This window comes from Halomonas sp., from assembly GCF_029263665.1.
Lineage (GTDB): Bacteria > Pseudomonadota > Gammaproteobacteria > Pseudomonadales > Halomonadaceae > Halomonas.
This window is the reverse complement of sequence record NZ_JAJUFQ010000015.1, coordinates 1-57,671: the sequence shown is the minus strand read 5'-3', so window position 1 is coordinate 57,671 and position 57,671 is coordinate 1. Positions and strand designations below refer to the sequence as shown.

The window sequence follows — 57,671 nt, the reverse complement described above, 5'->3', positions numbered from 1 at the left end:
TGCTGACCGTGCGACGTATCTCGCGCACCGAGACGGCGGGGGCGATTGCTTTTTACTTCGTACTGACCTCGGCACTTGCCGGCTTGGCGACGTTGCCGTTGGGCTGGCCTTCCGTGACGACCGAGCAACTGCTGTTGCTGGTATTGGCGGGTCTGTTTGGTGGGGCTGCCCATATCGCCATGACGCTGGCATTGCGCTTTGCGGAGGCTTCTCGACTGGCTCCGTTTGAGTATATTGCGTTGATCTGGCCGGTGTTGGTCGATCTGCTGCTGTTTGGCCTGCCCCTGTCAATGGGTTTTGTGTTGGCACTGCCCCTGATTGTTGCTGGCGCAGTGCTGGCCGCCCTTGAAGGGCGGCGTTTCAGACGGCTGACTCGACAATAAGCTGTGGCTGTCCTCGAGAGCAGCTCTCGATACGAGCAATGACCTGGTAGACGTCACGCAGCATCTCGGTGGTGACAACTTGTGTCGTAGGCCCACAAGCCACGAAGTTGCCATTGGCAATGACCAGTGCCTGATCCGTGAAGCGTAGAGCGTGGCCAATGTCGTGAATAGCGACGATGACCAGCATTTGGCGCTCCTGGGCCAGGCGTTGCAGGATCGATAGCAGATCGATCTGGCGATGCAGGTCCAGAGCCGAAGTGGGCTCATCCAGAAGCAGGATTTCGGGGTTCTGCACCAGTGCCTGGGCTGCACCGACCATCTGCCGCTGCCCGCCGCTGAGGTCGCTGATATCACGCTGACTTAGCGCAAGAATGCCAAGCTCGCGCAGGGCTTGTTCAACGGCATTGAGGTCATCCTGCTGCACTTTCAGGCTACGGCCCTGCATACGGGCCAGCAGGACGCTCTCGTAAACCGTCAAAACTGCACTGACACCAGTGTCCTGGGGCATGTAAGCCACTGGGCGATGGGAGGTTGTGCCGGATATTTCCACTTTTCCATCGCCCTTGAGCAAACCGAGAATGCGCCGGAACAACGTTGATTTTCCGGCAGCATTGGGTCCCAGCAGAGCCACTACCTGGCCGCCTTTCAGTGTCGGGGTGGTGATCCCTGAAAGTATCTGCTTGCGGCCATAACGGGCGCCGACCTGATGAAGCTTGAGCGTTACCATGATGCTTTCTTGCGCCCGAGGATGAGGAACAGGAAGAAGGGGATGCCTACCAGCGAGGTGATGATACCGATGGGAATGACGGTGCCAGGGAGGATCACCTTCGACAGGACAGAGCCGATCGATAGAATCAGCGCGCCACATAGTGCTGAGCCAGGCAGGAAGAAACGCTGATCCTCACCGACCAGCATGCGAGCGATATGTGGGCCAACCAACCCGATGAAGCCGATGGTGCCGACAAAGGCAACAGCCATCGCAGCCAGTAGTGACACCAATACCAGGACTTCGAGCCGCAAGGCACGAGGCTTGACGCCAAGACTCTCGGCCTTGCTATCTCCCAGGCGCATGGCAGTGAGTGCCCAGCCATGCCGTGCCAGCAGCGGGATGACCAGGCAGAGTACAGCGAGTGACATCCACAACTTTGGCCAGGTGGCCTTGGTCAGGCTACCCATGGTCCAGAACACCACTGCAGCGACAGCCTGTTGACTGGCAAAGAACTGGATCAGGGCCATCAGCGAGTTGAAGATGAACACCATGGCGATGCCCAGCAAGATGATGGTCTCGATGGTGACACCGCGACGCATGCTCAAGGCATGGATCAGGAAGGAAGTCAGCATGGCCATCAGGAAGGCATTCAGCGGAATCACGTAATCGATGGCAGCAGGCACTAGCGCGACACCAAAGGCCAGTGCCAAGGCAGCGCCGAAGCCAGCGCCTGCGGAAATGCCCAGGGTAAAGGGGCTGGCCAGAGGATTGCTGAGGATGGTCTGCATCTGCGCACCAGCGATGGAAAGACTGGCTCCCACGACCAGAGCCATCAGTGCCACCGGCATGCGGATTTCCCACAATACGACCCGTACCTGATCACTTACCGAGTCCGGAGCCAGCAGAGCGGTCAACACTTCGCCAAGGCTGTAGCGTGCCGGGCCCAGAGCCAAGTCGACACAGAGGCTGAAGACCAGAGCTATCACCAGTCCCGCCAGTATCAGCTGGCGACGCCATACCAGAGCGCGGTAGAAATCGCGTTCCTGGTTGGGCGTCGAGATTGAAGAGCTGTTTTCAGTCATCCAGAGACACCCAATAGCCAGGTTCGTAGTCCACCGGGAGGAAGCGGTCATGCAGTTCTTGCATGGTGGCGTCCGGGTCGAGGTCGGCGAACAATTCCGGGTGGAACCAACTCGCCAGTTGCTGAACGGCCACGAAGTAGTCAGGGCTGTTGTAGAACTGGTGCCAGATGGCATGCACATTGCCATCCTTCACGGCATCAATGCCGGTCATGGCGGTGCGTTCGGTAAGGGCTTCCAGCTTGTTCCGAGCCTCGGCAAGATCCGCTCCTGGCCCTACACCAACCCAGTCACCTCCCGGAACATAGGCGTCCCAACTGCCCCCGGTAACGACTACTTGCTGTGGGTTGGCGGCGATGATCTGCTCGGGATTCAGAGTGCCGAAGGTCGAAGGAATGATGTCGCGAGCGATATTGCTGCCACCCGCCAGCTCGACATAGTCGCCAAAGTTGCCTGAACCAAAGCTCATGCAGCAGTCATCGGAGTAGCCCCCTGCACGGTCGATGAATACCTTGGGGCGCTCAGGGTCGTGGGCGTCGATGACATCGGTGACTCTGGCCATCTGTGCTTCAGAGAAGGCAATGAATTCCTCAGCGGCTTCTTGCTTGCCGAGCAACTGGCCCATCAAGCGCATCGAGGGGGTGGTGTGGGCAATGGGGTCTTCACGAAAATCGACATAGACAATGGGGATGTCCAGTTCGGCCAGCTTGGCATCGTAGCCGGCATCTTCCGTGGCTGCGCGGGCTTCCAGATTCATCAGAATGACATCAGGTTGCAGGGCTGCAGCCTGTTCGACGTCAAAGGTGCCGTCCTTGAAGCCACCGAAGGTCGGCAATTCCTTGAGTTCGGGAAACTTCTCGGCATAGCGAGCGTAGTTGTCTGGATCGGCCTGGGAGAAATCTTCGCGCCATCCAACGACATGGTCGAACGGGGCATCCGGTTCGAGGGCACCCAGCAGATAGACCTGGCGCCCTTCACCAAGAATCATGCGCTCAACAGGAACGTCAATACTGACCTGGCGGCCAGCGACATCGGTAATGGTGACCTGCTCAGCCAAAGCCATGCCGCTCAGGCAAACAGCAGGGATCAAGGATACGATGCTTGGTATTAGGCGCATATTGGAGATCTTGTCGCTTGGCGCATGACATTCATTGGAACCATGCTGACGAACGTCATGTTGCATATTGGGAAAGGCGGCAGCATATAAGATATGCGTATCATTGTCATTTGTGTTTATGGAGTGATGGTATGCCTAGTCAATCTGTTGCCCGAGTCAGTACTGAATCCGGTCAGCGTCTGATCAACCGGCTGTGCAAGCACTGGGCGCACAAGCTGGAAGTGGATGCTGAACAAGGCAAGGTAGTGTTCGATGGTGGTGTCTGCCTGATGAAGGCGAGTGCTGATACGCTGCAAGTCGACCTTCAGGCCGACGATAACGAACTCCTTGAACGCCTGAAAGGCGTGGTAGCCAGCCACCTGGAGCGAATGGCAGGCAAGGAAGAGCTCAGCATCGACTGGCAATGACTCTGCACACTTGAGTCAGTGACTCTGTAGACAGCGCCCTCGAAGGGGCGTGAAATGCCATCGCGGCTATCCTGAGGTTGCTATGCTGGACAATCAGGCAACGGGAGCGGCGTCATGGCATCATCATCTTCCAGCGCATGGAGTGCCCATCTAGGTATGCTGTTGTGGGCGCTGCTGGTCGGATTTTCCTTTCCAGCGGTAGGGTTGCTGACGGAAGGATTACCGCCTTTGCTGCTCACCTCCCTGCGCTTTGCCATTGCCGCAATGGCCGTGTTGCCCCTGGTGTTGCGTGCTCCTGGCGTTGTGCCTACGCGCTCGGGCTTGGTTCTCTATGCCTGGATGGGGCTGTGTCTGGCAGGCTTCTTCGGCACCATGTTCTGGGCTGCCCACCGCGTTACGGCATTGTCCATGTCGACACTGTTTGTCAGTGTGCCGTTGCTGGCTTATGTGCTGGGCCGTTGGCTCGGGGTCGAGCACCCCGCTCGTGCTCTTCTGGCGTTACTGGCGCTTGGGGCCTTGGGCGCTATGGGACTGGCCTGGGCCCAGGCCGGTGGTGATGTTACGCAGATGCAGTTTGGTGTGGGAGAGGCGGCCTTCTTTGTCGGTTGCATTGCTTCGGCGTTGTATCCGGTGTTGTCCAAGTTTGGGCTGCTGAGAGGCTGGGTATCGCCACATGCTGGCGTCAGAACCCTGTGGAGCCTGATTCTTGGCGGTGTACTGATCGGTATGCTGGGGTTGGTATTCAATGCTCCAGCAGCGCTGACACGCATGACCTGGGGAGATCTGGCCCTGGTCGTCTATCTTGGCCTGTTTTCCAGTGGCGTTACCTTCTGGCTGCAGCAGCGGGCCACTGCAATCCTGACACCTGCTGCGGTCACGGCATACGGTTATCTGGTGCCTTTCGTTTCCATGCTGCTGTTGTTCTGGGCCGAGCCTGAGCGTATTTCACTGGTATGGCTGCCGGGCAGCACTTTGGTTGTCATTGCCATCGTCCTGCTGTTGCAGCGTGACGTCCGGTCGCGTTCGAAAATTGCCTGTGCCAAGTAATGCTGATTTCCAGAGCCTGTTCTTAAGACCCGGCAAGGCGGAAGCAGGTCACCAGGCTGCGCTGCAGGACACTGAAGTTGTCGTCGCTGACCATCAAGAAACGTGAATTGGGCAGGGCGGCGAGGCCTTCCATGTTGTCCAGGCGCCAGCCTTCACTACTGGACAGGCGGGTGATGCGTGTCACGCGAGTATTGGGCGGGGCCAGCAGTTCGGCCTTGCTCAGGCTGATCACCAGTGGGTGAGGTGGTGCATAAGCACGCTCAAGCATCAGGGCGGCGGGCGGTTCCTCGGGCCTGGTCGGCAAGGGAGCCATATCCGTGAGGGCGCTGCCGACGGCACTGGACAGTGGATAGTGCCACTGCTGCTGGTCATCAATGGTGAACAACCGCGTGACCTTGTCATCGGCACCCTCTGGAGGAGACTCGAGTCCGGCAATGATGCCCAGTCCGGGTATCTCGGCCAGGGCCTCCATGGCGGCATTGGCACTGGCGCCTTGAACGCCTTGGGGCCGTAAAGGATCGCCGACAGGTTGGCCGTCGGGCATGAAGGACTGCAGGCGGTGGTCCTGTTCAAAACCGACAAGGAGTTCACTGTTGCCAGGTGTGCCGTCATTGGCGTGCAGGACGACCAGGGATTCCGCATCGACGTCCTTGCCGCGGAGGGGATTGCCATGGGTGTCCAGGAGCGGTGCGCTGTCTAGCATTTCCAGATCGGTCAACTTGTCGCCGTCGAACACTGGGCGGGTAACATGCAGGCGTCCCCGGTCCGAGACCAGATACAGGACTTGCTCGTCATTGTCCCAGCCGGCAGCAGACAAGCCTCCGAGTGAAATATCGGTACCGGGCCAGTGTCCGGGTAGTTTCAGGGTGCCGCACATCTCAATGCCGGTGGCTTCTGGCTCTGCGCCTCTGATGGCGTTGGCGCCTGCCAGGGTCGAGGGTTGAACCTGTTGAGAGCAGCCAGCCAGCGTCCATAGCAATATCGCAGGGCTGTAGGCCATGATCAGGCTTCGTAGGTGGCCTGGCCATGCTCGGGGTGTGGTGAGCCGGGAGGTTGCCTTCATGGTGAACTCCTTCCTTGGGTAACACAGACGCCTGCTTGTCGGGTTGTTATACTGCGACCGTATTGCACTCGCATTATTTGGAAACCTGCTGTTCTTTAGGAAGCACTGCATAAATGCCTGCGCTACCCAATCACTGCGTTACGCGGTGCTGGTACGCCAGCCCGGTCGGAATCCTCACCTATATCCCATAGGCTCCGGTTCCTGTGCTCCGGGCGCCTTGTGATTGAGCATGCTCGTCGATTTATTCAGCGCTTCCTTCACGTGAGCTTTTCACATGTACATGAGTTCTTCACATGAACATGAGCTCTGCAAGTGAGTTTCCAGATGGCGGGTTTCCTTCTGTGTCACTGATTTTGAGGATTTTGCCGAATGACTGCCAATGCCCCTCGTATCGCCATCGCCGGTGTTGCCGGCCGCATGGGTCGCAACCTGGTCAATGCGGTTGTCCAGGATGAGGGAGCGACGCTTTCAGGGGGTACGGTTTCCCCGGGAAGCTCCCTGGCGGGTGCTGATCTGGGTGAATTGGCCGGCATCGGGCGTCTAGGGGTGGCGGCCGCGGATTCCCTGGAAGCCATTGCTGATGATTTTGATGTGCTGATCGACTTCACTGCACCCAAGGTGACGCTGGCCAATCTGGCCTTCTGTGCCGAGCATGGCAAGGCCATCGTCATTGGCACTACCGGCCTGAGTGACACAGAACTGACAGAACTGGAAGGGTATGCCGAACGCCTGCCCATGGTGTTTGCACCGAACATGAGCGTGGGGGTCAACCTGACACTGAAGCTGCTCGAGACAGCCGCCAAGGCCCTGGGTGATGAAGGTTATGACATCGAGGTGGTCGAGGCCCATCATCGCCACAAGGTGGATGCGCCATCCGGAACGGCGCTGAAGATGGGGGAAGTGGTGGCTGAGGCGCTGGGGCGCAATCTCAAGGAGCATGGTGTCTTCGAACGAGTTGGTCAGTGTGGCCCTCGGGACCCGAAGGAAATCGGCTTTGCCACCGTGCGGGCGGGCGATATCGTGGGTGAGCATACGGTGATGTTTGCCACCGAAGGCGAGCGGATCGAGATCACTCACAAGGCATCCAGTCGCATGACCTTCGCCAAGGGGGCTGTACGTGCCGCTCGCTGGGTGTGCGAGCAGGGTAGCGGCAACTACACCATGTCCGATGTGCTGGGCCTGTAAGGCGTCCATGAGACATCTTGAGTGGGGCGGTGTGCCGAGTTTGTCAGGTCTTCCAGATCTATTATTGGCATCATGCCTGTAGAAAAAGCGCTGAAGATACTGTAGCATTGCAAAAATTTTGGCCGGGCGCTTGGTATTCCTCGCTCAGCATTGCCTTCCCCAAGAGGGCGGCGATGGCTCCGGCACAGCATTCCGAGCGAATGACAACAAGCGGGATGAAACCGGTCATGCACCGGGTTTCGTCCCGCTTTTTTAGGGAAACACCGCGATAAGCGTCTACGTGTGCGAAGGATTTCATGCCACCAGGCGGAGTTATCGTGGTGATTCCCAAGAACCACACTTCAAACGATGGTCCGGGCTACTTTAAATGGTAGCGAAGGGCGGCGCCTTTGCGCGCCAGTGGTTGAGCGAACAGGCACCTTGACGAGTTTTCTTTGGGAGGACGTAGCGTTGAACAAACCCGCGATTTTGGCCTTGGAAGATGGCAGCGTATTCCACGGCACGGCCATTGGCGCTGATGGGCAGACCAGTGGTGAAGTGGTGTTCAATACGGCCATGACCGGCTACCAGGAAATTCTCACCGACCCTTCTTATTCTCGTCAGATCGTTACACTTACCTATCCTCATATTGGCAATACCGGCATCAATCCAGAGGATGTTGAATCCTCCAGCATCGCGGCAGCCGGCCTCGTTATCCGTGATCTTCCTCTTGTTGCCAGTAACTTTCGCTCCACCCAGAGCCTGTCCGACTACCTCTCCAGCCACAACGTCATCGGTATCGCCGATATCGATACTCGTCGCCTGACCCGTATTCTGCGCGACAAGGGGGCTCAGAACGGTGCCATCCTGGCGGGCGCAGAAGCGGAAGGGACGGATGCGGAAGCCCGTGCACTGGAAGCTGCGCGTGCCTTCCCGGGATTGAAGGGCATGGACCTGGCCAAGGTAGTGTCATGCACGGAAGGTTATGAGTGGACGGAAGGTGAATGGGCTCTGGGTGAAGGCTATGCCGATACCACCAAGGATGAGCGTCCTTTCCATGTGGTGGCCTACGACTATGGCGTCAAGTTCAACATCCTGCGCATGCTGGCCAGTCGTGGCTGCCGTCTGACCGTGGTGCCTGCCCAGACACCGGCTGCTGAGGTGATGGCGCTGAATCCGGACGGAATCTTCCTGTCCAATGGGCCTGGCGACCCCGAGCCCTGTGATTATGCCATCAAGGCCATCCAGGAACTGCTCGAGACCGAAACGCCGATTTTTGGCATCTGTCTTGGACACCAGTTGCTGGCCCTGGCCAGTGGCGCTACCACTGTGAAGATGGGGCATGGCCACCATGGTGCCAACCACCCGGTGCAGGATCTCGATACCGGGCATGTGATGATCACCAGTCAGAACCATGGTTTCGCTGCTGATGAGGCGACATTGCCGGACACGCTGCGCGCGACCCATCGTTCATTGTTCGACGGCACCTTGCAGGGTATCGAGCGCACCGACAAGCCAGCCTTCAGCTTCCAGGGGCACCCGGAAGCGAGCCCAGGTCCTCGTGACGTGGCGCCCCTGTTTGATCGCTTTATCGAGATGATGCGCACACGTCGCTGAGGCTTGTGTGAAAGGTATTGCAGTCGTCATCAGCTCATAGACCAAATTTCTAGCGGGAAGCACCATGCCCAAGCGTACAGACATCAGCAGCATCCTCATCATCGGCGCAGGTCCCATCGTCATCGGTCAGGCGTGCGAGTTCGACTATTCCGGAGCCCAGGCTTGCAAGGCGCTGCGTGAAGAGGGTTATCGCGTCATCCTGGTCAACTCCAACCCGGCCACCATCATGACTGACCCGGTCATGGCCGATGCTACCTACATTGAGCCCATCACCTGGCAGGCGGTGGAGAAGATCATCGAAGTCGAGCGCCCGGACGCCATTCTGCCGACCATGGGTGGCCAGACTGCGTTGAACTGCGCGCTCGACCTGGACCGTCACGGTGTGCTCGAGAAGTATGGCGTAGCAATGATCGGTGCCAACGCTGATGCCATCGACAAGGCCGAGGACCGTAACCGCTTCGACCAGGCGATGAAGAATATCGGCCTGGAATGCCCACGGGCCAAGGTTGCCCACAGCATGGAAGAGGCCTGGGAAATTCAGGGTGAACTGGGCTTTCCGGTGATCATTCGTCCGTCCTTTACCATGGGCGGATCTGGTGGTGGCGTGGCTTACAACAAGGATGAGTTCAAGGAGATCTGCCACCGCGGATTTGAACTCTCTCCGACCCGCGAGTTGTTGATCGATGAATCCCTGCTGGGATGGAAGGAATACGAGATGGAGGTCGTTCGTGACAAGAACGACAACTGCATCATCGTGTGTGCGATCGAGAACTTCGATCCCATGGGGGTGCACACGGGTGACTCGATCACTGTGGCGCCGGCCCAGACGCTGACCGACAAGGAATACCAGATCATGCGCGACGCCTCTCTGGCGGTGTTGCGCGAAATCGGCGTCGAGACCGGCGGCTCCAACGTCCAGTTCGGTGTTGACCCGAAGACTGGCCGCATGGTGGTCATCGAGATGAATCCTCGGGTCTCCCGTTCTTCAGCCCTGGCTTCAAAGGCGACCGGTTTCCCGATCGCCAAGATCGCCGCCAAGCTGGCCGTGGGCTACACCCTGGATGAACTACAGAACGACATCACCGGTGGCCAGACCCCGGCCTCCTTCGAGCCGTCCATCGACTATGTCGTCACCAAGATTCCGCGTTTCACCTTCGAGAAGTTCCCGCAGGCCAATGATCGTCTGACCACTCAGATGAAGTCCGTGGGTGAAGTGATGGCCATTGGCCGCACCTTCCAGGAATCCTTGCAGAAAGCACTGCGCGGCATGGAAACCGGCAATGATGGTCTCGACCCCATCGTCACCGAGTTCAGTGACGACAACATGGCCTTGATCAAGGGCGAGCTGCAGGCCGCCGGTGCCGATCGCATCTTCTACATTGCCGATGCCATGCGCTCCGGCATGAGTCTGGAAGACGTCTTTGGGCTGACCAACATCGATCCCTGGTTCCTGGTCCAGCTCGAAGATCTGGTCAAGACGGAACAGCAGGTGGCTGAGCGCTCGCTGTCCGATCTCAGCGCCCAGGAAATATTCCGTCTCAAGCGCAAGGGCTTCAGTGATGCCCGTCTGGCCAGGTTGCTGGGAGTTTCCGAGAAGGAGTTCCGCAAGACGCGTCAGGCCGCAGGCATCCGTCCGGCTTACAAGCGTGTCGATACCTGTGCTGCGGAGTTCGCGTCGGATACAGCCTACATGTACTCCACTTACGAAGAGGAGTGTGAGGCGGAAGTCTCTGATCGACAGAAGATCATGGTGCTGGGTGGTGGCCCGAACCGTATCGGCCAAGGCATCGAATTCGACTACTGCTGTGTCCATGCGGCCTTCGCCATGCGCGATGATGGCTATGAGACCATCATGGTCAACTGCAACCCGGAAACCGTGTCCACTGACTACGACACTTCCGATCGGCTGTATTTCGAGCCTGTGACCCTGGAAGACGTGCTCGAGATTGCCGACAAGGAGAAGCCGGCGGGTGTCATCGTTCAGTTCGGCGGACAGACTCCGCTGAAGCTGGCACGGGAGCTCGAGGCGGCCGGTGTTCCGATCATTGGCACCACACCGGATGCGATCGATCGCGCCGAAGATCGTGAGCGTTTCCAGCAGATGATCGACAAGCTGGGGCTCAAACAGCCGCCCAATGCTACTGCGCGCAGCTTCGAGGAAGCCTTGGTCAAGGCCGAGGGCATTGGCTATCCGCTGGTCGTGCGTCCCAGTTACGTACTCGGTGGGCGTGCCATGGAGATCGTCTACGACGCCTCCGAGCTGGAAAACTACATGACCCATGCAGTCAAGGTTTCCAATGATTCCCCGGTGCTGCTGGATCATTTCCTCAATGCGGCCATCGAGATCGATATCGATGCGGTATCCGATGGCGAGCGGGTGGTCATCGGCGGTGTCATGCAGCATATCGAGCAGGCTGGCGTGCACTCTGGCGACTCCGCCTGTGCGTTGCCACCATACTCGCTGCCTCAGGATGTTCAGGACGAGATGCGCGAGCAGGTCAAGCGCATGGCCGTCGAGCTGGGCGTCAAGGGCCTGATGAACGTGCAGTTGGCCTGGCAGGACGGTGAGATCTACATCATTGAGGTCAACCCTCGTGCCTCGCGGACCGTGCCATTCGTGTCCAAGTGCATCGGCACCTCTCTGGCGCAGGTGGCTGCTCGCTGCATGGCGGGCAAGACGCTGGCCGAGCAGGGCTTCGAGCGTGAGATCGTGCCACACTTCCATAGCGTCAAGGAGGCAGTGTTCCCGTTCGTCAAGTTCCCGGGCGTTGACCCGATCCTGTCGCCGGAGATGAAGTCTACCGGTGAGGTCATGGGCTCTGGTGAGACCTTCGCCGAGGCCTTCTACAAGGCCCAGCTTGGTGCTGGCGAGGCGATGCCGCCGCTGACGGGCGAGCGCAAGGCCTTCTTGTCTGTGCGCGAACCGGATAAAGAAGGGATTATCGATGTGGCCCGTTCTCTGTTAACATTGGGCTTCACACTCTGTGCGACCCGTGGAACAGCCGCCGCTCTTGAAGAGGCTGGCATTGCTGTCGAGGTCGTGAACAAGGTTTATGAAGGCCGGCCACATATCGTCGATTCTATCAAGAACGACGAGATTGCCTATATCGTCAATACCACCGAGGGCCGCCAGGCCATCAATGATTCCTCGGTGATCCGTCGCACTGCACTCGCCCATAAGGTTCCCTATGCCACGACCCTGGCAGGGGCTAGCGCTGTTTGCATGGCGCTCGAGTATGGCAATGCCATTACCGTGCGGCGGTTACAGGAACTGCATGCAGGAGCGAATTCATGAACAAGGTCCCGATGACCGTCACCGGTGAGCAGCGTTTGCGCAGTGAGCTTGAACAGCTCAAGAGCGTGGAGCGTCCGCAGGTGATTGCTGCCATCGCCGAGGCCCGCGAGCATGGCGATCTCAAGGAAAACGCTGAATACCACGCCGCTCGCGAGCAGCAGGGTTTTATCGAGGGTCGGATCCAGGAGATCGAAGGCAAGCTGTCCAATGCCCAGGTCATTGATGTCACCAAACTGCCCAAGACGGGCAAGGTGATTTTTGGTGTCACGGTGGAGCTGCTCAACCTCGATACGGACGAGGAAGTGACGTATCGCATCGTGGGTGAGGATGAGGCTGACATCAAGCAGAGCCGTATCTCTGTCACTTCGCCTATTGCCCGTGCCCTGATCGGCAAGGAAGAAGGCGAGGTGGTCGTCGTTCGTACTCCGGGTGGTGAAGTGGAGTATGAAATTTCCGGCGTCGAGCATCTGTAAGCCGAAACGCCTCTCGGCAAACGCTCAGGAAAACCCCGATGGCCATATGGCCATCGGTTTTTTTTTATGGCCGCTCCTCTTATGAAGCCCGTGGGCTAAGCTGAGTCGAGAACCTGTGTAGAGAACCTTTGAAAGTCTCTGTGAAAAGTCTTTGTGAAAGGTCCCTGTGGAGCGTGCCATGAGCAATCCTACCGACAATGCTGAGCAGTTGTGTGAATATGAGCAGTGCTCTGGCGCTATCGAGTTACTGATCGAGACCCGAGAGAAGGATATTGGCAATTTCTCGGTGCGCCGTTCCCTGCCGACGGCCAAGCGCAAGATGGTGGGACCCTGGATTTTCTTTGACCATATGGGGCCTGCCGACTTTCCCATTGGTGAGGGCATCAATGTGCGTCCTCATCCTCATGTCAATCTGGCAACGGTCACGTATCTGTTTGAGGGTGAAATTCTGCACCGGGATTCCCTGGGCAGTGTGCAGCCCATTCGCCCGGGAGATATCAATCTGATGGTGGCGGGGAAAGGAATCACTCACTCGGAGCGTGAGCGCCCCGAAGCCACTCGCACGCCCCGACGCCTGCATGGCCTGCAGTTATGGTTGGCCCTGCCGGAGGAGGACGAAGAGATCGATCCTGCTTTCTATCATTATCCGTCTGCAGATATCCCCGCGCTTGAGGTCGATGGAGTGCCATTGCGAGTGATGATGGGAGCGGCCTATGGTGTCACTTCGCCAGTGAAGACCTTTGCCGAGACGCTGTATGTAGAGGCACACCTGCAGCCGGGGCAGCGTCTTGCCTTGCCGTATGCGGAAGAGCGTGCTGTGTATACCGCTCAGGGAAAGATGAAGGCAGGGGTGACCGAGATTCCTGAACATTCCCTGGCGGTCTGTGCTGCAGGTGTCGGTGTGACCCTGGAAGCCGTGACAGAGTGCCGCATCGGAATTATCGGTGGAGAAAGGTTGTCCAGGCGCTACGTTGACTGGAACTTTGTATCCAGCCGCAAGGAACGTATCGAGCAGGCCAGGCAAGACTGGAAGAGTGGTGCATTTCCGAAGGTGCCGGGAGATGAAGAAGAATTCATTCCTCTTCCAGAGTAGCCGAGCCGCAAGCAGCGCCAGATAGGTTGGCTTACGGCTTACGGCTTACGGCTTACGGCTTACGGCTTTCAATGGCGGCCGTGGTGATCGGCGAAGCGTGTAATATTGGACAGCTTCGGGTTGGCTTTGGGGTTGGGGCGGTAGAGCAAGGCAACCTTGCCGATTTTCTGGATGATTTCGGCCTTGCTGGCCTTGGCCAGTTCGTCGAGCACTGCGGTGCGATCGTCACGATCTGGAATGGCAAGCTTCACCTTGATCAGCTCGTGGTCATTCAGCGCCCGGTCGAGTTCGGCCAGCAGGCCCTCGGAGATGCCGTTTTCCGATGCCATCACTACCGGGTCCAGGTGGTGACCAATGCTGCGGAATGCTTTCTTTTGTGCCTGTGACAAGCTCATGGTATCTTGCTTCTTCCCAAAATTGGCGCGACTGCACATGTTACGGCGAATTCGCCCTTGGCGGAAGCGTCACGACATCTTCTTCATGGAATTGTCGTCCCGCAGGCTGATTTTCCACATCCTGTCGATCCCTTAAACCCAGGCATGGGGCGGCGGGATGTGTGGGCGATATTTTCCCGTAGCTGTTTCCAGGTGATTTCGTGGCATCCAAGCGTTCCTCTCAGACGTCTTCGTCCTCTACCAAGCGTGGCGGCAAGAGCAATGTCAACAAGAGCAATGCCAGCAAGAGCAGCGCAAGTTGGCTCAAGGAGCACTTTGATGATCGCTACGTGCAGCAGAGCTGGCAGGATGGCTATCGCTCTCGGGCCAGCTACAAGCTGATCGAGCTGGATGAGAAAGACAGGCTGTTCAAGCCTGGTATGACGGTCATCGATCTAGGGGCCGCACCAGGTGGCTGGAGCCAGATTGCCGCTGATCGAGTTGGCGATGATGGTGTGGTGATCGCCTCGGATATCCTTGAGATGGATGCTCTGGCGGGTGTCGACTTCATTCAGGGGGATTTCACCGAAGAAAGTGTGCTTGAGGAAATCCTTGCTGTACTGGGAAATCGTCCAGTAGACCTTGTGATGTCGGATATGGCCCCCAATATGAGTGGTATGGCAGCAATTGATCAGCCTCAGGCCATGTATCTGGTGGAGCTGGCGCTGGATCTTGCTCGGCAGACCTTGCGCCCTGGAGGCCGCTTCGTGGCAAAGGTGTTTCAGGGCGAGGGTTTCGATGCCTACCTAAAGGATTTGCGCGGCAGCTTCGATCGAGTGGTAACGCGCAAGCCAGATGCCTCACGTGCACGTTCACGCGAGGTATATTTGCTGGCAGAGAATTTTCGTGGCTGATGGACGACGACTATTCTTCTAGATAGAAGGTGCCTACTGAGGCGATAGCCGGAAAAATTCATCGGTATTTGGCAAAGTGGTATGTAGTGCTGCCTGTAAGGTGCGGTTCATCTGCATTACTGGCCGAACAAGCCGGGCTCCTGTAGTGTCGAACTTTGTAGTGTCACGCTCTTTGTGGTGTCAACGCTTAGTGGTAGGCACGTTAGAGCCGACAGATTCTTGCAATTGAGGGTAGTCCCTTGAACGACATGGCGAAGAACCTGATTCTGTGGTTGGTCATCGCAGCCGTGCTGCTGACGGTGTTCAACAACTTCAGCGTCGAAAACGCACCCAACACGATGAACTATTCCCAGTTCGTCGAGCAGGTGCAGAACCAGCAGGTCCGTAGCGTCACCATCGATGGTTACACCATCAATGGTGAGCGATCCGATGGCTCCAGCTTCCAGACCATCCGTCCGTCAGCAGATGATCCCAAGCTGATGGATGATCTGCTGTCGCACAACGTCACAGTGATCGGTAAGAAGCCTGAGGAGCAGAGCATATGGACGCGGCTGTTGATTGCCAGCTTCCCGATTCTGCTGATTCTGGCCATCTTCATGTTCTTCATGCGCCAGATGCAGGGGGGAGCAGGAGGCAAGGGTGGGCCGATGAGCTTTGGCAAGTCCAAGGCCAAGCTGCTGTCCCAAGACCAGATCAAGACCACCTTTGCTGATGTGGCCGGCTGTGATGAGGCCAAGGAAGAGGTGGAAGAGCTGGTTGACTTCCTGCGTGACCCGACCAAGTTTCAGCGCCTTGGCGGCACGATTCCGCGCGGTGTGCTGATGGTGGGGCCTCCGGGTACCGGTAAGACGTTGCTGGCAAAGTCCATTGCAGGTGAAGCCAAGGTACCGTTCTTCTCCATTTCCGGTTCGGATTTCGTCGAGATGTTTGTCGGTGTGGGTGCTTCTCGAGTGCGCGACATGTTCGAGCAAGCCAAGAAACAGGCACCCTGCATCATCTTCATCGATGAGATCGATGCGGTAGGCCGTTCGCGCGGTGCTGGCATGGGCGGTGGCAATGATGAACGTGAGCAGACGCTGAACCAGCTGCTGGTCGAGATGGATGGCTTCGAGGCCAATGAAGGCATCATCGTCATCGCGGCGACCAACCGTCCTGATGTTCTTGATCCAGCACTGCTGCGCCCCGGGCGTTTCGACCGTCAGGTAGTGGTACCGCTGCCGGATATCCGTGGTCGCGAGCACATTCTCAATGTGCATCTACGCAAGGTGCCGTTGGCCGACGACGTCAAACCGTCCTTTATCGCCCGTGGTACACCCGGCTTCTCCGGTGCTGATCTGGCCAACCTGGTCAATGAGGCTGCACTGTTCGCCGCGCGTCGTAACAAGCGTTTGGTGAGCATGGAAGAACTGGAGCTGGCCAAGGATAAGATCATGATGGGGGCCGAGCGGCGCTCCATGGTCATGACCGAGAAAGAGAAGCTCAATACCGCCTACCACGAGGCAGGTCACGCGATTATCGGCCTGGTCGCGCCGGAGCATGACCCGGTCTACAAGGTCACCATCATTCCCCGTGGCCGTGCTCTGGGTGTGACCATGTTCCTGCCGGAACAGGATCGCTACAGCTTGTCCCGTCAGCAGATCATCAGTCAGATCTGTTCGTTGTTCGGCGGTCGTATCGCCGAAGAAATGACCCTGGGGCCGAATGGTGTCACTACCGGTGCTTCCAATGACATCAAGCGTGCGACGGAACTTGCGCACAGCATGGTAGCCAAGTGGGGGCTGTCGGAAGAAATGGGACCGATCATGTACGACGAGGATGAGTCCCATCAGTTCCTCGGTGGTTCCATGCAGGGTGGCAGCAAGCTCAAGTCAGGAGAGACGACCTCTCGCCTGGACAAGGAAGTACGCAAGATCATCGATGAATGCTATGCCGAGGCTGAGCGTATTCTGCATGAGAATCGCGATAAGCTCGATGCCATGGCCGATGCGCTGATGCAGTACGAGACCATTGATGCTGACCAGCTCAAGGACATCATGGAAGGTCGTACTCCGCGTCCGCCCAAGGATTGGGATGACAATGGGACTCATGGCGGTTCACCGGTGACGGGGGAGCCGAACAAAGAGGCAGGCGCTTCCGAAGCCTCTGATGTAGAGGGAGATGAAGAAGACGACGATACGCCTGGGCGTCGTCCTTCCGATCCGCTGGGCGGCCCTGCCGGCAGTTGATCCCCGATATCAGGTCATGGAGGCGCCCAGAGGGGCGCCTCTCCGTTTTTATCCGTTGTATCCAGCAGGACCCCAAAGATGCCAACCTCCTCCGCTATGCTGTCTTGTGGCCGTCATCGCCTAGACCTGTCCTATCCACATATCATGGGTATTCTCAACGTTACGCCAGACTCTTTCTCGGATGGAGGTCGGCACTTGGCTACGGATGATGCCCTGCGGCATGCCGAGCAGATGATTGCTGAGGGGGCTGCGATCATTGATGTGGGCGGAGAGTCTACCCGCCCTGGTGCAGAGGCCGTCAGTGTGCAGCAGGAGATGGATCGGGTGTTACCGGTGGTTGAAGTCCTGGTGCGTGAACTTGACGCTCTTGTCTCCGTGGATACCTCCACTTCCGAGGTGATGCGTGAAGCTGCTCATGCCGGAGCTGGCATGATCAATGATGTGCGCAATCTGCGTCGTGAAGGCGCCATGCAGGCTGCTGTTGCCACTGGGCTGCCTGTCGTGTTGATGCATATGCTGGGCGAGCCTGGCGACATGCAGAATGCACCGCACTATGAAGGAGCGGTGGAAGATGACGTCATGGCTTTCCTTGCGCAGCGTGTTGCTGCATGTGAAGCCTCTGGCTTGCGCCGTGAGCGAATTCTGCTCGATCCGGGCTTTGGCTTTGCCAAGACGGTGGAGCATAATCTTCGTCTGCTTCACCGTATGGAAAAACTGCAGGAACTCGAGCTGCCGCTGCTGGTGGGAATGTCCCGCAAGAGCATGATCGGCAAGGTCCTGGAGCGACCGGTGGAAGAGCGCCTGCCCGGCAGCCTGGCTCTGTCAGCCCTGGCCGTGGAGCGTGGCGCACGGATTCTGCGTGTTCACGATGTGGCGGCCCACGTGGATGCGGTAAACATGGCCTGGGCCGTACTCGAGGAAGGGAAGTCCTATGGCTAGACGCTATTTTGGCACCGACGGCATTCGTGGCAGTGTTGGGCAGGCGCCAATCACACCGGACTTCATGCTCAAGCTTGGCTGGGCTGCGGGTCGGGTGATCGAGCCTCGGCGCCAGCGTGCTCGAGTGCTGATCGGCAAGGATACGCGTATTTCCGGTTACATGTTCGAGTCAGCCCTGGAAGCCGGCTTGTCCGCAGCAGGCGTTGACGTCATGCTGCTCGGGCCAATGCCGACGCCAGGCATTGCCTATCTGACACGTACTTTCCGAGCCGATGCGGGGATAGTCATATCTGCGTCGCACAATGCCTATCAAGACAACGGCATCAAGTTCTTCTCTGCTGCCGGCGCCAAGCTGGGAGATGAAGTCGAAGAGCGTATCGAGGCTGCTCTGGAGGAAGAGCTGACCACTGTGGCGCCGGATGCGCTGGGCAAGGCGACCCGGGTCGATGATGCTGCCGGTCGTTATATCGAGTTCTGCAAGTCGACCATTCCCGAGCGTGTCAGTCTGCATGGGCTGAATATCGTGCTCGACTGTGCTCATGGCGCCACTTACCACATTGCTCCTGCGGTATTCAAAGAGCTGGGTGCCAGGGTTTCTCTGATTGGTGCCAGCCCTGATGGCATGAATATCAATCGCGAAGTTGGTTCGACGCATCCAGCAGCACTGCGAGCCGCGGTGATTCAGCAGGGTGCGGATCTTGGCGTAGCTTTCGATGGCGATGGTGACCGGGTGTTGATGGTGGACGCCGATGGCCATGAAATCGATGGCGACGACATGCTTTACCTGATCGCCAAGGATCGCCACCAGCGCGGAGAGCTGGTCGGTGGTGTGGTCGGCACACTGATGAGCAACTTCGGGCTCGCTGCCGCTCTCGAGGCGATGGGAGTTCCCTTCGAGCGTGCCCAGGTAGGGGATCGTTACGTCATGGAGCGCCTGGCGGCCAATGGCTGGCAACTGGGTGGGGAATCTTCCGGACACATCGTTTGTGGCCATGTACAGACCACGGGTGATGGCATTGTGTCGGCGCTGCAAGTGTTGTCCTACATGGTGCGCGAGGAGCAGTCGTTGTCTCGCCTGTTGCATGGTTTTGACAAGGCGCCTCAGTCGTTGGTCAATGTGCGCCTGCCTGATGGCACCAATGCCAGGGCGGTGATGGAGGATCCGCGCCTGAATGAAGCTGTGACGGCAGTGGAGAAAGAGCTTGCTGGCCAAGGGCGGGTTCTATTGCGTCCGTCTGGTACAGAGCCCTTGATTCGGGTCATGGTCGAAGGCCGCCCGCATCTTGATGTGGAAGAGTTTGCCAATCGTTTGGCCGATGGCGTACGTGGGCTCCTGTAACCTTGGCCGTTTTCGTTGCTAACTATCTGGGAAGAAACGAGTTGTGAGCGACAGGCAAGGGCGCGATAAGCATTGTGCCCACCGCTTGATGCTTGAGCGTAGCTCGCTGCTCCTATACCATTTCGGCCCACCTTGAAAGAGGATGTCCCATGCGTGCACCGCTGATTGCCGGCAACTGGAAGATGAACGGCTCACTGGAATTGGTTGAAAGCTTTGCCGAGACGTTATCGCATACCGAGTTGCCTGCTGGTGTCGAGTTGGCGCTGATGGTTCCTTTTCCCTACCTGAGTGTTGCTCGCGCACGTCTGCCAGAAACAATGGCGGTAGGTGCCCAGACGCTCAGTGACAAGAGTGAAGGCGCTTATACCGGTGAAGTCAGTGGCAGCATGCTGAGTGATCTTGGTATGCAGATGGTGCTGGTGGGGCATTCCGAGCGGCGCACCTTGTTCGGTGAGGACGATGCTGCCGTGTTGGCACGGGTTCAGGCGGCTCTGTCTGCCGGGTTGAAGCCGGTATTGTGCCTGGGGGAAACCCTGGAAGAACGCGATGCCGAGCAGACTGAAGCTGTGGTGCTGGGGCAATTGGGTGCAGTGATGGATGCGCTGATGCCTGAGCAACGCCGTACCCTGGTATTGGCCTATGAGCCCGTGTGGGCGATCGGTACTGGGCGTACTGCGACCCCGGAACAGGCTCAGCAGGTGCATGCGGCCATTCGTGCGCGCCTGGCGCAGTACGACGCAAGCCTGGCCGAAAGTATGCAGATACTTTATGGAGGCAGCATGAAGCCGGACAATGCGGCGGAGTTGCTGGCTCAAGCCGATATCGACGGCGGCCTGATCGGCGGAGCATCGCTGAAGGTCGACGATTTTCTAGCCATTTGTCAGTCAGCAGGTTAAATCCATGCAAGTTGCTATTCTCATGATCCATGTGGCGATCGCCATCGCTCTGGTCGCTCTGATCCTGCTGCAGCAGGGCAAAGGAGCTGAGGCCGGTGCATCCTTTGGTGGTGGTGCCTCTCAGACAGTATTCGGTTCTCGCGGCAGCGGTGGTTTCCTGTCCAAGGCGACAGCCGTACTCGCTGCTGCTTTCTTTGCCACTTCCCTGACTCTGGCCTACTTCGCTTCCCGGACGAACCCTGTGTCCCCCGATGAAGCGGGTATTCCTGCCGCCGAGGTGATCGAGCAGCAGAACAATGCCCCGACGCTCGAGGATGATGGTGCCCCGGCAGCCAATGAAAGCGCTGCGCCAGGCGAGGCAGGCGATGTACCTACTCTGGAGTCAGGTGCTTCTGGTGAAGAGGGCAGTGCACCCGCGCAAGAAAGCGAAAATGTCGCTCCGAAGGTTGACGGCAGCAGCAGCGATATGGATAATGCTGCGCCAGTGCTGGAGGACAGCAATAGCTGATCCTTCCGCCTCCCTAGCCGAAGTGGTGGAATTGGTAGACACGCTATCTTGAGGGGGTAGTGACCTTATGGTCGTGCGGGTTCAAGTCCCGCCTTCGGCACCATCGAAGTCTCGTGATGTTATCTGCTATTCGCGATCTTCTTTTTCAGGGTTGGCAGTGTGGTGAGGGCTTGACGCGTTAGTCAAGCATGCGTATACTCACCGGCCTAGATTGATGCGGGGTGGAGCAGTCTGGTAGCTCGTCGGGCTCATAACCCGAAGGTCATCGGTTCAAATCCGGTCCCCGCTACCATCTTCCAGCAGGTGCTATTCGGTGTCCTCAAGGGGTATGCCGATTCTGCTAGAATGATGACAGGTTTCTTGTAAAAGCCCCTTCCTGTGAAGGGGCTTTTTGTTAGCAGTTCGCTGACCTGGCATAAGCAGTAAAGGCCAGGGAAGTGCAACGCCAATCAGCCACCTGACTTTCCTGTTCACTCCCGGCCAGGTGCTGATGCAACGGCTGTAGGAGCTTTCATTCGTGGCCATCAAGGATTCTGCGCTCGAAGCGCTGATCGAACCTGTGGTAACGGCCATGGGGTTCGAACTCTGGGGTATTGATTATCTATCCCAGGGAAAACACTCACGCCTGGTGATCTATATCGATCACGAGAATGGCGTGAACGTCGATGACTGTGCTGACATCAGTCGGCAGGTTAGTGGCGTGCTGGATGTCGAGGATCCCATTGCTGGCGAATATCGCCTGGAAGTGTCCTCTCCCGGTATGGATCGCCCGCTGTTCACCCTTGAGCAATTCACCCGCTATGCCGGCCATCAGGTCAGCCTCAAGTTGCGTGCTCCCTATGAAGGGCGGCGCAAGTTTCAAGGGCTGCTTGCCGGTGTCGAAGGTGATGAAGTGCTGGTACAGATCGATGGCGAGGAATATTGCTTTCCCATTGATGGCATCGACCAGGCGCGGATTGTGCCGCAGTTCGATTCATGATGCTTACGAACAAGGACAGGTTATCAGGCGAGGCTAAGGCATGAGCAAAGAAATTCTGGCGGTCGTTGACGCGATCTCCAACGAAAAAGGGGTTCCCCGCGAAGTCATTTTCGAGGCCGTCGAAGCTGCTCTGGCGAGCGCCTCGCGCAAGCGTTTCGAAGATGAGGAAGTCAGCGTTCGCGTGCATATCGACCGCATGACGGGAGAATACGAGACTTTCCGCCGTTGGGAAGTGGTTGAAGATGATGACTTCGACGGTCCGGATACTCAGATCAAGCTGACCTTCGCCCAGCGCCGTGATCCACCGTTGGCGCTTGGTGACGTGGTCGAAGAGCAGATTGAGAATGCCGCTTTCGGCCGCATTGCTGCGCAGACTGCCAAGCAGGTCATTGTGCAGAAGGTGCGAGAGGCTGAGCGTGCCGAAGTCGTGCGCGTTTATGCCGAGCGTGAAGGCGAGCTGGTGGCGGGGATCGTCAAGAAGACGACACGTGACGGCCTCATCATTGACCTGGGCGACAATGCGGAAGCGTTCCTGCCGCGCAGCGAGATGATTCCCGGTGAGCGTTATCGCATGAACGAGCGCGTTCGTGCGTTGTTGCTCAAGGTCGATGCGGATGCACGTGGCGCTCAGCTGATTCTGTCTCGGACCAATCCGCAGATGATCATTGAGCTGTTCAAGATCGAGGTACCAGAAATCGCCGAACAGCTCATCGAGATCAAAGGCGCAGCACGTGATCCGGGGTCCCGGGCAAAGATTGCGGTCAAGACCAACGACCGTCGTATCGATCCAGTTGGTGCCTGTGTTGGCATGCGTGGCTCTCGGGTTCAGGCGGTGTCGTCCGAACTTCAGAACGAGCGTGTCGATATCGTGCTGTGGGATGACAATCCCGCTCAGCTGGTGATCAATGCCATGGCGCCGGCTGATGTGGCTTCGATCCTTATGGATGAAGATACCCATTCCATGGATGTGGCTGTCGCTGAGGATAATCTGGCTCAGGCCATTGGCCGGAGCGGACAGAACGTGCGCCTTGCTTCAGAGCTGACAGGGTGGCGTCTCAACGTCATGACCGAAGCCGAAGCCGAGGCCAAGCGCGATCAGGAAATCGACAGCCTGGTCGAGCACTTCGTTCAGCATCTGGACATCGAGGATGATGTCGCCCGGCTGCTGGTCGAGGAAGGTTTCACCACCCTGGAGGAGGTGGCCTACGTACCGGTCGAGGAAATGCTGGAAATTGAAGAGTTCGACGAGGACCTCATCGAGGAACTTCGTGCTCGCGCCAAAGACGAGCTCTTGAACTTGGCCATCGCTTCAGAGGAGGAGCTGGATGGTGCCCAGCCGGCAGATGATCTGCTGGCAATGGAAGGGATGGAGCGTCACTTGGCCCTCATCCTGGCCAGCAAGGGTATCCGGACCATGGAGGATCTGGCCGAGCAGTCAGTCGATGACCTGATGGACATCGAGGAACTGGACGAAGAGCGTGCCGCGGCACTGATCATGACTGCCCGTGCGCCATGGTTCGAGAGCGAACAGTAAAAAAGGTCACGGGCTGAGGAGGGTCGTAATGTCAGAGATGACCGTTAAGGATTTTGCAGCAAAGGTGGGGCGTGAAGTGCCTCGTCTGCTGGAACAGATGAAAGAAGCCGGACTGGATCACAAGTCCGAGGGTGACGCTGTATCCGAGGAAGACAAGCGCAAGCTGCTCGACTTCCTGACCAAGAGCCATGGTGGCGGTGCTGGTCTGGGGGCGCGAAACCGCATTACCCTGACTCGCAAGACACGTAGCAAGATCAAGACCAACGAGCGCGGCAAGACCATTGAAGTGCAGGTGCGCAAGAAGCGTACTTACGTCAAGCGCGAAGAGGCCGAAGAGCAAGCTCCGGCTGCGGCTGAGGACCACGGTCCGCGTCAGTTGGTTGGCGATATGGCGGAAGCTCAGGCACGTCGTGAAGCTCAGGAAGCAGAAGAAGCTGCCAAGCGTGCGGCTGATCAGGCTGCTCGTGAAGCTGAGGAAGCGAAGGCGGCAGCTGAAGCAGCCAAGGCTGAGGCCGAGGCAGCAGCAGCGAATATCGAGCCTGAAATTCCCGTTCCTGAATTGACGACAGTAGAGCCCGCTGCTACCGATGAGCCGCCGGCACCACCGAAGGAAGGTCGCGGTGATGTGCGCCGTGCTGCCGTCAAGAAAGCCGCAGGCAAGGGTGGCAAGAAAGGCAGCCGTGACGATGATGACGATCGCAGCGATCGTGAGGAACGTCGTCGTGGCGGTGGCAAGAAAGCCAAGCGTGCCGAGCGTCGTGGCAGCCGTCGTGGCGGCTCCACTCAGGGCAATGGCAAGCATGGCTTCCAGAAGCCGACCCAGCCGATCGTGCGCGAAGTGTCCATTCCTGAGTCCATCTCGGTGGCGGACCTGGCCGACAAGATGTCGATCAAGGCCAATGAAGTCATCAAGGCCATGTTCACCATGGGCGCAGCGGTGACCATCAACCAGACCATCGATCAGGACACGGCAGCGATTGTCGTTGAAGAGATGGGCCACAAGCCCAAGCTGGTCAAGGATGATGCTCTGGAGACTGCGGTTCTCGAGGCGATCTCCTACGAGGGCGAAGAAATCACTCGCTCGCCGGTAGTGACCGTCATGGGCCACGTCGACCACGGCAAGACCTCGCTGCTCGACTATATTCGTCGTGCCAAGGTGGCCACCGGTGAGGCGGGGGGTATTACCCAGCACATCGGCGCTTACCATGTCGAGGACGACAACAACGGTGTCACGTTCCTTGATACTCCTGGACACGCGGCCTTTACCGCCATGCGTGCCCGCGGTGCCAAGGCCACTGACGTCGTTATTCTCGTGGTCGCTGCCGACGATGGCGTGATGCCACAGACCATCGAAGCGGTTGAGCATTCCAAGGCCGCGGAAGTTCCGATGGTGGTAGCGGTCAACAAGATGGACAAGCCGGATGCCGATCCCGACCGGGTCAAGAATGAGCTGTCTCAGCACGGTGTCATTTCCGAGGAATGGGGTGGCGATACTCAGTTTGTCCATGTTTCGGCCAAGACCGGTGATGGCATCGAGAGTCTGCTCGAGGCGGTACACCTGGTATCCGAGGTTCTTGAGCTCAAGGCCGTGCCGTCAGCGCCGGGCAAAGGTGTCGTGGTGGAGTCTCGTCTCGACAAGGGACGTGGTCCGGTTGCCACCGTACTGGTCCAGAACGGTACCTTGAAAAAGGGCGATATCGTACTGGCGGGTCTGCACTATGGTCGCGTACGCGCACTGACCAATGAGCTTGGCCAGCAGGTCAATGAAGTCGGCCCTGCCATGCCGGTCGAGATCCAGGGTCTGGATGGTACGCCGGAAGCGGGTGATGACTTCATGGTCGTGGCCGATGAGAAGAAGGCGCGTGAAGTTGCCAACTTCCGTCAGGGCAAGTACCGCGAAGTGCGTCTGGCTCGTCAGCAGAAGGCCAAGCTGGAGAACATGTTCTCGCAGATGGGCCAGGAAGAGGCTGCCAAGCTCAATATCGTGCTCAAGGCGGATGTACAGGGCTCTCTGGAAGCAATTCGTGGTGCCTTGGAAGAACTGTCCACCGATGAAGTGCAGGTCTCTGTGGTGTCTTCTGGCGTGGGTGGTATTACTGGTACTGATGCCAACCTGGCATTGGCCAGTGAAGCCATCCTCCTGGGCTTCAACGTACGTGCTGATGCTTCTGCTCGTGAGATCATCGAACGCGAAAACCTGGAGCTGCGCTACTACAGCGTCATCTACCAGCTGATCGATGAGGTCAAGCAGGCGATGAGCGGTATGCTCGAGCCTGAGTGGAAGGAAGAGATCGTTGGTGTGGCTGAAGTTCGCGATGTCTTCCGTGCACCGAAGATTGGTGCCGTTGCTGGCTGCATGGTGGTTGAAGGCACCGTGTACCGTAACAAGAAGATCCGTGTTCTGCGCGACAACGTGGTCATCTATGAGGGCGAGTTGGAATCCCTGCGTCGCTTCAAGGATGACGTCCAGGAAGTGCGTATGGGCATGGAGTGTGGCATCGGCGTGAAGAACTACAATGATGTCCAGGTCAATGACAAGATCGAGGTCTTCGATCAGGTCAAGGTCGAACGTTCTCTGTAAGCGTTCGAGGAGTCGTTATCCATGCGCGAATTCAAGCGTACTGACCGTGTTGCCGACCAGCTCCAGAAGGAGCTGGCGGTGCTCATCCAGCGTGAGATCAAGGATCCACGCCTGGGTATGGTCACCGTCAGTGGGGTGGAGGTCAGTCGGGATCTCGGCTATGCCGATATTCATGTCACCCTGCTTGGCGAGCAGACTCCGGAGCGCATCAAGGAGAATCTCCAGGTCCTCCGTCGTGCAGCGGGTTTTCTGCGTACTCAGATTGGCCGGCGTGTCAAGCTGCGTCATGTCCCCGAACTACGCTTCCACTACGATGAAAGCGTGGTACGCGGGCAACATCTGTCGGCTCTGATCGATGAAGCAGTGGCCCGTGATCGCTCGCATCGTCCTGAGGATGAGGACAGCGAAGGCCAGGATGAGGGCGAGGGCAAGGACTGATGGCGCGTCGTCGTCGAGGCTTGCCAATCGATGGTGTGTTGTTGCTGGACAAGCCCAAGGGCATGTCCAGCAATTATGCACTGCAGCGGGCACGTCGCCTGTTTCAGGCCCAGAAAGCCGGGCATACCGGTACTCTGGACCCGATGGCTACCGGGTTACTGCCAGTGTTGTTTGGCGAAGCCACCAAGTTCTCACAGCACCTGCTGGAAGCGGATAAGGTCTACCGGACCCGTGTCGAGCTGGGGGCGAGTACCGATACCGGCGATGCTGAAGGCGAGGTGACGGCCCGTTGTCCGGTACCGGCGCTGGATGAGAGTGATGTGGCATCCATGGTGGCTGGATTCATTGGTGAGCAGGATCAATTGCCGCCAATGTACTCGGCACTGAAGCACCAGGGACGCAAGCTGTACGAACTGGCCCGTGAAGGCAAGAGCGTCGAGCGTGCAAGCCGGCGTATAACGGTGTATGATGCGCGGCTACTTTGCGCATCCTTGGCCGGAGAAAGCCCCTGTTTCGACCTGGAAGTCAGGGTCAGCAAGGGGACTTATGTGCGTGTTCTGGCTGAAGATATGGCTCGGGCTTTGGGCTGTGAAGGCCATATCTCGCAGCTGCGCCGATTGAAGAGTGGCCCCTTCGATGCCAGCGGTATGCAGGACTTCGAAGCGCTGGAAGCACTGTCCGATCAAGCGGCACTGGAAGCGCAATTGATGCCGGTCGACTGCCTGCTTGAACATCTTGCCGCTCATCGCTTGAGCGACTCCGGCGCCAAGGCCATGCGCTATGGTCAGACTGCACGTGGTGAGCTTGCATCCGAGATGCTCGGCACCGCTGACAGTACACTGATTCGTCTCTACCACGGTGAGACCTTCGTGGGTCTTGGTGGGGTGGAGTCGTCCGGGGACGTCGTGCCCCGGCGCCTTTTGAGTTCGTTTGTAGCGGGCTCTGGGCAAACCTGATCCTTTCGAGGAGCAGGTCATCAAGAGAGACTGCAAATATGCGTGGTCTCTCACCTTTATCATTTAGGCATATTGCTTACTGGAGAGACAGATGGCACTTACCGCCGAACAGAAAGCTGAAATCGTCAAGGAATACGGTCGTGGTGACAGCGACACCGGTTCCCCTGAGGTACAGGTTGCCCTGCTTAGCGCCAACATCAACGGTCTGCAGGACCACTTCAAGACCAACAAGCAGGACCACCACTCTCGTCGTGGCCTGATTCGCATGGTCAACCAGCGTCGTAAGCTGCTGGACTACCTCAAGCGCAAGGATTTCGAACGCTATCAGTCTCTGATTCAGCGACTGGGTCTGCGTCGCTAAGAAATTAGTGTCAGACAGTGAAACGGGCGGCTCCTCTGGAGCCGCCCGTTTTGCGTTAGGGCTGTACCACAATGCAATGTGCGGTTTCCCACACAGTACTCGATATTCATCTGTGTGACTTCCCATCCATCAAGTGACGTGAGCCTTTCGACTTTTGTTGAAAGTGTTTCTTTCAGCCATTTGAAATAGAAGAGAAAGCTTATAAAAGGAATGTAGTTTGCTCTTTCTTGGGGATGCTGAGGTGTGTGGCCATGACATACCTCGGTTTTTCGCCAATCAGTCCCAGGATGGAGACAATATCAATGAAAGCATCCTTTATTGGAGCCGGCATTCTCACCTTGATCGCTGTGTTTCCTGCATTTGCCATGGCAGATGCCAAGCCTCAGGTCGATACCCTCGATTCCCCAAATCCGAAGCAATTGTTATACGTCGGCAACAGTTACCAGTACTACAACAACAGCCTGCACAATTACGTCAAGAGAATGGCGGAGGCGGCTTACCCAGAGATGGTGGATAGCCTCAACAGCAAGTCCGCGACCATTTCCGGGGCTTTCCTGTCCCAGCATGATGTAAAAAGTTATCTGTTCCCGGGTGCACTGGGGCTGCCCGATCCGTTTGATGTTGTCGTTCTCCAGGGGCACAGCAGTGCCGCCCTGACAGACGAGAAACGTCAGGCTTTCCATGATGCGGTCATCCAGGATCATCAGGCTATCGAAGCGACGGGGGCAGAGACCGTGCTCTACATGACACCTGCCTATGGCAAGGATCATGACAACTACGATCCCGATATGATCGACAAGATCGAGGATCTCTATACCACGGTCGGCAATGAGATCGGGGCCTTGGTGATTCCGGTTGGCCTTGCCTTCCAGAAAGCCTATGAGCGGCGCCCGGAGCTGGCATTGCATGTCGAGTACGATGGCAGTCATCCCACTCCTGAGGGCACCTATCTGGCGGCAGCCACTGTCTTCGCTGCGCTTTATGACACTTCTGTCGTCGGTAATCCCTACACCTACTATGGCCGTATCGACGCAGATGACGCTGCCTTTCTGCAGCAGGTCGCCGAAGACACTGTCGAGGAGTACTACAGCAGGTAGTACTGCAGCAGGTAGTACGCAGGAAAAGAATACGGCAGATAGAGAGTATGCCAGCAGATGAGGCGTGGGTGGGGAGGCACGGAAGCCCTGCCCAAGCCTACCGGTCCGAATAAATCCAATAAAAGAGGGATAACGATGCGAATGCTTTGGTTCGCACTGGCAGTGCTGTGCCTGCCATTGTCGCCAGTTCATGCCAATGAGCGTGTGACTGGCCTGGACGCAGGTTCCGGCCACTACGAATTCGACGATCCTGCCACCCAGCAGAAAATCAGTGTCTATTACTATCAGCCGAGCCGCTATGACGCAGATATGCCAATTGTGCTCGTACTGCATGGATTACGCCGTGATGCGGAGGCATATCGCGATAGCTGGGTGGAATTTGCCGAGCGCGAAGGGCTGATGATATTGGCTCCACGGTTCAGCTCGGAAACCTATCCAGGTGGCAATGGTTTCAACCTGGGCAATGTATTCCAGGCCACGTCGGCTGAGGAGAGCCGTGGCTTCATCCAGCTTGAGCAGACGAACCCACCAGAGCTATGGGTCTTCACGCTCATCGAGCGGGTCTTTGCTGACTTCAGAACTCATCGCAGTACCAACCATCATGAGACTTACTATCTGTATGGCCACGGTGCTGGCGCACAGGTTGCCCATCGTTTCGCCATGTTCATGCCGGAATCACATGCTGAAGAGATCATTATCGGCGCAGCAGGTTGGTACACCATGCCGGATGAGACCATTGAGTGGCCCTATGGCATTAGAGGTGTGCCGATGTTGGATACCTCTACCATCAAAGCCTATCTTGCCCAGCCCATGTTGTTGCTGGCTGGTGGAGCGGATACGGCGACGCTTCACACCGTCATGCGCCAGACGTCTCTGGCCAATGCCCAGGGAGCGACGCGAGTGGAGCGGACCCGCCATTACTTCGAGTTTGCCAGAAGCCGAGCCCAACGTATGAGTACCGCGTTCAACTGGAAGCATTGGGTCCTGCCTGGTGTGACACATAGTCCTGACCAGATGACACCCTTCGCGGCCCGTTATATCGCTCTGCGGGCACGCTGATGTCGGCGCCTCTGCATGCATAAGCAGAAAGCCCCCCTCACGACCAAGGGAAAATCATGCTCAAACTCTTTACCTCAGGCCACTCTGCCATGCGCTCTGTTGCCGTCTTCGGGATGCTGGCATTGCTTGCTGTCTGCAGCAGTGCACTAGCCAGCGGCACAACATCGGCCGAACTTGCAGAATTGGTCAAGCGCCAGTCTGAGATGCTGGAGCGTCAGGCGCAGCAGCTTGAGGACCTGCAGGCACGCCTGGCGCAGCTCGAAACTCGGGCAGGCGTTGATAGTAATGCGCTTGCTCAGCATCATTCCGCTGTACCTGTAATGACAGATGCTGAATTGACGAGTATGCCAGTGACGACCCAAGCCTCTACAACAGCAGAGAAGGATCGAACGGACATTGAAGAGCTGCAGGGTCAAGTGGCCTTGCTGGAGGCTGCTCAGGCAGACCAGTCGTATATCGACTGGTCAGATGGTGGGCCTGAATTCATCAGTGCCGATGGCAATCGTCGCTTGAAGATTGGTGGACGGCTGCAGTTTGACGCTTCGACCACCAACGGCTCGCGTTTTGATGACAGCAGTGACGAGCGCAACATCAGTGGTACGGAAGCGCGGCGCCTGAGACTGGATATCTCCGGCCAACTGTCGGAGAGAATTGGCTACAAGATTGGCTATGACCTGGCGGGCAACGACGCCAGTGTGCGTGATGCCTACATCTCGAGCCTGTTCAACTGGGGCGATGAGGATGTGGTGCTCTACGTGGGCAACAAATACGATGATCGCTCGCTGGATGGGGCGACCTCGTCCAACAATACCTGGTTCATGGAGCGTAACTTCGTCAGCAGTGCCATCACGCCGGACCGTGGTGCATACGGCCTGGGGGTGAAGGGCAAGATATACGGCGACAGCCGAGACTGGCACGCCTCGTTTGCGGTGACCAACGGCAGGCTAGGTGCTGACACCGACCATTCCGATACCACCACGTACATGACACGCGCCCACTGGAACCCCTGGCACGATGGGACTGACATGATTCATCTGGGAGGCTGGGGCTTCTACGAGGATTTCGATCCCAGTGATGATTCGGTGTTCAAGAACGTTGATGCCGCGGATCATTTCAATGAGAACGTCACTATCCGCAGCCGCAAGCTCAGTGACCCGGATTCGAGCCGTGCCTACGGGCTGGAATTGGCGACATCGCTCGGCTCGTTTGCCGCTGCTGCGGAATACGGGCAGCGCACCGTGGATCAGCGTGACTCCGCTGGCGGTGAAAGCATGAGCTACGACGCCTGGAGTGTTCAGACCAGCTACTTCCTGACAGGGGAGTCTCATGGTTATTCCAGGAAATCCGGTGTCTGGCGCCTGCCCGAGGTCAACGACCCAGTGTCGGCAGGAGGACTGGGTGCCTTTCAGGTTGCTGCTCGCTACCAGGAACTGGACTTCTATGATGCTCCGGATTACCCAGGTGGGGACGGCAGCTCGACGACACTCGGCTTGAACTGGTATCCGAATGACTGGTCTCGGGTCATGCTCGACTATACGCTCTGGGATACCCACAATCGCAGTGGTGATTTCAAAGGGCCGGATGATGGCAACACGCTGTCGGCCCGATTGCAGGTGGTGTTCTGATAAGGTTCCGTCATATGTCATGGAGCCGTGTGTGGCGGACAACGGCGCATAGATAAGTCTCGGAAAGGTCGAAACGGGCAGCACAGGCTGCCCGTTTCTTGTCTCAAAATCCGGGAAGGCGGGAGGAGAGAAAGTGGCCAAGGGTATTCGCATTGGCTTATTTGTCGCTAAGGTGGCGTAACTGGTGGCTCTATGTCGCCTTAACCCCTAAAATATTGGCCGAGTCAAAACGACCCTAACATTGAAAAGTAAAGGAAGTCGCCGTGAATCCGGTCAAAAAGACATTTCAGTACGGTCGCAGTACCGTCACTCTGGAAACCGGGCGCATCGCCCGCCAGGCTACCGGTGCCGTAATGGTTACCATGGACGACACCGTGGTGCTGTGCACCGTGGTGGCAAGGAAGGAGCCGAACCCCGCGCAGTCCTTCTTCCCGCTGTCTGTGCACTATCAGGAAAAGACCTATGCGGTCGGCAAGATTCCCGGCGGCTTCTTCAAGCGTGAAGGACGTCCTACCGAGAAGGAAACTCTGACTTCTCGACTGATCGACCGTCCGATCCGTCCGTTGTTCCCCAAGGGCTTCATGAATGAAGTACAGGTCATCTGTACGGTCATGTCTACCGACCGCAACCAGGATCCTGATATCGCTGCCATGATTGGTACGTCAGCGGCCCTGGCCATTTCCGGCGTGCCGTTCAATGGCCCTATCGGTGCTGCGCGAGTTGGCTTTACTGAAGACCGCGGTTATTTCCTCAACCCCACTGTCGAAGAACTGGCCGCCTCCGAGCTGGACATGGTTGTCGCCGGCACCGAGAAAGCCGTGTTGATGGTGGAATCCGAAGCCGAAGAGCTGCTCGAAGACGAAATGCTGGGTGCTGTGCTTTACGGCCACCAGGAAATGCAGACGGTAATTCAGGCAATCAACGAGCTGGTGGCAGAGGCAGGCAAGGCCAAGTGGGATTGGCAGCCGGCGGCTGAAAATACTGCGCTCAAGGATGCCCTGGGTACCGGGTTTGAAGCCAAGGTCGGTGAAGCCTATCGCATCACTGACAAGATGCAGCGCCAGGACGCATTGGCTGCGCTCAAGACTCAGGCTGTCGAGCTGCTCGCTGGTGGGGAAGAGAGCCAGTTCGAGGCATCTGATGTGGAAGCCGGCTTTGCCAGCCTTGAAAAGCGCGTGGTGCGTTCCCGCGTGATCAAGGGTGAACCGCGTATCGATGGACGCGATCACAAGACGGTGCGCCCGCTGGCCATCGAGGTGGGTACCTTGCCCAAGACTCACGGTTCTGCCGTCTTCACCCGTGGTGAGACCCAGGCCATTGTCGTTGCCACCCTTGGCACCCTGCGCGATGCCCAGTTGATCGAATCGCTGGAAGGCGAGCGCAAGGAACGTTTCCTGTTGCATTACAACTTCCCTCCCTACTCCGTGGGTGAGGCGGGCTTCATGGGGGGGCCCAAGCGTCGTGAAATCGGCCATGGCCGTCTGGCTCGCCGCGGTGTTCAGGCCATGTTGCCGAAGGAAGATGACTTCCCCTACACCATTCGCGTGGTGTCCGAGATCACCGAGTCCAATGGTTCCAGTTCCATGGCCTCCGTGTGTGGTTCTTCCTTGGCATTGATGGATGCTGGTGTGCCGATCAAGGCACCGGTAGCTGGTATCGCCATGGGATTGGTCAAGGATGCTGACGGTTTTGCCGTGCTTACGGACATCCTTGGCGACGAGGACCACCTCGGTGACATGGACTTCAAGGTGGCCGGTTCCGCTGAAGGCGTGACTGCGTTGCAGATGGACATCAAGATCGAAGGTATCGATGAGCAGATCATGGAGACCGCCTTGACCCAGGCCCATGACGCTCGTTTGCACATTCTCGAGCAGATGAATGCGGTGATTGCCAATAGCCGTGCTGAAGTTTCCGAGAATGCGCCGTCCATGGCCACGATCAAGATCGATCCGGACAAGATCCGTGACGTCATCGGCAAGGGCGGTGCCACCATTCGCAAGATCTGCGAAGATACAGGCGCTTCCATTGACCTGGATGACGACGGCACCGTGCGTATCTATGCCGAGGACAAGAAGGCGGCGAAGAAGGCCATCGACACCGTTCTGGCCATTACCGCTGAAGCCGAGATCGGTAAGCTGTATCACGGCAAGGTAGTGCGTATCGCTGACTTCGGTGCCTTCGTCAACATCATGCCGGGTACCGATGGTCTGGTGCACATCTCACAGATCGTTCCTGAGCGTGTCAACGACGTGCGTGACTACCTCAACGAGGGTGACGAGGTCGTGGTCAAGGTACTCGATATCGACAACCGCAATCGCGTCAAGCTGACCCTCAAGGAAATCACCGAAGAAGAAAAGGCGGCGTTCGCATCCGAACAGGCAGAGACAGAAATCTAGTCCATCTGCTCTGCCGAACGCCCCCGTTGCTGACGCCACGGGGGCGTTTCTGTTTGCGGCGATGAGGCTGAGATAACGATCCTGAGAGGACGATGAGAGAAGCATGACGCAAGCAACATCTACAGCAGCACCCAAAAGCCACACTGGCCGTCGCGACTGGCTGGCAGTGGTGGCGGTGATGATCGGTATCTTTCTGTTGGTCACTGTCGAGCAGTTGCCCATTGGCCTGTTGTCTCAGGTTGCTGAGTCTCTGGGCGTGAGTGAAGGAAGCGCGGGTTTGATGATCACCGTTCCAGGCGTGGTGGCAGCCTTTGCTGCGCCACTATTGCCTATGGCGGTTGGTCGTATGGATCGTCGTCTGTTGTTGACTTCGCTGATGCTGCTGATGACGTTGGCCAGCGTGCTGGGGGCGATCGTTGACAGCTTTGCACTGCTGCTTGCCACTCGAGTATTGATTGGCGTCTGTATCGGAGGATTCTGGGCCATTGCCGGGGGGCTGGCATCACGGCTGGTGGCTCTGGCTCAGGTGCCGCGAGCCATGTCGCTGATCTTCAGTGGTGTAGCCGGGGCCACGGTATTGGGGGTGCCTGCCGGTACCTGGCTGGGTGACGTGACGCACTGGCGTGTGGCCTTCGCTGCCATGGGGGGACTCAGTTTCCTGGTGACACTGGCACTTTGGTGGCTGCTTCCTTCTCTGCCAGCCTATCAACCAGTGCGCTTGGCCAGCTTGACAGGGCAATTTGCCAGCCGTGGCATGCGTGTTGGTGCCATCGTTACTGCATTGGTCGTGATTGGCCACTTTGCAGCCTACACCTTTATCAGCCCAATTCTGCAAACCATCGCCGGTATCCCGCTGGCGCAGGTCAGTGCCTTGCTGTTGTTGTATGGCGCTGCTGGCATGGTCGGAAACTTCATCGCCGGTAATGCTGCTGCACGCCGCACCCACACGACGGTGTTGATGATTCCCAGCCTGCTGGCGATGGTGGCTTTGGCGTTTCCCTGGCTGGCGCCTCAGGCACCCATGGGAATTGTGTTGTTGATGATGTGGGGGCTGGTCTTTGGTGGTATCTCAGTCAGTTTGCAGACCTGGGTGTTGAAGGCGGCGCTTAACCCAGAAGCAGCTACCGCCCTGATGGCCTTTGTCTTCAATCTATCCATCGGTATCGGTGCCATGGCAGGTGGGCAGGTCGTGGATGCCTTCGGTCTGACCACGGTGCTGTGCTTGTCAGGTGTGATGTTCGTACTGGCTGCACTGCTGGTCATGCGTACTCCTCCTTCAGTACTGGGGGCGCGTTGATCGTTCTTGTACGAAACTGTTTAGGGATGTATGGAATGTGCCCGTATTCCAGTTGCGAGTGCTTTCTATATGTAGCGGGAGGCTGAACCGAAAGTGGAGGGTGACACATGCAGTGGCGGGCATTGAAGTATTTCGATACCGTGGCACGTTGCCACTCCTTGCGACAAGCGGCTGCCAGACTGCATGTGGCACCGACCGCTGTTTCACGTCAGATCGATCAGCTTGAGCACCAGCTTGGCGCGGAGCTGCTTGAACGCACACATGAAGGGGTGCGCCTGACGCCAGCAGGGGAGCTGTTGGCCGATCAGGCGAGCCGCACTCTGCGTGATATGGAGAGGCTGGCGGCACGCATTGCCGACTTGCAGGGATGCTGCACTGGACGAGTCTCTATAGAGGTATCCGAGGGTGTGGTGGCGCAGTTGCTGACCCCGGCGCTTGCCAGCTTGCAGAGTGAATATCCACAACTGACATTTGATGTCAGCATTGCCAGCGCAGGTGGTGTGATCGAGACCTTGCGTTCCGGGAAGGCGGATATCGGCCTGGCCTATTTCCTGCCGCCTCGTGATGATGTGGTCAGGGTGGCCACCGCAGAACTGGAGCACTATGCCGTCATGGCACCAGACCACCCTCTGGCCTGGACATCTGCGTTGGGACTTTCCGATATTGAAGGCTACCCGCTGGCTGTGCCGGATGATTCCTTTGGTGTACGGCAAGCGCTCAACCGTGCTGCTCGTGACCGCAAGCTGAATATGCAGATTGCCTATACGACCTCGTCACTGGAAACCCAGAAAGCCCTTGCCAGGCAAGGGGCGGCCGTCTTGTTGTTGCCTTTGATTACTGTGGCGCAGGAGTGTGACGCAGGCCAGCTTGTCGCCGTGGCACTGCACCCAGGGGAGCTGGAGCAGACCCGTGTCGACTTGTGTGTCTACCGTCATCATTCCCCCAGCCTTGCTGTTCGTACCTGTCTGGCCCGGCTGGAGGAAGCGTTGGTGGAACTGGATGGGAATGTCACTGATCTGGCACATGACTAGATAGCCGGCTGTGTGGTGGACACAAATTGTGAGCGCCATGACCCATTTATTGCATTGGCTGTGATGGGCTTTTCCTTCCATGCTGACTCAGTAACGGCAAGGGAGGAACAATAACAATGCATGAAACGACAGATCATCAGACCACAGACCATCAAGCGATAGACTCTCAAACGATAGACTCCTGGGCATCGCAGCATGAAGCCTTGGGCTGGACGGCTGCACAGTTGCTGGATGCCTATCGCTCGCGACAAGTCTCTCCACTGGAGTATGCCCATCTCCTGATTGCTCATGTCGAGCGTCATGAAGGGCGAATCAATGCGCTGTATGACTACGACCCAGAACGTTTTCTTGCTGCGGCCGAAGTATCGACACAGCGTTGGGCCAGGCAGGCACCCTGTGGTCCGCTCGATGGCATTCCGGTAACGCTCAAGGAATTGATTGCCACCCGTGGCACTCCGGTGCCGCATGGTACGCTTGCCGGAGACCACTCTCCTGCCGATGAAGATGCCCCTGCGGCAGCGCGCCTCAATGAAGATGGCGCGCTATTGCTGGCCAAGACCACCTGTCCCGATTACGGCATGCTGTCATCTGGTCGCTCATCCTTCCATGGCCTGACGCGAAACCCCTGGAACCCCGATTTCAACCCGGGAGGATCGAGCTCTGGTGCCGGAGCAGCAGCAGCAGCAGGATTCGGTATCCTGCATCTGGGTACCGACATCGGAGGATCGATCCGCCTGCCGGCGGCCTGGTGCGGTGTGGTCGGGTTCAAGCCAAGCCTGGGGCGCGTGCCGGTCGACCCTTACTATGTCGGCCGCTGTGCTGGACCAATGACCCGGACCGTGGCGGATGCGGCGCTGATGATGGCCTCGATTGCGCGTACCGATCGGCGTGATGCCATGCGCCTTCCCCCTCAGCAGATGGATTGGTCGGCCCTGGACATTGATGTCCGTGGCATGCGAATTGGGGTCATGATGGAGGCTGGCTGTGGTCTGCCGGTGGATGAGCAGATTAAGCGTTGTGTCGAGGATAGCGTCGCTCATTTCCGTAAAGCTGGAGCACATATCGTGCCGGTGGGGCCAGTGCTGTCGCGTGACATGCTCGATGGCCTGAATGATTTCTGGCGGGCGCGGCAATGGAGTGAATTGCTGACGCTTACTGAGCAGCAGCGTGAGCAGGTGCTGCCGGAAATTCTCGCCTGGGCGGACGAAGGTCATGGGCTGGATCCCGTCAAGGTGGTTCGAGGTTTCGAACAGACCCTGGCCATGCGACGTACCACCGAGGCAGCGTTTGACCAACTGGATGCGGTGATCTCACCTGTCTCGCCGAATGTCGAGTTTCCTGCCGAATGGCCGTCTCCTTCCAATGATCCCTCGCGCCCTTTCGAACATATTGTGTTCACGGTGCCGTGGAACATGGGTGAACAGCCTGCGATTGCCATCAATGCTGGATTCAGTCGTGCAGGCATGCCGATAGGCCTGCAGATCATCACGCCAAAGTTCGAAGACCTGCGTGCTCTGCAGTTGGCTAGTGCCTTCGAAAAGTGGCAGGGTACGCCATCAAACTGGCCATGCCAGGCATGAGGCCAGGCATGCAGTGACAACAATAATTACGCGATAATGCCCGCCTAGGTGCAAGGCAGCGTCTGTGGCACGGAACAGGCCATGCTCCGAAGTGCATTCCAGAATGACAGGCTGACAAGGAATATCATCATGCGCCCAACCTTTGTTCGTCCCACCAGTTGGAGAGGCTGGCTGGTCCTGATGGGTTTTGTCAGTGTGATTCTGGCCGGCATCTGGCCGGTGATTGGCTGGGTCAATCAGGCAGTGCTGGTGGCTGGAATGCCGAAGCTGCTGGTGTGGAGCTATGTTGTCCTGCTCAGTTGCAGTCTCGTGATGTGGCTTGGCAACCTGTTGATCGGGGAGAGAGGAGATGACTAGTTCCATGCCGTTATGGATCACCATTGGCTACATTGCCATCGCCATGGTGATTGGGCTTGTCGCCCGAGGTGGTCGCCGCATGAGCTCACTGGAGGAGTGGGGCGTCGCCGGGCGCAGCATGGGGCCCGTGACACTCTACCTGTTGATCGCGGCGGGCAGTGTCAGTGCCTATACCTTCATGGGCGCGCCAGGCTGGGCCTTTGCCAAAGGCGTTCCTGTGCTCTATGTCGTGATCTACCTGGGCTATCTGGCACTGGTGGCATGGTATTTCGGGCCCAAGGTCTGGGCTTTTGGCGCACGCTTTGGTCATGTCACCCAGGCCAGTGCCATCGCTGATCGCTACCAGAGTCCGGCCCTCGGTGCGCTTGCCGCCCTGGTGATGTCCATCGGCTCGATTGCCTATGCCGTGCTGCAGACCATTGGCTCTGCCTACATCCTGCTGGTGATGAGCGGAGGTGCTATTCCGGTATGGGCTGGTGTGCTGCTGGTGCTGAGTGCCATCGCCATTTACCTGTATGTCAGTGGCCAGCGTGCCATCGGCAAGACCAATGTCTTTCAGGGTGTACTGATGATCGTTGTCGCCTGGATCATTGGCCTATGGTCGGCGCATACCGCCACCGGGGAGTGGAGCTTCTCGGCGGTATTCACCCTGGTGCTCGAGCGCAATCCGGATTTCCTTGTTCTGCCGGGCGGTGGTGGGGATATGAGCTTTGCCTTCTGGACGACCTCTATCATTGTTTCGATGCTGTCGTTCATGCCGCCGGTATGGACCCAATGGATGAGCGGTACATCGGCCCGGACCATTCGTCTCAGTGCGACCTTGCTGCCTACCTACTATCTGGTGATTCTGCCCATGATCGTGGTGGGCTTCATCGGCATCTACTCACTGCCTGGGCTGGCGCGTGCCGACACCGTGGTGCTGGAGTACGCCATGGCTCACCTTCCCGCCGTTCTGGTGGGGCTGCTGGGGGCTGGAACCCTGGCAGCATCCATGTCGTCGTCCGAGCCTTTCATTCATTCCGTCGCGCTGTCGTGGAGCAAGGATGTGCTGCAACCCTGGTTCAAGATATCCGATGCTCGTGCCGGGCACCTTGCCCGTTGGCTGATTTTTCCATTGATGGCGCTGATCATCGCGCCATTGGCGATTGCCGAGCCTGGCAATCTGGTCATGATCTTGTTGATCGGGCTGGGATTTGCTTCCCAGGTATTGCCTGCCTTCATCGGCATGTTCTTCTGGCCGCGAGCCACGGCATGGGGAGTGATGGCCGGCATTCTCAGTGGTTTTGTGGTGACGGTGCTCCTGATCACCATCTGGCCACATCCGCTCGGGATTCATGGCGGGTTCTGGGGGCTGATGGTGAACCTGCCGGTGTTCCTGGTGGTATCACGCCTGACCCGACCTGCATCTGCGGAGGTTGTGGAGCGCTTTTTCCGTATTGCCGCTCCTTGGTATCAACACTCAACAGTTGATGCAGAAAAAGTGGTTGTTCGAGCAGAGTCTTGATGCAGGAGCATCACGACCTAAGAAGGGGATACGCAGGAGAAACACAGAGAGCCCGCGCTGATGCGCGGGCTCTCTTATGATGGACTATCAGGAACGTTCGATGGCCAGTGCCACACCTTGGCCGCCACCGATACACAGCGTGGCCAAGCCTTTCTTCGCGTCACGGCGGATCATCTCGTGTACCAGAGTCACCAGAATCCGGCAGCCGGAGGCCCCGATCGGGTGACCGATGGCGATAGCGCCCCCATTGACGTTGATCTTGTCGGCATCCCAGCCCAGTTCCTTGTTCACGGACAGTGCCTGGGCCGCGAAGGCTTCGTTGGCTTCGATCAGGTCTAGGTCATCAATGTTCCAGCCGGCTTTCTCCAGACAACGGCGGGTCGCCGGTGCCGGGCCGATGCCCATGATAGCCGGGTCCACACCTGCATTGGCATAGGCCTTGATACGGGCCAATGGTTCAAGGCCAAGTTGCTTGGCCTTCTCGGCGGAGCAGAGCATCACCACTGCAGCACCATCATTGAGGGAAGAAGCGTTACCTGCAGTGACGGTACCATCCTTCTTGAACGCCGGGCGCATGGTAGCCAGCTTGTCGACGCTGACGGCACGAGGGTTCTCATCGGTATCGAAGACCAGTGGGTCGCCTTTGCGCTGGGGGACTTCGATCGGAACGATCTGACCCTTGAAGCGCCCTTCCTCGATGGCCGCCGCAGCCTTGGCCTGGGAGCCTGCTGCAAAGGTATCCATTTCTTCTCGGGAGATAGCGTATTTTTCTGCCAGGTTTTCGGCAGTGATACCCATATGGAAATTGTTGAAGGCATCCCACAGGCCGTCGTGGACCATGGAATCGATGGCTTTCCAGTCACCCATGCGCTGGCCATTACGCGAATTGGGCAGGACATGGGGAGACAGCGACATGTTTTCCTGGCCACCGGCGATGATGACGTCTGCATCACCGAGCATGATGGCCTGAGCTCCCAGGTGCAGGGCCTTGAGGCCTGAGCCGCACACCTTGTTGATGGTCATGGCAGGCACGCTGTCCGGGAGTCCTGCCTTGATGGCAGCCTGGCGAGCCGGATTCTGACCAGTTCCTGCGGTCAATACCTGACCCAGCAGGACCTCATCGACTTGCTCTGGAGCGACTCCTGTCTGGGCCAGCACATCCTTGATCACGGCTGCACCGAGGTCGCTGGCAGGAATGCCGGAAAGCGAGCCTCCAAAACTACCAACAGCAGTACGGCGGGCGGCGACGATCACGACTTCTTGCATGGAGTAGTCTCCTGACACGTTAACGGACAATTCCCCCAGCATAGGGACAATGGTGCAGTGCCACAATCCCGCAAACTTGATCTAGCAGGGGACTTTAGTATAGCCAGCGAAAATGACATTACTGGGGCGATAACTGGCAGGGCACAGTGGTAGTCGCTATCTCATTGATAATGTCAGCTAACTGGTCAGCGTGTGTAATGCTGATCGCCCTCGGTGGCGTGCTTTCCGTATCCGGGAAGTGATTGAGGTGCACGACCTGCATGCCTGCGTCCAGCCCTGCCTGGACACCTACGGCAGCATCATCGATGACAACACAATGTTCAGGTGGGTATCCCATCGCTTCGGCAGCGGCCAGGTACAGCCCTGGATCAGGCTTCCATACCTTGAACTCATAGGCACTGAAAAGGTGTTCGCCAAAGTGCTCGGCCAGGCCACTGGCCTGCATGGCACAGCGAATCTTGGCCAGGGGGCCATTGGATGCCACTGCCTTGGGAAATGTGCGCAACTGATCAAGTGCCTGCGGCATCCCGGCAATCGGCTTCAGTTCTGCGATCATGCGTTCGGCCATGCGTTCCCGCATATTCTGCTCGAGCTGCTCACGCTGTGTCTCATCCAGGAGGGTGAAGCGTTTCTCCAGTGTCTGCACGATGTCGAGGAAACGTATCCCTCGGAACTCTTCCATATACTGCGTCGCTGAAAAAGGCAGGCCGAAAGGTGGGAGTGTCTCGGCCATGACTTCGGCCAGCAGAATCTCGCTATCAACCAGGGTGCCGTCTGAATCGAACAGCAGACACAGCGGTGCGATGGGCTCGGGCATGGATACCTCGATGATGGCTGGATGGAAAGCATATGCAACACAAAGCACCGCCCCAGTGTACCGGAGATTGGTATCCTGGGGCGGTGGCCCGGAAACTTCGCTGGATGACGCCCTTGTCCGACGCTCGTACCTTCACTTCCTCCGTGCAGGAAATGGAAGACAGCGAATGTGAGGCATCTCCTGTCTGATCAACCTTGTGTGGCCCGCTGGCGTACTTCCTCGAAAGTCCATTCCTTCAGGATCTTGCCGTTGCGGAATACGGTCATCAACTGATTGGCGCGCGTGCCGAGCTCGTCAGCGCGTATGGTCTGATAACCTTGGATATCATCATGGATCAGGGCCAATCGTCCACGCTTGGAGCGTTTGCCCGGATCGGTGACAGGATCCTTGTAGACATCATGCCATTGGCCGTTGATACAGATAGCCGAGGCTTTCATGGCAAATTTCTGGGTATCGCGATTGAGCTTCTGCAGCAGGGCGCCTCCCATGCCAAACGCGATGTTGTCGGCGCTCAGTTCGCGCTGCTTCATGATGGCGAGGATAGCCTCGATGGATTCGGCATCGACACCGTCTCCCTGAATCAGGCGTATGCAGTCAGGTAGTACGCGATAGCCCTTGCTGTTGACCCGGTAACCGAAATGCGTCATCAGACGCTCGATGGCCTCTGGCACTACCTCGGTCGGCTCGCCCGAATCGGGGCGTACCACCAGGGTGCCGCCGGATTGTTCAACGCGTGCCTTGAGTTCTCCGCCCCAGATATCGTCGATCGCATGCCACAAGTCCCAGGAGTCGCTCACCACTGCAACGATGCGACCGTCTCCGGAGAATTGGTCCAGCATGTTGGCGTAAGCGTCGGTCTCGCCTTCCTGCCCCCAACTGGTGATGGTGCTGTGTTCAGCGGCAGGAATCGAGAAGCCGGCCATGTCGGCTGAGTAATAGCGACGCGCAGCGAGAATGCCGGACAGGGTATCGGTACCCATGAAATTGACCAGGTGGGCCGCGCCACCCAAGGCGGCGCTTTCCTCGGAACTGACGCCGCGGGAACCGAAGTCGTGCAGCTTGAAGGACAGGCCATCGGTGGTGTCGGCGGTTTCCTGCAGGTAGCGCTGAATGGTGTCGCGGCACAGGCGTGACACCGTGGCCACTGTGGTGGGGTACCACACGGCACGTAACAGCGCGGTTTCCACATAACTGGTCAACCAGGCACATTGGGGATCGGTGTTGATGACCTGCACCATCACATTGCCGGTTGGCAGCAAGGTGCCTTCCGGAACGGCCTCGATCTCGATGGGCAGGTAACCCTGATGGGTTCTCAGAATGTATTCCCAGCCAGAGCGGTTGAAGGGTACGCCATGGGCCAGGCATACCGATTCGGCTTCTTCGATATCGACGATATCGATAGGCCGGCTGAGGTATTCCTTGAGAAAGGCCTGCAAGCCGAAGAACAGGGTTGCCGGGTAGACACCACCGCGGGACTCGATGTAGCTGGAGACGTATTCGGCGCCAGGTGGATATTGCAGAAAATGAGAGGTCTTGTAGGAATCCGTATTGAGGATCAGGTTGCGCATGACGGAGCTCCTCCGGTCATTGAGCATGAGCATTGGTCTATCCATCGTTCATGCTTGCTGGTTGAAGCAGTGGTTCCCACCGCTTGTCATTCAATATAGTGGCTATGGGCCAATAAATAAATCAAAAAATTTTCACGTCTGCTGTTCGTGATGACTCAATGGCTTGCATCATTGCCTCATGGTGCAGGCGGGAAAAGTCATGGCTATCGACAAAATCCCGCAACCAGTCCGCTACCGGACCCGGCAGCATGTCTTTCGTGTTCAGGGCCTTTACCGCAGCCTTTGCCGCGTCATGTGTCGAGGCACTGAAGTAACTCATGCGAATGGGAGTGGCGCTGATGGAGAGATGGTTCTCCAGATTCAGGCGAGCCCACTGCGGGAACAGGTCAAGGTAGAACCCAGTGGCATCCTTGTGATGCCCAACCAGGGTAATGCGGGGGGCAGAGCAGGCAGCACTCAAGTTTGCCACGATGGCATTGACCGTCTGCACCCAGATATCGTCACTTTCCGGCACGTCTTCCAGCGGCAGGCATGACAATCGCTGGTTGTCATGCTCGGACAGACAGGCTCGCACCATGTTTTCCCGCTCTTGATGGGTCCAGGGGTTGTGCAGACTGCGTGGCTGCCAGGCAGATCCGAGCAGCAGGATGACTCGATCGGCTTGATGCAGTGCGTTGGACAGTCCATGCAGGTGACCGTTGTGAAAGGGCTGAAAGCGACCGATGAAAACCGCAAAGTCGAAGTTGCGCGACATGACTCAGGCTCCTTGTAGAGCGGCTCAGTTATCAGGGCTCTAGTTATTAGAACCCTAGCTATCAGAACCCTAGTATCAGGTCTCTTGCTATCAAAACCTGGTTGCCAGGATATCGAGTACGATCTATTATTGGCCTATAGCCACTAATTAATCAAGGCCCTTGTCCATGTCTTCCTGGCAGTCTGAAGCTGAGTTTCTCGAACACTATGATAGCCGCCACTACAGCGGCCCTTTGATCAGTGTCGATGTGGCTATTTTTACCTTGCATGAGGCACAGCTGAAGGTACTTCTGGTGCAGCGGGGGGAGTTTCCCTGCAAGGGGCGGTGGGCATTGCCCGGCGGGTTCATCAATATGGGTAGCGATGCGGATCTGCACGCCACGGCCCGGCGCAAGTTGAAGGACAAGACCGGCGTCGATGCGCCTCTCCTGGAGCAGGTGTGCAGCCTGGGCAATGACGCCCGTGACCCCCGGGGCTGGTCGGTCACGGTGCTGTACATGGCACTGATCCCATGGGCGCCGGCGGCGGAGTTCATGGAAAGTGTCACCGATGCACGTTGGTGGCCTGTGCAGTGGATTGATGAGTTGGCGATGGCCTTTGATCATGCTGCATTGATCGAAGCCGCCCGGGACCGATTGAAGAACAAGACCGCCTATACGGTGTTGCCTGTGCATGTGCTGAAGCGCCCATTCACATTGACCCAGTTACAGAATGCCTTCGAGCTGTTGATGGATACTCAACTGGAAAAGAAATCGTTCCGCCGCCGTATTCTCAATGCCAAGATTCTTGAAGAGGCGGGGGAGGCGCCTCCAGAAGGCGGCCGAGGCCGCCCTGCTGCGTTATATGTTCCGGCACGAGGCTCGGAAAAGCACCTTTTTGCCAGAGTGTTCGGGGACACGGCATGACACATGGTGTCAGCCATCACGCCAAGTCGTTGCTGTCAGGTCCGTTCCGCCAGTATCTGGTCATTGACCGGGCTGATGGGGCGCTTGCCGTCGAGGGCGAGGCGGATATTGTCCACTGCACGCTGGGCCATGGCGTCGCGAGTCTCGTGAGTGGCAGAACCGATATGTGGCAGTGCCACCACATTTTTCATGCCACTCAAGGGGGAGTCTATTGGTAGAGGCTCCCGCTCGAACACATCCAGACCGGCGGCATGTAGTGTGCCGTCTTCCAGTGCCTGGATCATGGCGGCTTCATCAACCACCTTGCCGCGACCAATGTTGACGAAGATAGCGCCAGGCTTCATCCGAGAGAATTCGCGTGCACCGAAAAGCTTTTCGGTCTCGGCTGTCAATGGCACGGTGACACAGACAATATCCGCCTCGGCCAGCAGCTCATTCATTTCCAGTCGGCGAGCGCCCAGTTCCCTTTCCAGTTCAGGTTTGGGAGACGCTTTGGTGTACAGGACGTTCATGCCGAAACCCAGGGCGCCGCGGCGGGCAATGGCGGCACCAATACGGCCCAGGCCGATCATGCCCAAGGTCTTGCCGTGTACATCCGTGCCGAACAGGTCGCGGCCGATATTGCTGGTCCAGTTGCCTTGCTTGATCAGTTCGGCCAGTTCCATGGCCCGGCGCGCGGTGCACATGATCAGCAGGAACCCTGTATCAGCGGTTGTCTCGGTGAGTACATCCGGAGTGTTGCATAGCAGGATACCGCGGCGGGTCAATTCATCCACCGGGTAGTTGTCGTAGCCGACGGAAATACTGGCGATGGCTTCCAGGTTCGGTGCTTGATCCAGCAATTCTGGCGTGATTCCGAGACTGGCGCCGACCAGACCATGTGCCTGACTCAGGGCCTCGATAAAGGCCGGCTCGTCGGCACTTTGGGTATCAGGCAGATAATCCACGCTGAAATCCTGGCGTAATGAAGCCAGTTGTTCGTCGCTGAGTTCACGAAACACCAGAATGCGTTTGGTCATGACGACTCCTGAATGATATGGAGGGCTGGTCAGGCCCTTGGCGCCTTCGGGAACCAAGAGCTGATATAATATATGTAATACATATTATATTGAGGTTGTATCACACCTTTACCGCAGCTTCGAGTGCTGCCAGGCGCTTGCGGTCGGGGAGACCTTCCATGTCCCCGATGACCTGTACCGCTTCGGCACCGGTGATGTTGGCTCGGCGCAAGGCCTGGCGAGGAGAAAGTCCGTCGAGTATGGCGCTGACAAAGCCAACGGCGAAGGCGTCTCCGGCACCGACGGTGTCGACCACTTCCTGCACAGGAACTCCGGCGACGGTGAACTCCTCTTCATGACCCGCCAGGATGCCTCGGTAATAACTGCCTTCAGGCCCCAGCTTGATCACCACGGCTTCGGCTCCCTGGTCCAGGTAGAAGCCGGCAATGTCATGGGCGCTTTGCTGGCCGGTCAGCAGGCGACCCTCGGCGAGTCCCGGCAGCACCCAGTTGGCGTGGGCCGCCATGGCATTGAGGGTGTCCCGCATTTCCTGTTCGCTGGACCAGAGGCTAGGGCGCAGGTTGGGGTCAAAGGATACGCTGGCGTCATGTTGACGGGCGGTCTTGAGCAGGTGCCAGGACAGTTCACGGCAACTGGCAGATACCGCCGGGGGAATTCCTGTAGCATGCAGATGGCGCAGGGCCGAGAAGTCGATGTTGGCAGCATCGGCAGCGCTCAAGTGACTTGCAGCACTGTTCTTGCGCAAGTACTCGACTTTTGGGTCGGCACCATCCAGGGCGCGCTCCTTGAAGACCAGGCCGGTAGCATGGTCCGGGTCGATAATCAGATGGTGGCAGTCGAGTGCTTCGGCTTCCAGCTTGGCTCGCAGATAGCGACCGAAACTGTCATTACCCACTCGGCTCAACCAGCCGACATGAAAGCCCAGGCGTGACAGGCCGATGGCAACATTGGTGTCGGCACCGGCGATACCGCGTGAAAAGCTTTCGACCGCGGCCAGATCGCCAGGCTCATCAGCAACAAACAGGGCCATGGCTTCGCCAAATGAAAGAATCTCAGGGGAAATGGAGTTGGTCATCATGGTGTCCTGAAAAAGTGACTGCACATCAAGAAGGCAATGGTGGTTGGGTCGAACCCCGAGCAATGAGTCGAGGCAAGAAAAGTAGGCTTCTGGGCAAAGCGTCGCTACCTGTCTGGCGTTGTCGAAGACAGTCTATGGCCGCCTTGCCGATGGCATCGGTCGGCTGGGCCAGAGTGGTGATGCCGGGATCGGTAAGGTCACACCAGTCCAGTTCATCAATCCCGAGGAGGCCGATCTCCCCCACAGCGAGACCCAGCACTTTCACACAGCGGACAACGGCCTGGGTGATCTGGCCATTGGCACACAGAATGGCGGGGCGAGGGCCTCGGGTGCGCTGAAACTCATCCAGTGCCTGTTCGATATGCTGGGGGGTTGTGACCTCGGCGATCAGAGTGTCGGCCGGCAACTTCAGTGTTGCACAGCGAGCCTGGAAGCGTTCAAGCCTGGCCTGACGGGAACTGGCCAGTGCCGGAGGCTCTGTAATGAACAGCACTCGGCCGTATCCTCGCTCGATCAGGTGATCGAGCGCCATATCTACTGCTGCAGCGTTATCCAAACCGACCTGGTCGGCATTGACATCATTCAGGGTACGATCCAGCAGCACCAGTGGAGTACCGCCCTGGGCAAGGGAGTGTAGTGCTTCGCTGTGACGTCCTGCAGCATTCACCACCAGACCTTCAATGCGATAGGAAGACAGCAGGGCGAGCTGGGCTTTTTCCTGATCGAGGTCGTTGTCGCTGTTGCATACCATCAACGACAGCCCAGCCCGGCGGCAGGCCTGTTCAACACCATGCATGATGGCAACCGAAAACGGATTGCGGATATCTGCGACCAGCATGCCGACCAGCCCGGATGGCCCACCTTTCAGGCCTCGTGCCATCGGGTTGGGTTGGTAGCCCAGGCGCACGGCTGCTGAGACGATGCGCTCACGCATGGTTTCCGACAGCCGCTCTCTTTCCCCGCTGTAATAACGAGACACACTGGTCTTGGAAACGCCGGCTTCACGGGCGACTTCGAGAATCGTGGCGCGTCTTGGTGGCTGAGGCATGCTGTCTGATCACTACTGTCTGATCACTGCTGATGGCAGTGGCGGAGATGAGAATATGTCCAATGGGAACGTTCCCATTTGGCTCCAGCATAAGGATGAAGCGTGCTTGCCGCAAGAGAGCACCCACTAGACAAAGGTAGAGAGAGCCTTGACGTAGCGGAGGTCAAATGTAGCGGAAATCAAATGATGAGGAACGCAGCACGCCGCGACATGATGCAGAGTCGTCGTGCCGATGAACCATCAGGCATGAGCGACGCGACGTTCACGATCCTTGTGCAGGCGACCGATCACCGTAGGTAACTGGTACATGCTGGTGATCATGTGAGCGCCTTCAGGAGTTTCCTCGGCATCAGGGAAGCGGTTGAGGTGGACCACCGTCATGCCGGCAGCCAGGGCTGCCTGGACGCCGACGATGGCATCGTCGATAGCGATGCAGTCTTCGGCAGCAAAGCCCATGATGCTGGCAGCATGCAGATAGAGGCATGGGTCGGGCTTCCAGCAGTTGGCCGTGTAGCCACTGAAGAGGCTGTTGCCGAATGTCTCGCTCAGGCCCACGGTATTGAGCGATGTGCGTACCTTGTTCTCGGGACCGTTGGAGACCACGCCCATGGGAAAGCGGGATAATGCCGCCAAGGCCTCCGGGGCTCCAGCAATAGGCACAAGATCGGTCGCCAGGCGATGATTCAGGTTGGCACGCATGGTGGTTTCCAGAGACTCGAGATGGTCTGGATCGACCTTGCCGTACTGGGCTTCGAGCTCTGCCACGATATGGCGGAAACGGGCTCCACGAAATCCTCCCATGTAGTCCTCTGCGCGAAACGGCAAACCTGCAGCGGTCAGGCTCGTCGCCATTTCGGCGGCGAGTAGGGGTTCACTATCGACCAGAGTGCCGTCACAGTCGAACAATAGGCAGAGAGGGCGAGACATGGTGGGACCTCGCTAGGTAATTCAGGAGTTATCGAACAGTGTTGCAGATTTTTTTGGATTCTGCCTGGGTTCGAAGCCGAAAACCATAATTTTTGAACAGTGTTTTTGCAGTGTCGGTATTTCACACCACTCATACCTGAGATGCATGATTGACGGGACCTGCAGTGGCGCCGCAAGGAGTCGACTCGAATGTTCGTTTTATGACATCGACCTACTGTCTCGTGTTTTCTTTGCTTCCCTGATATTGCCTGTGCTGCATATGGATATGCCCCGGCTACTCGCCGAGGCATATCGGTCACCAGGGAGGCACTGCCTGAAGCAGCGCTTCCTGCATGGCGCGTTAGCGGACCTTGGGATCCAGCTCGCCAGTGGCGTAGCGCTGGAACATGGCTTCCAGGCTGATCGGCTTGATCTTGCTGGCATTGCCGGCAGTACCGAAGGCTTCGTAACGGGCCATGCAGACTTCCTTCATGGCCTTGGTGGTCAGTGCCAGGTACTTGCGGGGGTCGAATTCGGCAGGGTTTTCCGCCAGGAAACGACGCACCGCACCGGTTGAGGCCAAGCGCAGATCGGTGTCGATATTGACCTTGCGCACGCCATGCTTGATACCTTCGACGATCTCTTCAACTGGAACACCATAGGTCTCGGGGATGGCACCGCCGAACTCATTGATCACGGCAAGCCATTCCTGAGGTACGCTGGAAGAACCGTGCATGACCAGGTGGGTGTCCGGGATGCGGGCGTGGATTTCCTTGATACGCTGGATGGAGAGCGTGTCACCCGTCGGCGGACGAGTGAACTTGTAGGCGCCGTGGCTGGTGCCGATAGCGATGGCCAGGGCATCAACGCCCGTTGCCTTGACGAAATCGGCGGCTTCTTCCGGGTCAGTCAGCAACTGGTCATGGTCCAGCTTGCCTTCGGCGCCAATGCCATCTTCTTCGCCGGCCATGCCGGTCTCGAGACTGCCCAGGCAACCCAGTTCGCCTTCCACGGAGACGCCACAGGCATGCGCCATGTCAACGGTGCGACGGGTGACATCGACGTTGTAGTCGTAGTCCGTCGGGGTCTTGCCGTCTTCACCAAGGGAGCCATCCATCATCACCGAGGAAAAGCCCAGTTGGATAGAACGTTGGCATACTGCCGGGCTGGTGCCATGATCCTGGTGCATGACCACCGGGATATGCGGGAATTCTTCAGTGGCCGCCAGGATCAGGTGACGCAGGAAGGGCGCACCGGCATATTTACGCGCGCCGGCAGAAGCCTGCAAGATCACTGGTGAGTCGGTGGCATCGGCCGCTTCCATGATGGCGCGGACCTGCTCCAGATTGTTGACATTGAAGGCCGGAACGCCGTAACCGTGCTCGGCGGCGTGATCCAGCAGTTGGCGCATGCTGACAAGTGCCATGGGGTATACCTTTTACTGAAGAAATGGAAGGGTGCACTCTGTGGTGCACCGGGCTATTGGGTTTGATCTTCGCGGGTTCGCCTGCGTCATGGAGCGGAATTGTGTTGAATTATGCTCCAGCGGCTGCTTCCAGAGCGGCCACGGCTGGCAGTTCCTTGCCTTCGACGTATTCAAGGAAAGCTCCGCCACCAGTCGAGATGTAAGACACTTGTTCTGCGATGCCGTACTTGTCGATGGCTGCCAGGGTGTCACCGCCACCGGCGATGGAGAAGGCAGCGCTCTTCGCGATGGCCCGTGACAATTCCTCGGTGCCTCCGCCGAACTGATCGATTTCGAACACGCCCACGGGGCCATTCCACAGAATGGTACCGGCATCCTGCAACATGGCGCCAAGCCTTGAGGCAGTGTCCGGTCCGATATCGAGAATCATCTCGTCGTCGTTCACCTGGTCGACCGGCTTGGTGACTGCTTCAGCCGAGTCAGAGAACTCGGTGGCTACCACGACATCAGTCGGCAGCGGAATCTCGACCTTGGCCATCAGTGCCTTGGCCTGGTCCACCAGGTCGGCTTCGTAGAGGGACTTGCCGACGTTATATCCGGCTGCGGCAATGAAGGTGTTGGCGATGCCGCCGCCCACGATCAACTGGTCGCACTTCTCGGACAAGGCATTGAGTACATCCAGCTTGGTCGACACCTTGGAGCCACCCACGATGGCAGCCATCGGACGTCTAGGATTGGCCAGTGCCTTTTCCAGGGCCTCCAGCTCTGCCGCGAGCAGTGGGCCAGCACAGGCCGTGGGGGCAAAACGGGCCACACCATGGGTCGAAGCCTGGGCACGGTGAGCGGTACCAAAGGCATCCATCACATAGATGTCGCACAAGGCGGCGTAGCGTTTGGCCAGCGCTTCATCGTCCTTCTTTTCGCCGACATTGAAGCGCACATTCTCGAGCAACACCACTTCGCCGTCCTGCAGGCTCGGCACCTGTTCCAGATAGTCGCTGACCAAGCGTACCGGGCTGCCCAGCAGCTCGCTCAGGTAGTCGGCTACAGGGGCCAGGCTGAACTCTTCGGCAGGCTCGCCTTCAGTGGGGCGACCCAAATGGCTCATCAACAGCACCTTGGCACCGGCGTCACGGGCTGCCTTGATGGTTGGCAAGCTGGCGCGCAGGCGGGCATCGCTGGTTACCTGGCCGTGCTTGATGGGTACATTGAGATCCTCGCGGATCAGTACTCGCTGACCCTGAAGGTTCAGGTCGGTCATCTTGTGCACATTCATTCAGCAGATCCTCGTCTGAGAAGCTTGGGATGTATCCGGTCATCAGGCCGTAGTGGTGTCCAGTGCGGCAATGTTGCTGGCGACGTCGAGCATGCGATTGGCAAAGCCCCATTCGTTATCGAACCAGCAAAGCAGCTTGATCAGGCGACCTCCGGCCACCCGAGTTTGAGTGGCATCTACGATACCGGAGCGTGGGTCGTGGTTGAAGTCGATCGAGGCTGTGGGTTCGTCGGCAAAGCCGAGCAATCCGGAAAGCCGGGACTCGCTTGCTTCGTGCAGCAGGCGATTGACTTGCTTGGCACTGGTATCGCGTCTGACGCAGATCGACATGTCCATGGCCGATACGTTGATGGTCGGCACACGCATGTGCAGACACTCGAAACGTTCCGCAAGGTGCGGCATCAAGCGGTTGATGCCCAAGGCCAGGCCAGTGTCCACCGGCACGATGGATTGCATGGCCGAGCGCGTCAGACGCAGGTCGGTTTGGTGATAGGCATCGATCACCGGCTGATCGTTCATGGCCGAGTGGATGGTGGTTGTCACGCCATGCTCGATGCTCAGGGCCTCGTCGAGCACGGTAAGAACCGGCACCAGACAGTTGGTGGTGCATGAAGCTGCAGAAATGATGCGGGCATCGGCGTGCAGGTCGGCATCATTGATTCCGGTGACGATGGTGGCGTCCACATCGCTCTCGGCAGGCTGGGAAAATAGCAGCCTCTTGGCACCTGCCGCCAGGTGACGCTCTGCTGTCATGCGATCCTTGAAACTACCGGAGCATTCCAGTACCAGGTCGACCCCTAACTCTTTCCAGGGCAGACGGTCAGGGTCGGCTTCGGACAGGACTCGGATGCGCTTACCATTGATGACCAGATGATCGGCGTCATTGGTGACATGGCCAGGGAAGCGGCCGTGGGTCGTGTCGTAACGGGTCAGGTAGGCGATGGTGTCAATGCCGGAGAGCTCGTTGAGCGCGACCACCTCAAGGTCGAGATCACCCCGCTCGATCAGTGCACGCAGGACGCACTGGCCGATTCGGCCGTAACCGTTGATAGCGATGCGTTGAGGCATGGACTCCGTGATCTCTCGGTCGAGGTATTCAGGCGCAAAAGTCTATCTCAAGTTTACCGCGACGTCGCCCCGCATACTGCCCCCGGTGATAGGCAGAATGTATCCGAGGATAGCGGAATGTATCTGGGTTGAATCTGCACGGGTCGATCAGGCGGCCAAGTACCAGGCCAATGGCAGCATCAGCGCCGTCAATACTCCGGTTAGGGTCATTCCCAGTGAAGCGAAGGCACCTGCCGTCGGGCCGATCTCGAAGGCGCGGACAGTACCGATGGCGTGGCCATTGATGCCGAGGGCCAGTCCCAGTAGACGCTGATCTTCGATGTGCATCCAGCGGCCCAGCAGAGTGACAAAGGTCGTGGCAGCGACGCCTGTGATCAGCAGGCTACCCATCAGAATCGGGATGGACCCGCCCAGGGTCGAGGTGATGCCCATGGCAATGGGGGCAGTAACGGACTTGGGTGCCAGAGAGGCGAGCAGTTGAGGCGGAGCACCCAGCGCCCATGCGATGACAATCGCATAGAAGGCGGCCAGAGCCGAGGCGACCGGCAGGCAAACCAACAAGGGCAGGCACAGTGCACGGATATGATGCATCTGTTGGTATAGCGGCACAGCCAACCCCACGGTGGCAGGACCCAACAACAACATCAGCCACTCGGCACCCTGTTGATAAGAAGCATAAGGGATGCCCAGGAGCCATAGCAGCAGTGCGACCAGCAGGGCGCCGATCAGTACCGGTGGGCACCAGCCAGGATTACCGAGACGCTGGAAGATCTTCAAGCCTGTCAGGTAGGCACCTATCGACAAGGCAATGGAAAGCAATGGTTGCTGCAGCCAGTGGGTGAAGTCGTGGCTCATGGGCGTTCTTCCTGGCCGTTTGTCCTGGATGCATCGTCTGCTTGAAGGGGCATTTCGTCGTGAAGGAGAGCGTTGTCTTGAAGGAGAGTTTCGTGATGAGGGGGTGTGGTATGTGAAAGTAAGCGACGTATCAGCCACAGGGTACTGGCAACACTCAACAAGGTGCCGAGGACCAGTGACATCAAGACGGCCAGCCAATATTCACTGATCTGGTCCAGTACTTGGAAGACTCCCACGACGCCCGGCATGATCAGCATGGCGAGCATCATGATCAGTGGTTGTGAGGCACTGGCGATGGTGCTGTGCACCCGGCCACGGGCAACAAAGTACAGTGTCAGCAGCACCAGTCCGATGACGCCAGGGGAAAGGGGTAGATGGCCGAGTTGTACCAGCAGACTGCCGATCAGCCAGAACGCTATCAGCCACAGGAATCCGTGCAGGAACTGCATTGCTTGTCCTCGTTGATCAGCGGTTTGTGGTGAGCATCAAGTTGAATGAACGTTTTACCGTGTCATGAGGTCCAGATCTGTTGCGACTCTCTTGGTAGTGCATCATCCGCTACGCTGTGAAGGTGTATCTACAGCACAGGGCGACAGAGGCGTCGTTCGGAACCTCGGCATTCAGTGGTCAAGACCAGTGATGGCTAGGACTTGAGCCGATCGAGAATGCAGAGTTTACCGTTATCGGTGACGCATTGCCGAGAGCAGACACTATCAGGTCGAGCCATTGAGCTCGCCGGAGCCATAGGGAGATAGATGATGAGCGATATTGCCAGTTGGCTGGGAGCCGAGGCTGAGGATCTGTTGACTCATGAGTGCCGCGGCATTCCCAGGGAGAGCCTGCACTTGCCTGGTTCGGATTTCGTCGATCGGGTGATGATGGACTCCGACCGTTCACCTGCTGTACTGCGCAATATGCAGGCGTTGTTCAACCATGGTCGCCTGGGTGGCACGGGTTATCTCAGTATTCTTCCCGTGGATCAGGGAATCGAGCATTCAGCCGGTGCCTCATTCGCCCCTAATCCGGCGTATTTTGATCCGGCCAACATCGTTGAGTTGGCCATCGAGGGGGGCTGCAATGCTGTGGCGTCGACTTTGGGGGTGCTCTCGTCGGTAGCGCGGCGTTACGCCCATCGTATCCCGATGATGCTCAAGCTCAATCACAACGAGACACTGACCTATCCGGCAATGCATGACCAGACGCTTTTTGCCGAGGTCGACCAGGCGTTCGACATGGGCTGCGTGGCAGTGGGGGCGACGATCTATTTCGGCTCACCGGAGAGCCGGCGCCAGATCGAAGAAATCAGCGCAGCCTTCGAGCGCGCCCATGAGCTGGGCATGGTGACCGTACTGTGGGCGTACCTGCGCAACCCTGCCTTCAAGCATGAGGGCACCGATTATCATCTGGCGTCGGACCTCACCAGTCAGGCGGTGCATTTGGCAGCCACGTTGAAGGCCGATATCGTCAAGCAGAAACTACCGGAAACCAATGGTGGCTATCGCACGATCGGTTTCGGACATACCCACGACAAGGTCTATACCGAACTGACCAGCGACCATCCCATCGACCTGGCTCGTTATCAGGTGGCCAACGCCTTCATGGGCCGCGCCGGGTTGATCAATTCCGGCGGTGCTTCCAGTGGCGAGGGCGATCTGGTCCAGGCAGTGCGCACCGCAGTCATCAACAAACGTGCGGGAGGCATGGGGCTGATCTCAGGACGCAAGGCCTTCCAGAAACCCATGCGCGATGGCGTGGCCCTGCTCAATGCCATTCAGGATGTGTACCTGGCCCCGGATGTTTCTATCGCTTGATGAGTTGCGTCCGGTGGTGTGGGCTACTGCCGGGCGCATGTCTGACCATTGGGGGAGCATATAAGAACCGAAAGTATGGCGAGACTTACCGTCATTGCAGAGAATCCTGAAGCAGGTGAAGGCTTTTATCAGGATCTAAAAGGTCTGCTGCTGGTGCGGATGGGCGGCTATCCATCCAATGAGTATGTTGTACTCAGCATGGTACCCGCCAGGTTCAACTGTACTTCATAAAATGATTCATGTTGATTAAGTGATATGCACGATTAAAAATACGTAACTTTTTACTAGGACAGTGATTTCGGTAAATTAGGTTCGTATCGGCCTTGATGGCTCGTTATTGTTAATAAAGCCTTATAAAGGTAAAAGACAAGAATTTTATATTAAAATTATGCGATTGAGTGTTGTTTTAATAATTTCTTCATCAATGAGCGGTAGGGTTACTTGGCAAGGCTTATGAGGGACTTTTTTCCTAGTGGAATAAAAGTTATTTTTCTTTTGAAAAGCGTTTGTCAATACATCTTTTGAGGTATTTGTTTCATTGCGTGAGAGCTATCTCTCGAGATGAAGAAGTAGTATGGCTCTATGTGGTTCCTAGTATATATGGTTGGTAATCTAGTGCTGATTTTAATTGGTTTTTCTTAAGTGGCGAGCTATAAAGTTAGTGCGATAGTTAGTGCTGTATGGTTGTGGGGATCTGCCACAACAGTGGGTTTTTTGTTCAGACAAATGACAACTATCTCATCATGAGAATGGTCTTGCTATTACCATCCTTATGGTATCCGCCGTGTATTAATACTTTGAAGGTTGGATAAAATGAAAAAATTCTCTATAACCATACTGGTGGCATGGGCTCTCGCGATGGCCTGCGGAGCAATGGCCACAGATGGCGCTATTTCCATCAACGGTCGGGTTGTTGGCGGCGCTTGTGATATTTCCATTGGTGGTAGCTCGAACGCCACCATTGTCTTGCCAAGAGTCTCCAGTGGCTCGTTGGTTGCTGCCGGTGATACTGCTGGCGCCACGCCACTTTCCATGAGCCTGAGTGGTTGCCCGGCCTCGGGTGCTGTGCGTGCATGGTTCGAGCCGACCAATGTGGATATGAAGACGGGCAACTTGCTCAACAATGCTGAGAGGCCTGCAGAGAATGTTCTGGTCCAGGTGAAAGATCAATCTTCTGGCAATGTGATAGACCTGCGTGACAATACCAATAATCCCTTTACCAATTTTGGAATTGATGGGAGCATAATACTGAGCTATGCCGCACAGTATTATGCAACAGGTCCGGCTACATCGGGCAATGTTGAAACCCAACTGGTCTACACCTTGGATTATCCTTAATGTTCACGCGCTGCGATAGGGTTCGTTGCAGGCGACTGTTGGTATGAGCGTAGCGATGAGAAGTATCGTTGTCGGGGTGTGAGCAGACTGAGCACAGACCTGTTATGTAATAATACAATGAATCATTTCTGTTTGAGGCACTATCTAGAAGGAAGCTTTCACGTGCCTCGATATGGGCGAGGTATCCAAACGCTGGAACAATAAAGGCGCGGCCAATTGGCCGCGCCTTTGCCAGCATTCGAGATCAGGCGCCGAGCAACTCGTTAGCCTGCTTGAGCACATTCTCGACGGTGAAGCCGAAGTGCTTGAACAGGTCGCCCGCGGGAGCGGATTCACCGAAGCTCCTCATGCCGACGATACGGCCTTCCAGACCGACGAACTTGTACCAGAAGTCGGCATGACCTGCCTCGATGGCAATACGCTTGGTCACGCTGGGAGGCAACACGCTGTCGCGGTACTCAGCTTCCTGGCCACTGAAGCGGTAGGTGCTGGGCATGGATACCACACGCACTGCACGACCTTGCTTTTCCAGTTCGGCCGCCGCTTCCATGGCCAGCGCCACTTCGGAGCCGGTGGCGATCAGGATCAACTCCGGCTGGCCCTGGTGCGTATCGGCCTCGTGCTTGAGCACATAGCCACCGCGCTGGATGTTGGCCAGCTGCTGCTTGGTACGTGGCTGATGCGGCAGGTTCTGGCGCGACAGGATCAGGGCGGTGGGGCCGGACTGACGCTTGATGGCCGCGCCCCAGGCCGCTGCAGTTTCGGTCGCATCACAGGGACGCCAGGTCAGCAGGTTCGGGGTAGAGCGTAGGCTGGTCAGCTGCTCGATAGGCTGGTGGGTCGGGCCGTCTTCGCCAAGACCGATGGAGTCATGGGTGAACACATAGATGGCCTGCTTACCCATCAACGCGGCCATACGCACGGCATTGCGCATGTATTCCATGAAGATCAGGAAGGTTGCGCCATAAGGGATGAAGCCACCATGCAGGGCGATGCCGTTCATGATCGCGCCCATGCCGAACTCGCGCACCCCATAGTGCAGGTAGTTGCCGTTGGCATCGTCGCCGGTGATGGCCTTGGCGCCGTTCCAGAACGTCAGG

General features: G+C 57.6%; 52 protein-coding genes and 2 tRNA genes (1 of these 54 running past the window's edge). 35 read left to right on the top strand and 19 right to left on the bottom strand.

Translation table 11 applies throughout. The annotated features are described in order from the left end of the window. Window positions 1-383, top strand: the 3' end of a protein-coding gene (locus tag Q1K07_RS14560) for a DMT family transporter (protein WP_300312373.1). The gene continues 499 nt to the left of window position 1, outside the view; the window shows 383 of its 882 coding nt (coding positions 500-882); its start codon lies beyond the left edge, outside the window; it ends in the stop codon at window positions 381-383. On the opposite strand, the gene Q1K07_RS14555 is transcribed toward Q1K07_RS14560, so the two are convergent. The 3 genes from Q1K07_RS14555 to Q1K07_RS14545 are packed head-to-tail and all read right to left on the bottom strand — an operon-like array spanning window position 361 to window position 3,288. Next, the gene (locus Q1K07_RS14555; RefSeq protein ID WP_300312268.1) at window positions 361-1,110 is read right to left on the bottom strand and encodes an ABC transporter ATP-binding protein; all 750 of its coding nucleotides are present in this window, start codon (window positions 1,108-1,110) and stop codon (window positions 361-363) included. The genes Q1K07_RS14560 and Q1K07_RS14555 overlap by 23 nt on opposite strands. Next, on the bottom strand, window positions 1,104-2,174 hold the full coding sequence (locus tag Q1K07_RS14550; protein WP_300312266.1) for an iron ABC transporter permease: 1,071 nt from the start codon (window positions 2,172-2,174) through the stop codon (window positions 1,104-1,106). Before Q1K07_RS14550 ends, Q1K07_RS14555 begins: the two co-directional genes overlap by 7 nt. Then, the gene (locus tag Q1K07_RS14545) at window positions 2,167-3,288 is read right to left on the bottom strand and encodes an ABC transporter substrate-binding protein (RefSeq protein WP_300312264.1); all 1,122 of its coding nucleotides are present in this window, start codon (window positions 3,286-3,288) and stop codon (window positions 2,167-2,169) included. Before Q1K07_RS14545 ends, Q1K07_RS14550 begins: the two co-directional genes overlap by 8 nt. A gap of 131 nt (window positions 3,289-3,419) precedes the next feature. Here Q1K07_RS14545 and Q1K07_RS14540 point away from each other — a divergent pair, with 131 nt between their 5' ends. Together Q1K07_RS14540 and Q1K07_RS14535 are read left to right on the top strand one after the other, a co-directional pair. Further along, window positions 3,420-3,695 (top strand): DUF2218 domain-containing protein, encoded by a 276-nt coding sequence (locus tag Q1K07_RS14540; RefSeq protein ID WP_300312262.1) that lies wholly within the window; start codon window positions 3,420-3,422, stop codon window positions 3,693-3,695. Between the two features lie 114 nt (window positions 3,696-3,809). Further along, complete coding sequence (locus Q1K07_RS14535; protein WP_300312260.1) at window positions 3,810-4,742, top strand: DMT family transporter; 933 nt, start codon at window positions 3,810-3,812, stop codon at window positions 4,740-4,742. Window positions 4,743-4,764: 22 nt separating this feature from the next. On the opposite strand, the gene Q1K07_RS14530 is transcribed toward Q1K07_RS14535, so the two are convergent. Beyond that, window positions 4,765-5,805 carry an esterase-like activity of phytase family protein gene (locus tag Q1K07_RS14530; RefSeq protein WP_300312257.1) on the bottom strand — a complete coding sequence of 347 codons (1,041 nt, stop codon included), beginning with the start codon at window positions 5,803-5,805 and terminating at the stop codon, window positions 4,765-4,767. Window positions 5,806-6,174: 369 nt separating this feature from the next. Here Q1K07_RS14530 and dapB point away from each other — a divergent pair, with 369 nt between their 5' ends. The 5 genes from dapB to Q1K07_RS14505 all read left to right on the top strand — a co-directional run bounded on the left by dapB (window position 6,175) and on the right by Q1K07_RS14505 (window position 13,447). Further along, window positions 6,175-6,990 (top strand): 4-hydroxy-tetrahydrodipicolinate reductase, encoded by an 816-nt coding sequence (gene dapB / locus Q1K07_RS14525; RefSeq protein WP_300312254.1) that lies wholly within the window; start codon window positions 6,175-6,177, stop codon window positions 6,988-6,990. A 450-nt stretch (window positions 6,991-7,440) separates the two neighbouring features. Continuing rightward, entirely contained in the window at window positions 7,441-8,586 is a 1,146-nt protein-coding gene (gene carA / locus Q1K07_RS14520) for a glutamine-hydrolyzing carbamoyl-phosphate synthase small subunit (RefSeq protein ID WP_300312251.1), read from the top strand. Window positions 8,587-8,650: 64 nt separating this feature from the next. Continuing rightward, on the top strand, window positions 8,651-11,881 hold the full coding sequence (carB, locus tag Q1K07_RS14515) for a carbamoyl-phosphate synthase large subunit (RefSeq protein WP_300312248.1): 3,231 nt from the start codon (window positions 8,651-8,653) through the stop codon (window positions 11,879-11,881). Next, the gene (greA, locus tag Q1K07_RS14510) at window positions 11,878-12,354 is read left to right on the top strand and encodes a transcription elongation factor GreA (RefSeq protein WP_300312245.1); all 477 of its coding nucleotides are present in this window, start codon (window positions 11,878-11,880) and stop codon (window positions 12,352-12,354) included. The genes carB and greA overlap by 4 nt, the downstream gene beginning before the upstream one ends. Before the next feature lie 178 nt (window positions 12,355-12,532). Continuing rightward, window positions 12,533-13,447, top strand: a complete 915-nt coding sequence (locus tag Q1K07_RS14505) for a pirin family protein (protein WP_300312242.1) — start codon at window positions 12,533-12,535, stop codon at window positions 13,445-13,447. Window positions 13,448-13,515: 68 nt separating this feature from the next. Here the strand turns inward: Q1K07_RS14505 and yhbY are convergent, their stop codons facing one another. Further along, window positions 13,516-13,842: a ribosome assembly RNA-binding protein YhbY gene (gene yhbY / locus Q1K07_RS14500; protein WP_300312240.1), complete on the bottom strand. Its 327-nt coding sequence runs from the start codon at window positions 13,840-13,842 to the stop codon at window positions 13,516-13,518. A gap of 200 nt (window positions 13,843-14,042) precedes the next feature. Here yhbY and rlmE point away from each other — a divergent pair, with 200 nt between their 5' ends. The 23 genes from rlmE (at window position 14,043) to Q1K07_RS14385 (ending at window position 39,437) form a co-directional block, all read left to right on the top strand. Next, a complete protein-coding gene (gene rlmE / locus Q1K07_RS14495) occupies window positions 14,043-14,735 on the top strand; it encodes a 23S rRNA (uridine(2552)-2'-O)-methyltransferase RlmE (RefSeq protein WP_300312237.1) in 693 nt (230 codons plus the stop codon). A 239-nt stretch (window positions 14,736-14,974) separates the two neighbouring features. Continuing rightward, a complete protein-coding gene (gene ftsH, locus Q1K07_RS14490) occupies window positions 14,975-16,960 on the top strand; it encodes an ATP-dependent zinc metalloprotease FtsH (RefSeq protein WP_300312235.1) in 1,986 nt (661 codons plus the stop codon). A gap of 78 nt (window positions 16,961-17,038) precedes the next feature. Continuing rightward, a complete protein-coding gene (gene folP, locus Q1K07_RS14485; RefSeq protein ID WP_300312232.1) occupies window positions 17,039-17,899 on the top strand; it encodes a dihydropteroate synthase in 861 nt (286 codons plus the stop codon). Further along, window positions 17,892-19,238: a phosphoglucosamine mutase gene (gene glmM / locus Q1K07_RS14480; protein ID WP_300312229.1), complete on the top strand. Its 1,347-nt coding sequence runs from the start codon at window positions 17,892-17,894 to the stop codon at window positions 19,236-19,238. The genes folP and glmM overlap by 8 nt, the downstream gene beginning before the upstream one ends. A 149-nt stretch (window positions 19,239-19,387) precedes the next feature. Beyond that, window positions 19,388-20,134, top strand: coding sequence for a triose-phosphate isomerase (gene tpiA, locus Q1K07_RS14475; RefSeq protein WP_300312226.1), 747 nt, complete (start codon window positions 19,388-19,390; stop codon window positions 20,132-20,134). A 4-nt stretch (window positions 20,135-20,138) separates the two neighbouring features. Then, window positions 20,139-20,642: a preprotein translocase subunit SecG gene (gene secG / locus Q1K07_RS14470; RefSeq protein ID WP_300312223.1), complete on the top strand. Its 504-nt coding sequence runs from the start codon at window positions 20,139-20,141 to the stop codon at window positions 20,640-20,642. Window positions 20,643-20,658: 16 nt separating this feature from the next. Next, window positions 20,659-20,745, top strand: a tRNA-Leu gene (locus Q1K07_RS14465). Between the two features lie 112 nt (window positions 20,746-20,857). Beyond that, a tRNA-Met gene (locus tag Q1K07_RS14460) sits at window positions 20,858-20,934 on the top strand. 225 nt (window positions 20,935-21,159) lie between these two features. Next, window positions 21,160-21,621, top strand: coding sequence for a ribosome maturation factor RimP (rimP, locus tag Q1K07_RS14455; RefSeq protein WP_300312221.1), 462 nt, complete (start codon window positions 21,160-21,162; stop codon window positions 21,619-21,621). Window positions 21,622-21,661: 40 nt separating this feature from the next. Next, the gene (nusA, locus tag Q1K07_RS14450) at window positions 21,662-23,155 is read left to right on the top strand and encodes a transcription termination factor NusA (protein WP_149286530.1); all 1,494 of its coding nucleotides are present in this window, start codon (window positions 21,662-21,664) and stop codon (window positions 23,153-23,155) included. Window positions 23,156-23,183: 28 nt separating this feature from the next. Continuing rightward, window positions 23,184-25,736, top strand: coding sequence for a translation initiation factor IF-2 (infB, locus tag Q1K07_RS14445; RefSeq protein WP_300312218.1), 2,553 nt, complete (start codon window positions 23,184-23,186; stop codon window positions 25,734-25,736). A gap of 21 nt (window positions 25,737-25,757) precedes the next feature. Beyond that, the gene (gene rbfA / locus Q1K07_RS14440; protein ID WP_300312215.1) at window positions 25,758-26,174 is read left to right on the top strand and encodes a 30S ribosome-binding factor RbfA; all 417 of its coding nucleotides are present in this window, start codon (window positions 25,758-25,760) and stop codon (window positions 26,172-26,174) included. Beyond that, complete coding sequence (truB, locus tag Q1K07_RS14435; RefSeq protein ID WP_300312212.1) at window positions 26,174-27,130, top strand: tRNA pseudouridine(55) synthase TruB; 957 nt, start codon at window positions 26,174-26,176, stop codon at window positions 27,128-27,130. Before rbfA ends, truB begins: the two co-directional genes overlap by 1 nt. Before the next feature lie 91 nt (window positions 27,131-27,221). Beyond that, the gene (gene rpsO, locus Q1K07_RS14430; protein WP_149286526.1) at window positions 27,222-27,491 is read left to right on the top strand and encodes a 30S ribosomal protein S15; all 270 of its coding nucleotides are present in this window, start codon (window positions 27,222-27,224) and stop codon (window positions 27,489-27,491) included. 302 nt (window positions 27,492-27,793) lie between these two features. Beyond that, a complete protein-coding gene (locus tag Q1K07_RS14425) occupies window positions 27,794-28,588 on the top strand; it encodes a DUF4886 domain-containing protein (RefSeq protein ID WP_300312208.1) in 795 nt (264 codons plus the stop codon). Between the two features lie 135 nt (window positions 28,589-28,723). After that, window positions 28,724-29,647 (top strand): hypothetical protein, encoded by a 924-nt coding sequence (locus Q1K07_RS14420; RefSeq protein ID WP_300312205.1) that lies wholly within the window; start codon window positions 28,724-28,726, stop codon window positions 29,645-29,647. A 56-nt stretch (window positions 29,648-29,703) separates the two neighbouring features. Next, the gene (locus tag Q1K07_RS14415) at window positions 29,704-31,272 is read left to right on the top strand and encodes a porin (RefSeq protein ID WP_300312202.1); all 1,569 of its coding nucleotides are present in this window, start codon (window positions 29,704-29,706) and stop codon (window positions 31,270-31,272) included. A gap of 263 nt (window positions 31,273-31,535) precedes the next feature. Beyond that, entirely contained in the window at window positions 31,536-33,668 is a 2,133-nt protein-coding gene (pnp, locus tag Q1K07_RS14410) for a polyribonucleotide nucleotidyltransferase (protein WP_300312200.1), read from the top strand. A gap of 103 nt (window positions 33,669-33,771) precedes the next feature. Beyond that, window positions 33,772-34,965, top strand: coding sequence for an MFS transporter (locus Q1K07_RS14405; RefSeq protein ID WP_300312197.1), 1,194 nt, complete (start codon window positions 33,772-33,774; stop codon window positions 34,963-34,965). Window positions 34,966-35,072: 107 nt separating this feature from the next. After that, the gene (locus Q1K07_RS14400) at window positions 35,073-35,996 is read left to right on the top strand and encodes a LysR family transcriptional regulator (protein ID WP_300312194.1); all 924 of its coding nucleotides are present in this window, start codon (window positions 35,073-35,075) and stop codon (window positions 35,994-35,996) included. A 116-nt stretch (window positions 35,997-36,112) separates the two neighbouring features. Beyond that, window positions 36,113-37,576, top strand: coding sequence for an amidase (locus Q1K07_RS14395; RefSeq protein ID WP_300312191.1), 1,464 nt, complete (start codon window positions 36,113-36,115; stop codon window positions 37,574-37,576). A 129-nt stretch (window positions 37,577-37,705) separates the two neighbouring features. Next, a complete protein-coding gene (locus Q1K07_RS14390; protein WP_300312189.1) occupies window positions 37,706-37,933 on the top strand; it encodes a hypothetical protein in 228 nt (75 codons plus the stop codon). Beyond that, window positions 37,926-39,437, top strand: a complete 1,512-nt coding sequence (locus tag Q1K07_RS14385; RefSeq protein ID WP_300312186.1) for a sodium:solute symporter — start codon at window positions 37,926-37,928, stop codon at window positions 39,435-39,437. The genes Q1K07_RS14390 and Q1K07_RS14385 overlap by 8 nt, the downstream gene beginning before the upstream one ends. A gap of 87 nt (window positions 39,438-39,524) precedes the next feature. Here the strand turns inward: Q1K07_RS14385 and Q1K07_RS14380 are convergent, their stop codons facing one another. Continuing rightward, on the bottom strand, window positions 39,525-40,703 hold the full coding sequence (locus Q1K07_RS14380; protein WP_300312183.1) for an acetyl-CoA C-acetyltransferase: 1,179 nt from the start codon (window positions 40,701-40,703) through the stop codon (window positions 39,525-39,527). A 118-nt stretch (window positions 40,704-40,821) separates the two neighbouring features. Continuing rightward, window positions 40,822-41,520 (bottom strand): HAD-IA family hydrolase, encoded by a 699-nt coding sequence (locus Q1K07_RS14375; RefSeq protein WP_300312180.1) that lies wholly within the window; start codon window positions 41,518-41,520, stop codon window positions 40,822-40,824. Between the two features lie 32 nt (window positions 41,521-41,552). Here Q1K07_RS14375 and Q1K07_RS14370 point away from each other — a divergent pair, with 32 nt between their 5' ends. Further along, a complete protein-coding gene (locus Q1K07_RS14370; RefSeq protein ID WP_300312177.1) occupies window positions 41,553-41,708 on the top strand; it encodes a hypothetical protein in 156 nt (51 codons plus the stop codon). On the opposite strand, the gene Q1K07_RS14365 is transcribed toward Q1K07_RS14370, so the two are convergent. Then, entirely contained in the window at window positions 41,709-43,088 is a 1,380-nt protein-coding gene (locus Q1K07_RS14365) for a nicotinate phosphoribosyltransferase (RefSeq protein WP_300312174.1), read from the bottom strand. A gap of 121 nt (window positions 43,089-43,209) precedes the next feature. After that, the gene (locus Q1K07_RS14360; protein WP_300312171.1) at window positions 43,210-43,842 is read right to left on the bottom strand and encodes an adenylyltransferase/cytidyltransferase family protein; all 633 of its coding nucleotides are present in this window, start codon (window positions 43,840-43,842) and stop codon (window positions 43,210-43,212) included. 166 nt (window positions 43,843-44,008) lie between these two features. On the opposite strand from Q1K07_RS14360, the gene Q1K07_RS14355 reads away from it, so the two are divergent. Beyond that, window positions 44,009-44,746, top strand: coding sequence for an NUDIX domain-containing protein (locus tag Q1K07_RS14355; protein ID WP_300312168.1), 738 nt, complete (start codon window positions 44,009-44,011; stop codon window positions 44,744-44,746). Window positions 44,747-44,781: 35 nt separating this feature from the next. Here Q1K07_RS14355 and Q1K07_RS14350 read toward each other — a convergent pair whose 3' ends face one another. From Q1K07_RS14350 to Q1K07_RS14310, 9 genes are all read right to left on the bottom strand, one after another. Continuing rightward, a complete protein-coding gene (locus Q1K07_RS14350) occupies window positions 44,782-45,765 on the bottom strand; it encodes a D-glycerate dehydrogenase (protein WP_300312165.1) in 984 nt (327 codons plus the stop codon). Between the two features lie 100 nt (window positions 45,766-45,865). Then, window positions 45,866-46,840, bottom strand: a complete 975-nt coding sequence (locus tag Q1K07_RS14345; RefSeq protein ID WP_300312163.1) for a sugar kinase — start codon at window positions 46,838-46,840, stop codon at window positions 45,866-45,868. A 28-nt stretch (window positions 46,841-46,868) separates the two neighbouring features. After that, the gene (locus Q1K07_RS14340) at window positions 46,869-47,891 is read right to left on the bottom strand and encodes a LacI family DNA-binding transcriptional regulator (protein ID WP_300312160.1); all 1,023 of its coding nucleotides are present in this window, start codon (window positions 47,889-47,891) and stop codon (window positions 46,869-46,871) included. A 240-nt stretch (window positions 47,892-48,131) separates the two neighbouring features. Beyond that, complete coding sequence (locus Q1K07_RS14335; RefSeq protein WP_300312158.1) at window positions 48,132-48,818, bottom strand: HAD-IA family hydrolase; 687 nt, start codon at window positions 48,816-48,818, stop codon at window positions 48,132-48,134. A 340-nt stretch (window positions 48,819-49,158) separates the two neighbouring features. Further along, window positions 49,159-50,223, bottom strand: a complete 1,065-nt coding sequence (fba, locus tag Q1K07_RS14330; protein ID WP_300312156.1) for a class II fructose-bisphosphate aldolase — start codon at window positions 50,221-50,223, stop codon at window positions 49,159-49,161. A gap of 109 nt (window positions 50,224-50,332) precedes the next feature. After that, the gene (locus tag Q1K07_RS14325) at window positions 50,333-51,499 is read right to left on the bottom strand and encodes a phosphoglycerate kinase (RefSeq protein WP_300312153.1); all 1,167 of its coding nucleotides are present in this window, start codon (window positions 51,497-51,499) and stop codon (window positions 50,333-50,335) included. Between the two features lie 42 nt (window positions 51,500-51,541). Next, complete coding sequence (locus Q1K07_RS14320; RefSeq protein ID WP_300312150.1) at window positions 51,542-52,567, bottom strand: glyceraldehyde 3-phosphate dehydrogenase NAD-binding domain-containing protein; 1,026 nt, start codon at window positions 52,565-52,567, stop codon at window positions 51,542-51,544. A 147-nt stretch (window positions 52,568-52,714) separates the two neighbouring features. Further along, a complete protein-coding gene (locus Q1K07_RS14315) occupies window positions 52,715-53,422 on the bottom strand; it encodes an LrgB family protein (RefSeq protein ID WP_300312147.1) in 708 nt (235 codons plus the stop codon). Continuing rightward, the gene (locus Q1K07_RS14310) at window positions 53,419-53,871 is read right to left on the bottom strand and encodes a CidA/LrgA family protein (RefSeq protein WP_366945080.1); all 453 of its coding nucleotides are present in this window, start codon (window positions 53,869-53,871) and stop codon (window positions 53,419-53,421) included. The genes Q1K07_RS14315 and Q1K07_RS14310 overlap by 4 nt, the downstream gene beginning before the upstream one ends. Window positions 53,872-54,180: 309 nt before the next feature. On the opposite strand from Q1K07_RS14310, the gene Q1K07_RS14305 reads away from it, so the two are divergent. Both Q1K07_RS14305 and Q1K07_RS14300 read left to right on the top strand, forming a co-directional pair. Continuing rightward, window positions 54,181-55,233 (top strand): class I fructose-bisphosphate aldolase, encoded by a 1,053-nt coding sequence (locus tag Q1K07_RS14305; RefSeq protein WP_300312146.1) that lies wholly within the window; start codon window positions 54,181-54,183, stop codon window positions 55,231-55,233. Window positions 55,234-56,046: 813 nt separating this feature from the next. Beyond that, complete coding sequence (locus Q1K07_RS14300; RefSeq protein ID WP_300312143.1) at window positions 56,047-56,571, top strand: fimbrial protein; 525 nt, start codon at window positions 56,047-56,049, stop codon at window positions 56,569-56,571. Window positions 56,572-56,815: 244 nt separating this feature from the next. Here Q1K07_RS14300 and Q1K07_RS14295 read toward each other — a convergent pair. Continuing rightward, window positions 56,816-57,671: transketolase C-terminal domain-containing protein (locus tag Q1K07_RS14295; RefSeq protein WP_300312140.1), on the bottom strand; the 856-nt coding region annotated here is incomplete at its 5' end.

Coding starts and splice junctions, on each gene's coding strand:
- Q1K07_RS14555 (WP_300312268.1), bottom strand. CDS start 1,110: ATGGTAACGCTCAAGCTTCATCAGGTCGGCGCCCGTTATGGCCGCAAG.
- Q1K07_RS14550 (WP_300312266.1), bottom strand. CDS start 2,174: ATGACTGAAAACAGCTCTTCAATCTCGACGCCCAACCAGGAACGCGAT.
- Q1K07_RS14545 (WP_300312264.1), bottom strand. CDS start 3,288: ATGCGCCTAATACCAAGCATCGTATCCTTGATCCCTGCTGTTTGCCTG.
- Q1K07_RS14540 (WP_300312262.1), top strand. CDS start 3,420: ATGCCTAGTCAATCTGTTGCCCGAGTCAGTACTGAATCCGGTCAGCGT.
- Q1K07_RS14535 (WP_300312260.1), top strand. CDS start 3,810: ATGGCATCATCATCTTCCAGCGCATGGAGTGCCCATCTAGGTATGCTG.
- Q1K07_RS14530 (WP_300312257.1), bottom strand. CDS start 5,805: ATGAAGGCAACCTCCCGGCTCACCACACCCCGAGCATGGCCAGGCCAC.
- dapB (WP_300312254.1), top strand. CDS start 6,175: ATGACTGCCAATGCCCCTCGTATCGCCATCGCCGGTGTTGCCGGCCGC.
- carB (WP_300312248.1), top strand. CDS start 8,651: ATGCCCAAGCGTACAGACATCAGCAGCATCCTCATCATCGGCGCAGGT.
- greA (WP_300312245.1), top strand. CDS start 11,878: ATGAACAAGGTCCCGATGACCGTCACCGGTGAGCAGCGTTTGCGCAGT.
- Q1K07_RS14505 (WP_300312242.1), top strand. CDS start 12,533: ATGAGCAATCCTACCGACAATGCTGAGCAGTTGTGTGAATATGAGCAG.
- yhbY (WP_300312240.1), bottom strand. CDS start 13,842: ATGAGCTTGTCACAGGCACAAAAGAAAGCATTCCGCAGCATTGGTCAC.
- folP (WP_300312232.1), top strand. CDS start 17,039: ATGCCAACCTCCTCCGCTATGCTGTCTTGTGGCCGTCATCGCCTAGAC.
- glmM (WP_300312229.1), top strand. CDS start 17,892: ATGGCTAGACGCTATTTTGGCACCGACGGCATTCGTGGCAGTGTTGGG.
- tpiA (WP_300312226.1), top strand. CDS start 19,388: ATGCGTGCACCGCTGATTGCCGGCAACTGGAAGATGAACGGCTCACTG.
- secG (WP_300312223.1), top strand. CDS start 20,139: ATGCAAGTTGCTATTCTCATGATCCATGTGGCGATCGCCATCGCTCTG.
- nusA (WP_149286530.1), top strand. CDS start 21,662: ATGAGCAAAGAAATTCTGGCGGTCGTTGACGCGATCTCCAACGAAAAA.
- infB (WP_300312218.1), top strand. CDS start 23,184: ATGTCAGAGATGACCGTTAAGGATTTTGCAGCAAAGGTGGGGCGTGAA.
- rbfA (WP_300312215.1), top strand. CDS start 25,758: ATGCGCGAATTCAAGCGTACTGACCGTGTTGCCGACCAGCTCCAGAAG.
- truB (WP_300312212.1), top strand. CDS start 26,174: ATGGCGCGTCGTCGTCGAGGCTTGCCAATCGATGGTGTGTTGTTGCTG.
- rpsO (WP_149286526.1), top strand. CDS start 27,222: ATGGCACTTACCGCCGAACAGAAAGCTGAAATCGTCAAGGAATACGGT.
- Q1K07_RS14425 (WP_300312208.1), top strand. CDS start 27,794: ATGAAAGCATCCTTTATTGGAGCCGGCATTCTCACCTTGATCGCTGTG.
- Q1K07_RS14420 (WP_300312205.1), top strand. CDS start 28,724: ATGCGAATGCTTTGGTTCGCACTGGCAGTGCTGTGCCTGCCATTGTCG.
- Q1K07_RS14415 (WP_300312202.1), top strand. CDS start 29,704: ATGCTCAAACTCTTTACCTCAGGCCACTCTGCCATGCGCTCTGTTGCC.
- Q1K07_RS14405 (WP_300312197.1), top strand. CDS start 33,772: ATGACGCAAGCAACATCTACAGCAGCACCCAAAAGCCACACTGGCCGT.
- Q1K07_RS14400 (WP_300312194.1), top strand. CDS start 35,073: ATGCAGTGGCGGGCATTGAAGTATTTCGATACCGTGGCACGTTGCCAC.
- Q1K07_RS14395 (WP_300312191.1), top strand. CDS start 36,113: ATGCATGAAACGACAGATCATCAGACCACAGACCATCAAGCGATAGAC.
- Q1K07_RS14390 (WP_300312189.1), top strand. CDS start 37,706: ATGCGCCCAACCTTTGTTCGTCCCACCAGTTGGAGAGGCTGGCTGGTC.
- Q1K07_RS14385 (WP_300312186.1), top strand. CDS start 37,926: ATGACTAGTTCCATGCCGTTATGGATCACCATTGGCTACATTGCCATC.
- Q1K07_RS14380 (WP_300312183.1), bottom strand. CDS start 40,703: ATGCAAGAAGTCGTGATCGTCGCCGCCCGCCGTACTGCTGTTGGTAGT.
- Q1K07_RS14375 (WP_300312180.1), bottom strand. CDS start 41,520: ATGCCCGAGCCCATCGCACCGCTGTGTCTGCTGTTCGATTCAGACGGC.
- Q1K07_RS14370 (WP_300312177.1), top strand. CDS start 41,553: ATGCAACACAAAGCACCGCCCCAGTGTACCGGAGATTGGTATCCTGGG.
- Q1K07_RS14365 (WP_300312174.1), bottom strand. CDS start 43,088: ATGCGCAACCTGATCCTCAATACGGATTCCTACAAGACCTCTCATTTT.
- Q1K07_RS14360 (WP_300312171.1), bottom strand. CDS start 43,842: ATGTCGCGCAACTTCGACTTTGCGGTTTTCATCGGTCGCTTTCAGCCC.
- Q1K07_RS14355 (WP_300312168.1), top strand. CDS start 44,009: ATGTCTTCCTGGCAGTCTGAAGCTGAGTTTCTCGAACACTATGATAGC.
- Q1K07_RS14350 (WP_300312165.1), bottom strand. CDS start 45,765: ATGACCAAACGCATTCTGGTGTTTCGTGAACTCAGCGACGAACAACTG.
- Q1K07_RS14345 (WP_300312163.1), bottom strand. CDS start 46,840: ATGACCAACTCCATTTCCCCTGAGATTCTTTCATTTGGCGAAGCCATG.
- Q1K07_RS14340 (WP_300312160.1), bottom strand. CDS start 47,891: ATGCCTCAGCCACCAAGACGCGCCACGATTCTCGAAGTCGCCCGTGAA.
- Q1K07_RS14335 (WP_300312158.1), bottom strand. CDS start 48,818: ATGTCTCGCCCTCTCTGCCTATTGTTCGACTGTGACGGCACTCTGGTC.
- fba (WP_300312156.1), bottom strand. CDS start 50,223: ATGGCACTTGTCAGCATGCGCCAACTGCTGGATCACGCCGCCGAGCAC.
- Q1K07_RS14325 (WP_300312153.1), bottom strand. CDS start 51,499: ATGAATGTGCACAAGATGACCGACCTGAACCTTCAGGGTCAGCGAGTA.
- Q1K07_RS14320 (WP_300312150.1), bottom strand. CDS start 52,567: ATGCCTCAACGCATCGCTATCAACGGTTACGGCCGAATCGGCCAGTGC.
- Q1K07_RS14315 (WP_300312147.1), bottom strand. CDS start 53,422: ATGAGCCACGACTTCACCCACTGGCTGCAGCAACCATTGCTTTCCATT.
- Q1K07_RS14310 (WP_366945080.1), bottom strand. CDS start 53,871: ATGCAGTTCCTGCACGGATTCCTGTGGCTGATAGCGTTCTGGCTGATC.
- Q1K07_RS14305 (WP_300312146.1), top strand. CDS start 54,181: ATGAGCGATATTGCCAGTTGGCTGGGAGCCGAGGCTGAGGATCTGTTG.
- Q1K07_RS14300 (WP_300312143.1), top strand. CDS start 56,047: ATGAAAAAATTCTCTATAACCATACTGGTGGCATGGGCTCTCGCGATG.